The following is a 56163-nucleotide window of genomic DNA, read 5'->3' as shown; positions in this document are numbered from 1 at the left end:
GGGGTGGTCCGTGCACCCTTGCCGTTTTTCATGCCGCCAACCCGCCGAGCGCCACCCCCGCCAGCGCTCCGACGATCATGAAAGGGCCGAACGGCAACGGCGTCCGGCGCCCCGCCCGGCGGGCCAGGACCAGGGCCGTCCCATAGGCCGCACCCAGGGCGAACGCCGCGAACGTCCCCAGCAGGAGCACCTGCGGGCCGTACCACCCGAGAGCGGTCCCGCAGGTGATCGCGAGCTTGACGTCGCCGAAACCCATGCCCCTCGAATGTATGAGGAACAGCACAAAATAGCCCACGCCCGACGCCGCACCGCCGAGCAGCGCCCCCGTCCAGCTCCCGCCCGCGGCGGGAACCAGGGCGGCCAGCCCGAGGAGGGCGCCGGCGGCTCCGGCGAGCGGCAGCGTCAGGACGTCCGGCAGCCGGTGCACGGCCACGTCCACCACGGCGAGCAGGACGAGCACCGGCGTCAGCAGCAGCCAGACGAGGAGCTCCGGCCGCCCGCCGACGGCGCCGGCCAGCCCCGCGCACACCGCCGCCGTCAGAACGGCGAGCGGGCCGGGCGCCGGCCCGTACCGCGCTCCCCCGCAGGCCCGGCACCGCCCCCGCCCCGGCCGACCGGTCACGGCGTGCCCGCGCGGGCACCGGTCCCGCCACGGCTCTCCCGGCGGCACGGCGAGCCGGTGGGCGGGACGCACGAGCAGACAGCCGGCCACCGCACCGTACGCGGCGGCGGCGAGCACCAGCAGAAGTTCGGCCACCCGCCGAGCCTACGGACGTCCCCGCGCTAACCTGACCACCCGTGAGGAGAGCGCGGATGACCGACGGCCCGGCGCTGCTCCGCGTCGGGGAGATCTCCGTTCCCCTGGAGGTGGCGGCGTCCCTGAGGGCCCGGACCCGCGGGCTGCTCGGTCGTGACGGCGTGGACGGCGCTCTGCTGCTGACGCCGGCCGGAGGCGTCCACACCTTCCGCATGCGCTTCGCCATCGACGTCGCCTACCTGACCCGGGACCTGCGGGTGCTGGCGGTGCGCACGATGCCGCCCGGACGGCTCGGGCTGCCCCGGCCACGCGCCCGGCACGTGCTGGAGGCGACGGCCGGCGCCATGGCCGCGTGGGGCCTGGTGGCCGGCATCACGGTCACAGTGGAACCACCGCCGGACCGCGACTAACCTCGATCGAGTGATCGATACGGAACGTCTCCACCTGCGTCCGCTGACCGCCGACGACACCGACCGGATCGTGGAGCTGACGTCAGAACCGGAGGTCGGCCGCTACCTCCCGGCCCTCGACCCCGAACAGCTGCGCGCACGGGTCGGGCACCTCGCCGCGCAGTGGGGCGAGCGCGGCTACGGCGTGTTCGCCGTGGAGCTGAGACACAGCGGGGAACTCGTCGGACGGGTGGGGCTCATCGACTGGCCGCAGTTCGACGAGGTCGAGGTCGGCTGGACGCTCCGGCGGGACGCCTGGGGCCACGGCTACGCGACGGAGGCCGCCCGGGCCTGCGTCGACTTCGGGTTCGCCACCTGCGGCAAGCCCTACCTCACCTGCAACATCCACCCCGACAACGCGCCGTCGTTCCGCGTCGCCGAGCGACTCGGCTTCCGCCGGTTCCGCGAGGACACGCTGCTGGGGATGCCGGTCGTCGTCAACCGCCTGGACCGTCCCACGGCCGCGTGACGGCGGCCCGCCCGGCCGCCGCCACCTGCGCTCCCCGCGCGGGCCGTGGCGCTCAGACCAGCTCGGCCCGGAGCGTGATGTTCTTGACGGCGGCGAGGGCCTGACTGACCGGGCAGTTCCGCTTCGCGTCCTCCGCGGCGGCCCGGAAGTCCTCCTCCGAGAGGCCGGGCACCCGGGCCCGGACGCTCAGCACGATGCCGGTGATGCCCTCACCCGGCTGGAACGTGACATCCGCCTGCGTGTCCAGCGACTCCACCGTGTGCCCCTGACGGGTGAGCGCCCCGGAGAGAGCCATCGGGTAGCAGGCCGAGTGGGCGGCGGCGATCAACTCCTCGGGACTCGTCATACCGCTGGGCTCCTCGGAACGGGCCGGCCAGGACACGTCGAACGTGCCCAACCCCGAGGACGCCAGCTCCACCCGGCCCCTCCCCTCCAGCAGGCTGCCTTCCCAGTGCGTCGTCGCGGTGCGCGTCGTGGCCATGATGCGGTGTTCCCTCCGGGTGATCCGTCACGTGCGGGCCGGGCCCGTCACGCGTGAACCCGGCGACCGCCGAGCCCACACCTGACGGTACGTCAGCCGACCCCGTCGCTCAGGCAGGCGACGGCTGCGGTTCCGGCCCGGGCGACGGCGGCTCCGGCGTCGGCCCCGGCGCGGGGGTGGGCTGCGGCGGCGCGGGGGCCGGCGGTTCCGGCGGCACCGGCACGGGCCCCGGCAGCGGCCCGGGCACGGGGCCGGGGTCGGGACCACCGGGGCCGGGAGTGGGCGCCGCAGGGTCGGGGTGGGTGGGAGAAGCCGCGTCGGGGTGGGTGGGAGAAGCCGCGTCGGGGTGGGTGGGAGAAGCCGCGCCGGGGTGCGCGGGGCGGCGCGGGGTGGTCACGGGTGTCACGGATACCTCCAGTCGCCCGGCACGGCCGCCGGGCCTCGGGGGTGGGCCTCCCCCTCGGGTGCCCGGCCGCCGTCACGTCACTCCTCGGGCGGCGGCGCACCGGCGCCACGCCACCGCGACGGACTGGCGTCAGCCGCGGCGCCAGGAATCGTCCGACAGGTGGGAGCCCGCCTGGGGCCCCATGCGGAGCATGCCGCCGTCCACGGCCCAGGAGGCACCGGTGACGTATCCGGCGTCGGGCCCGACGAGAAAGGCGATGACCGCCGCGACCTCACGGGCATCACCCGGGCGCCCCAACGGCACCCCCGGGCGCGGATGCCGCTCGACGTCCTCGTCCTCCTTGCCGGTCATGGGCGTGGCGATCTCCCCCGGTGCGACGGCGTTGACGTTGATGCCGCTCTCGGCCAACTCCAGCGCCATGACCTGGGTGAGCAGGCCGAGGCCCCCCTTCGCCGCGCAGTAGGGGGCGGCACCCACCCGCGGCTGGTGCTCGTGCACGCTGGTGACGTTGACGATCCGGCCGCCGTCACCCTGGGCGATCATCCGGCGCGCGGCACGCTGCGAGCAGAGGAGGGGACCGACGAGGTCGACGTCGATCACCGTGCGGATCAGGTCGTGGCCCAACTCGAGGAAGGGCACGGACGAGCCCGTTCCCGCGTTGTTGACGAGGGCGTCGACACGGCCGAGACGGTCGGCGAGCACGTCGATGGCCGAGGCGGCGTCGGGCAACGTGGACAGGTCCATGTGCTCGACCTCCGCCCGGCGGCCGAGAGCGCGGACCTCCGCGGCCGTCCGCTCGGCACCCTCCGCGTCGCTGTGCCACGTGATGCCGACGTCCATACCCGCCTCCGCCAGCCGGACGGCGGTCGCCCGGCCGATTCCGGAGTCGGCCCCGGTGACGACGGCGACGCGATGCTGATCCGGCTGGTGGTCCATACGTGCTCCTCCTCGGGTTCCTCTACCTCACCGTGGGTGCCCCGAACGGGGCATCCGATGCGCGCGGATCCGAGGAGGGCACCGCGAGGCCCCGGCTCCGCCGAGGGTCGTCGGCGACGCCGGGGCCCACTCGCCGTCACCGGCCCAGTGCGTCCTTGAGCTCGGCCTTGCTCATCGACGAACGACCCTTGACATCACGCCGCTTGGCCTCGTCGTAGAGCTGTTCCTTCGTCCTCTCCGCACCGCCCGAGCGCGCGCGCTGCCCGCCGCTGCGACCGGCCGACGCCGAGGCACCGCGCGTCTCACCGGACTGGGCCTTCTGCTTGTTCACCGTGCGCGCGGCGATCTCCTCCGCCCGCTGGGCGCTGCGCCCGCCGCGCCGCATCTCGCTCTGCTTGACGTGCTCGTACTGCCGTTCACGCTTGGATGACTTCGCCACCGTGGTCTTCCTTCAGGTCGGATCGACGAACCGGTTCGGACTGATAAGCAGAACCGGGCATACGGGCACAAAATATCCCCACCCCACGCGACCCGCACGGCGACGAGGGCGACTCGGCGACCATGCACCCCGCACGTCCGGCATATTCGCAGAGCAAAATCCCGCAGAAGACCGCTACATACCTGCCAGAGTGGCTAGAATACGCGGCCCTTTTCCCCTTGCCGTCGCGTGCGCAAACGCCTTAACTTCATAAGTCATCAGTCTAGGAAAATGAACGTTCAACCGGGGTGGGGACATGAACACATACGAGACGCAGGGCTCGGGTGACGCTGCCGGGTTAGCCCGCGCCCAGGAGGCCGCCAGCCGCTTCGCCGCCTACCTCCGCGAGGGCCCGCCCGACGGCGTCGAGCAGTCGCCGCCGCAACTCCTGACCGGCGACTGGCCGATGCCCGCCGGCACCCGCTCCGTCTACGCCGTCGGACAGGCCCTCGTCCTGCGCGGCGCCTTCACCCAGGCCGACACCTTCGCCCTCAAACGGGCCTTCCCGGGCCAACTCGTCACCCTCGACGAGGCCGAGGGCCCTGAGCGCGGAACCGCAACCCTGGTCGTCTGGCCACCCGACCTCAGCGGCTCCACCGCGTGAACACGGCCGTGGCACCACCGGGTGCACGGTGTCCGGAATCGGACACAACCCTTCATGCGAATGGTGGCAGGGGGGTGGCAGCCCGCGAACGCCGAGACGCCCGCACCGTGACCGCCCAGGAACGGACGCCGCGCGTTTCCGTGTCCACAGAGCCGGGCCGGACGAGCCTGGGCCCGGCGTCACCCGCACCCGAGACCGGGATGTGCACGACGGACCCGGCCGACCGTCCACGCCGCACGAGGCCGCCCGGCCCTCGCATCACGCCCGGAGGCGAGGATCACCACGGGGGCGGCATCGTCGAAGAGCACGAGCCCGTGGCCCAGGACACAAGACCCGCGCGTACGACGGCGGCCGGAACACCACCCACACCGGGCAGCGGCATGACCTGAGCCGGTCCGTCACGGGGGAGAAGTGGACGAACCGGCTCAGAGTGACGAGCGTACTACGCTCAGCTCACTCGTCGCGCGGGAACGAGACCTCCACCCGCCGATTCTTCGTACGACCCTCCTCCGTCGAGTTCGACGCGACCGGGTAGTCCTCGCTGTATCCACGGATGTTGAACGTGATGCCCGCGTTCTCGAGATGCGTGACCAGCTCGCCGTGCACGGCCTCGGCCCGCTCCTGCGAGAGCTTCACCCCGTGGGAGTAGGAGCCGAGGTTGTCCGTGAACCCGTAGACGTTCACCTCGGTCGAGCCCTGCTCGTCGATCTCGTCCGCGATGTCCTTGATGCGGGAACTCGCCTGGCTGTTCAGCTCGGCGCTGTCCTTGCCGAAGAGGACCTCGGCCTGAAGCGTGAACGTCGTCTTCTCGTTGGAGTCCGCGCGACGCTCTTCGCCGTTCTCGTCCTCAACCACCTGCACGATGTCGATGACCCGCGACTCCGCCAACGTCGCCCCGTCGCGCATGAGGAGTTGCGGAGATCTGGAGTCGATTCTGACAGGAGCTTGATGACTGGCCGGCCCATCCGGCGAGTCCGCCAAGGCCGGAATCGGCGCTGAGCTGACCGCCAGGACCGTAAAGGCGCAAGTCGAAGACACCACACCTAGGCGCCGATACACCATCTCAATCACCCCTCGGCGAGGTCGACCGTCGCCGGCGACATTGAGGGAACGCTCAACTCAACCGTCGTCACACTGGCCGGCGGCGCAGGAAATTGAGCAAAGATTGGACTGCTTTCTCCAGAAGCGATACGAATCCCCGTGCTGCACAAACACTGCCCGTCAGTGTCCCTGAGAACCATGTAACGCTTCTTGCCTCCCCTGTCCACCAGACTCGCACCCGAGATGGAAGATTTCGACTTTATGGCATTTTCCTGCGACCTCCATTCAGCCGCAGAGAAAGACACACTTCCCTCATTCTTGGCCGTACCATGTACGGTGACGAAGCCATCGGCGTCACGAACGGCTGAATGAATAGTCAGCATCACCCCGTTTGATCCCTCCAGGACCGCCAGAGTATTCTCGGTGTCTACTCCTTCAGAAACGTTTTTATCTTGATCTTCCTGCCCGGAAATAGACTTCTCACTCTGATCGTCCTTCGGCGCGCCGTCACCTCCTCCACAGGAGGTCAATGCCAAGGAACCAGCAACAAATGCAACAACAATGGCCGACCTCAGGATCGTCCTGCTACGCCGCAGAGAAGACACTGATGACATCCTCAACCCCCAGCGGTTCATTCAACAAGTCGAATCGAGAAAAGCACGTCCAAGCCTGGAAGAGAGCGCACCTCTCCCGGCTCGTAGGAAAATTCACCCTCTTCACAAACCAACTTGACTCTTCCCTCCTCTTCGCCATTGGAGCCGCCCGATCCCGGAGAAAGGGCACAGAGTGGCTCGATAGCAGTCTTCGCTGCGGCAGTTGCGTACCTGTCAGAAGTTCCTGGCACCACCGTATCGCCGACAGACTCCAGCGCTTTCACGCCTACTTCTACCTGAATTTCATCCGACAGTAGAATACTGCAACTCAAGGCTTCCGCGTTATTCTCTTCAGCAAAATACTCAGCCCGTCGGCACGGATCGCCATTCAGGACGCTGCGCCCGAGTAGGGCTTCTTCAACCTCGGAAGGACTAGCAGAGTCTTCGAGCAGTCGATCCGCGAACTGCTCTCGTATGTCATAGGCCACCGCAAGAGCAGCTGCGTCGGCTGATCCTTGAGCCTCGCTACGACTCGCCGCAGACTGCCCAAATGCAAAATAGGCAAGCGCAAGGAAGAGTAGACCAGCCACAGCTGTTATGTATATGGGGAAACTTTGCCCTTCTTCGCCGTTATGCTGCCTCAGCCTGCTCCAGTGACCTTGTCGATCTGAGCGTTGATCGCATTGACGATCGCGGTACCGAAGTCGGTGGCCAGGAGGACGACGATGATGGCGGCTACTACGGCGAGGATGCCGAGGTATTCGATGGCCGTTTGGCCGCGGTCGTCGAGGCGGGGCTTGAAGGGGGGCATGGGGTTCTCCCTCTCCGGGGTCGGGCACGGGGGCGGGGGGTCGGGCGGTGGAGTGGGACGGAGGCGGGGCAGGGCCGAGACCGTCGCGGGGGGCGGCACGTGAAGGGTCCGGCATGGGACGCGGCCTCCTCGCGGTTCCGTCGGTCGTGGCTGACACTCGCTCCAGAGAGTGACTCTGCCACAACGGGTTGCGCACGCGAAGGGGTTGGGGTGAATTGTGTAGGAATTCATGAAGGGTCGGGGGCACGTCACTCACCGGTGATCCGGCTGAACTCGGTCTCGGTGCCGAGGAAGAGGCCCGCGACGAGGAGGATCAGGGTCGCGGGGACCATGACGGTAGTGATGACGAGGGTCGCCTTCGGCACGGCACGAGCGGCGCGGCGGCGGGCGTTCTGCGCGTCCGTGCGGCGCATGTCGGCGGCGATGGCGATGAGGGTGTCGACGATGGGCGCGCCGAGGTCCTCGCCCTGCTGGAGTGCGGTGACGAACATGGCGACCTGTTCTGAGTCGTTGCGTCGTCGGAGGTCCTCGAAGGCCTGGCGGCGGCTGACGCCCATGTCCATCTGACGCAGGGTGATGCGCAGTTCGTCGGCCCAGGGGCCCTCGTAGCGGTCGGCGACGCGGTCGAGCGCCTGGCGGAAGCCGAGACCGGCGGAGACGACGACGGCGAGGACGTCGAGGAAGTCGGGGAGCGTGCGCTCGATCTCGGCGCGGCGGATGCGGATGGAGGCGGCGATGCCGACCTCGACCCAGAACAGGGCGAAGGCGGCCATGAGCGCGGCGAGGAGCCACTGGCCGCGGGTGAGCATGGCGAGGGCGCCGAGGGCGCCGAGGGCGCCGTAGACGGCGCGGCGGGCTGCGTAGCGGTCGAGGGTGAGGCCGCCGGGGTTGCCGGCGAGGTCGATGCGGCGGCGGACGGCGTCGACGCGGCGGGGGCCCATCAGGCGCAGGACGAGCGGGGCCCAGCGCATGCCGAGGCGGTCGAGGGCGGATCCGACGGGCGTGGTGCGGGTGGAGCCGACCTCCAGGGCGAGGGCGAGGTCGGCGGGGAGACGGGCGTCGGCCCGGTAGAGGCGGATGCCGTAGGCGAGGCCGGCGAGGGAGAGGGCGGCGAGTGCGGCGAGGAGGAGGGTCACGGCGGGCCTCAGACGTCGATCCGGGACATGCGGCGGATCACGAGGAATCCGGCCGCGTAGAGGGAGAAGGCGACGACGACGGCCGCCTGGCCGACGAACGTGCCGGTCATGCGGTCCAGGACGCCGGAGCCGGCGCGGTCCATCATCAGCAGGACGGTGAGGCCGATGAGGGGGACGGCGTAGGCGGTCATCATCACCTGGGAGAGCTGGGTCTTGACCTCGCGCCGGGTCTCCTTGCGCTGTTCGAGGGTGTCGGTGAGGTTGCGCAGGGAGCCGACGACCTGGCCGCCGGCGCGGTTGGAGAGGACGAGGGTGGTGACGAGGACGACGAGTTCGCGGGAGGGGAGGCGGTCGGCGAGTTCGCCGAGGGCGTCGTCGAGGGTGTGGCCGACGCCGAGGGCGTGGGAGACCTTGGTGAGTTCCTCGCCGGCGGGGGCGTCCATCTCCTCGGCGGCCATGGTGATGGCGGTGCGCAGGGCCAGGCCGGCCTGGGTGCCGTTGGCGAGGAGCCGCGCGAGCTCGGGGAGCTGGTTGATGAACTTCTCGATGCGCTTCTGGCGTTGCCAGGTGAGGAAGGTGTGTGCGGCGACGAGGCCGAGGAGGGCCGCGAGCGGGCCGAAGAACGGGGAGAGCAGGGACTGGGCGAGCAGCCACAGGGCGAGGACGCCGCCGGTGACGTAGGCGGTGAACTCGCCGGGGGTCAGGTCGAGTCCGGTGGCGGTGAGCCGGTGGTCGAGGCGGCGGCCGAAGGGGGTGCGGCGCAGTCGGCGGTCGAGGGCGGCGAAGCGGCGGTCGGCGCCGGGTGGGGCGGGGGTGTGGCTGAGGCGGTCGATGAGGGCCTGACGCTGGGCGCGGCCCGCCGCGTACGTCCGCAGGCCGACGGCGGCGAGGACGCAGGTGAGCAGGGTCGCGCCGAGGGTGAGGGGGATCAGCTGGTCGAGTGTCACGGCGGGTCCTCAGCGGGCGGCGCGGGTGGCGAGTTCGAGTTCGGTGTCGCCGACGCCGAAGGTGGGTGGGAGGGCTTCGCCGCTGAGGTAGAGGCGTTCGGCGACGCGGCGCGGGACGGGGTGGTGCTGGAAGTGGCCGCGGACGACGCCGTCGGGTGCCACGGGCCGCGGGTGGAAGCGGGCGACGCTGACGAGGCGGTAGTCCTCGCGTCCGGCGGAGTCGAGGATGGCGATCTCGGTGACGCGGCGGGAGCCGTCGGCGTGCCGGGTGAGCTGGACGAGGACGTCGACGGCGCTGTTGATCTGGTCGCGCAGCGCTTCGAAGGGGATCTTGACCTCCGACATGGAGGCGAGCGTCTGGAGGCGCATCAGGGCGTCCTCGGCGCTGTTGGCGTGGACGGTGGCGAGGGAGCCGTCGTGGCCGGTGGACATGGCCTGGAGCATGTCGAGGGTCTCGCCGCCGCGCACCTCGCCGACGATGATGCGGTCCGGGCGCATGCGCAGGGAGTTGCGTACGAGGTCGCGGATGGTGATCTGGCCTTTGCCCTCGACGTTGGCCGGGCGGGCTTCGAGGGAGATGACGTGCTGCTGCTGGAGCTGGAGTTCGGCGGCGTCCTCGACGGTGATGACGCGTTCGCCGTCGGGGATGAGGCCGGAGAGGGCGTTGAGGAGGGTCGTCTTCCCGGAGCCGGTGGCGCCGGAGACGATGACGTTGAACTTCGCCCGGACGAGGGAGGCGAGGAAGAGGGTCATGGGCTCGTCGAGCGTGCCGAGGCCGATGAGTTCGTGGAGGGTGTAGGAGCGGGGGAAGCGCCGGATGGTCAGCGTCGGGCCGGTGAGGGCGAGGGGCGGGATGATGACGTTGACGCGTTCGCCCGAGGGGAGGCGGGCGTCGACCATGGGGTTGGACTCGTCGACGCGCCGGTTGACGGTGGAGACGATGCGCTCGATGGTCTGCATGAGCTGGTCGCCGGAGGCGAAGCGCATCGGGAGGCGTTCGACGCGGCCGGCCCGTTCGACGTAGATGTGGTCGGGGCCGTTGACCATGATCTCGGTGATCGACGGGTCCTCGAGGAGGGGTTCGAGGATGCCGAGGCCCAGGGCCTCGTCGACGACGCGGCGGATGAGCAGGGCGCGTTCGGCGGTGGAGAGGACCGGGCCCTCGCGGCTGATGATGTGGCCGAGGACGCGTTCCAGCCGGGTGCGGCGTTCGGCGGCGCCGAGCGACGACATCTCGGCGAGGTCGATCTCTTCGAGCAGCTTCGCGCGGAAGGTGCCGACGAGGTGGCTCTCCTCGGGCCGGTCGGTGGTCGCCGCGTGGTCGGGGGACGCGGCGATGCGGGCCTTGAGGCTCACGGTGTGCTCTCCTTCCGGCTGCGGTCAGTCGCGGACGCGGGGCATGGTGGCCGACTTCCGTGCGCTGCCGAAGTCGACGAACGGGATGACGGAGGGGATGTCGACGGTGGCGGTCACCGTGACCTCGCCGGGGGCGCGGGCCTCCGCGAAGGACGCGCCGTCGGCGAGCCAGCCGCTCAGCGCGCTCCGTCCGGCCCCGGCGGAGGCCCGGTCGTCGTCCTGCGAGACGTAGCGGGCGGCGGTGCGGGCGGCGGTGCCGGCCTGCTGGGCGGTGTACGCGGCGATGCCGAGCTGCACGCCGGCGAGGGCGATCAGAAGCAGCAGCGGCAGGAAGCCGAGGTACTCGATGGCGGCCTGCCCGGCGTCCCGCTCGCGGACGGGGGCACGGGCCGGGACGCGGTCGGGCGCGGGCGCCGGGTCGCGTCGCCGCCGGGGCTGCGGGGGGCGTGTCATCGCGGGGCCTCCGACACGTGGGCGGCCTCGCCGGTGACGTCGAAGGGGAAGGCGACGCTGCCGGGGAAGAGGACGGGCACCCGGAGGGTGACGGTGGCGTGGACGAGGCCGCCGGAGGTGCCGCACTCGACGGAGGCGGCCGAGCTCCAGGCGGCGGGGAGGTCCGCGGTGGCCGCGGCGGCGCAGTCGTCGTCGACGGCTCCGGCGCGGGCGGCTTCGTCGGCGGCGTTCCCGGCGAGGGTGAAGGTGTAGCCGACGAGGACGAACTGCCACAGCAGCACGAGGGTGAGCAGGATCAGCGGCACCATGCCGAGGAACTCCACGGTCACCTGGCCGCCGTCGCGCGGCGCGCCGCCCGCCGCCGGGCCGGGCACGGCTCAGCCCTCCCCCGCCGGGCCGCGACGGCGCCGGCGTGTGGTGAGGGTGCCGCGCGCGCCGTAGGGCACGAGGCCCTTGCCGGTGGGCGGTGCGCTGCCGGGGGGCTGCGCGGGGACGAGCGCGCGGCCGCCGTCCGTCCGGTCGCCGTCGGCGCCGCGCCGCTCGCCGCCGGCGAGACCGGCCTCGCCCGCGAGGGCCCACAGTGCCTGCCGGACGGCGCCCTTGCTGTCGAGTTCGTGCATGCGCGAGGAGTCCAGGCAGCCCTGGAGTTCCTTGAACCCGGCGGGGACGGTCGTGCGGGCGACGCGGGTGCCGGTGATGCGGGCGATCAGCGGGGGCTGGATCTCCGTGCTCCGGGTGTGCCGGTTGACGACGGTGAGGGTGTCCTCGGCCTTGCGGATCTGGAGGCGGTCCCACAGCCGCACCTGGCGTTTGACGCCGCGCACGGCGACGACGTCGGGGGTGGTCACGAGCAGGGCGGTGTCGGCGTTCTCCACGGCGGCGGCGCCGGCGGCGTCGAGGTGGGCCCCGCAGTCGACGACGACGGCGTCGTAGCGGGCGCGCAGGGCGACGAGGAGCTGTCGGGCGGCGGTCTCGGTGACCTCTTCGGCGCGTTCGCCCTCCGCCGGGGCGAGGAGCAGGGCGAGGCCGCTCTCGTGGGCGAAGACGGCGTCTTGCAGGACGCCGGGGGTGAGGTCGCTGATGCCCGCGAGGTCGGCGACGGAGCGGCGGAACTGGACGTCGAGGAAGGAGGCGACGTCGCCGGTCTGGAGGTCCAGGTCGACCAGGGCGGTCTCGCGGCCGGACGCCTGTGCGGCGAGGGCGAGTTGCACGGCGGTCAGCGTCGTGCCGACGCCGCCCTTGGCGCCGGTGACGGTGACCAGGGTGCCGCCCCGACCGGCGCCGAACGGGCTCTCGCCGGGGCCGAGGTGGCGGCGGACGCCGGTGGACCAGGCGGCGACGGCCTCGACGCGGGCGGCGAGGTCGTCGTAGCCGACGGGCAGCGGGAGGACGCCGCGCGCGCCGCTGTCCATGGCGGCGGAGTAGACCGCCGGGCTGGCGTCGCCGGTGATGAGGACGGTGCCGACGGCCGGGAAGCGCAGCGCGATCTCGCGCACGACCTCCAGGGCGGGGCGCGGTCCGATGCGTTCGTGGACGAGGACGACCTCCGGCAGCCCGGCGACGGATTCGGAGCCGAGGGCGGCCAGCAGGTCGAGGAGCGAGGTGGAGTTGCCGATGGGCGGCTGGGGTTCGGTGCCGGGGAGCCGGTTGAGCAGCCCGGTGAGGGCGTGGGCGAGGTCGGCGTCTCCCACGGCGGGGAGGATGCGGGTGGCCGTCGGGTGCATGGGAGGCCTCACTTGTCCTCGCCGAGGGTGTAGGTGCGCTCGTCCTGCGGGACGCCGCCCGCGTCGCCGGGGGCGACGAGGGCGAGCCGGACGTGGGTGGCGAAGGATTCGGCGTAGGCGATGCGCTGGGCGCCCCGGGTGTCGAGGGCGAAGGTGATGGGGACGGCGTCGGACGTGCCGCGCGTCCGGCCGCTGTCGGCGTCTCCGGTGTCCTCGATGCTGGTGAGTTCGCCGACGTCGATGACGCGGGCGGACTCGACGATGAGCTGGGAGACGTCCGCGGCCTCGCCCTCGCCCCGGAAGGTGGCGTAGACGTTGACGCGGGCGCCGGGGGTGATCTTCCCGGCGACGCCGGTCGCCGAGTCGATCATGATGGCGATCTCCTGCTGTCCGGCCTCCAGGGCGGGTCGGTCGGCGATCATGTCGCGTTGCAGGAGGGAGCCGGGCTTGAGGGGGTTGAGGGCGATCTTGCCCCGGATGGCGTCGAGGTCGGTCACCGCGGTGTCGGGGAGCCAGCGCTCCGGCATGCTGACCTCGCTGAACTGCTCGGGTCGCAGCTCCTGGTAGGGCTCGACGTCCTCCTTCACCTCGTACGCGTTCACCTCCGGGCCGACCTTGGACTCCACGTCGTTGACGACCGCGAGGACGCCTCCGAACGCGACGAGGGCGCCGAGTACGGACAGGAGCATCAGGAGGATGCCGCGGCGCTGGCGGGAGTTCATATCGGGGCGCTACCTCTGCTGCGTGCGGGCGTCGGGGGGCGGGGTGGGGCGGGGCGGTCGGGGTGCGTGCGGGGTGCGCCCGCGGGGCCGCCGGGTTCCGCGGTCATGTCGGTCCGTGCGGCGGTCCGTACGGCGCTCCGTAGGGGACGACGTCCGGTGCGGCGCCGTGGGCCGTCTCCTCGCGGTGCTGTATCACCATGCCGGGGCTGGTGTCCTCGTGCGGGTCGAGCACGGGCCGGTACGCCGTGGGCGCTCGGCGGACGGGCTGCGGGCCGGAGCGGTGGCCGACGTCGGGGGCGGGGGGCGGCAGCGGTGCGGAGCAGAAGACGCAGCGGTCACCGATGAGTTCCAGTCCGCACCAGTGGCACCGGGCCCGCTGCACGGAGGTGATGAGCTGGTAGAGGACCGAGATGTCGGGGATCGCGGCGGCGAACTCGACGAGCTTGCCCGTCCCCCACCACTGCGGCGAGTCGCCGGGGAGCGTGGCCTGTTCGACGCCGGTGACCTGCCACTGCGCGGCGAGCGTGGTGCGCGGCCAGGTGGAGCCCAGGTGGCCGGCGGCGGTCGTGAGCCGGGTGACGTAGTCGGGGCCCTTGAGGGCCTTCGCGCCGGAGCCGAGCCGGACGAGTTGCGGCTCGGGCGCGGTGACCACGGCGAACTGGCTGCCCGGCACCCAGGACCTGGCGTGGGTGGTGAGCGAGACCGGGACGCGGTCGAGCCGGGCGACGGAGCCGAGCACGGCGCCGGCGTGGATGTAGTGCGCGAGCAGCCGGACGGCGGCGCCGAGGACGCCGGGCCCGAGGTCGGTGGTGGAGAGCTGGCGCAGCTGCCGGACGAGCACGGCGAGCGCGAGCGGCGGCAGTTCGGACTCCACCAGGGCGATCCGGTCGCTCTCCAGGACCGAACGGACGGTGTGGAGGCGCTGCTTGACGGCGGCGGGTACCGAGGCGGGGTAGAGGGCGATGAGGAATCCGTGCCGCTCCAGCAGTTGCCGGGTGTCGGTGACGGCGGCGTCCAGGGTGCGGTCGCCGGGGGGTGCCAGGACGACGGCGCCGGGCGTCTGCCGGTCCGGTGGTGCGAGCACCAGCTCGGGGCTGGTCACGGCTATCGCGGTCGTCACATCTGCCTGCCCGTCGTCGGTCGCGTCGCGCACGGCTCCCCGGCCGCCGCGGTGCGGGCGGGATGGCCGTTCCTCACCATATGTGCTTTCCGCGTGCCCCAGTAGCCCTACCAGGGAAGCGTGCGGATCTGTTCGACGCACAGGACGACGAACAGCAGGGCGGCGAGCACGAGCATGGTGTTGCTGAGCGGCCCGCTGCGCCATGTCGCGGGCATCTCGCGCCGGTTGAGGAGGACGAGGAGCGTCCCGGCGAGGAAGGGCAGGAACAGGGCGCCCAGCACGCCGTAGCCGATGATCAGTGCGAACGGCCGGTCGAGGAAGAGCAGCGTGATCGGCGGGAAGGTCAGCCACAGCAGGTAGAAGCGGAAGGCGGGGGAACGCTCCCGGGCTCCGGAGGCGACCTCCCCTGCGCCGTTCGACGGGCCCTCGTCCGGGCCGGCCGTGACGCCGCCGCCGAGGAGCGCGACCCGGCGCGGCAGGTGGGCGACGTAGTCGGAGAACAGCAGGCTGACGCCGTGCCACACGCCGACCAGCGAGGAGAAGGAGGTCGCGAAGAAGCCGACGAGGAACAGCTTGGCGGTGAACGGGTCGAAGCGGCGTTCCAGTTCGTCGCCGACGTCCAGCAGGCCCCGGCTGTTGTCCAGGGTGGCCTGGGTGGCGTGCAGCAGCTCGGCCCCGACGATGATCATGGCGACGGTGAAGGCGGCGGTGGTGACGTAGGCGGTGGCGTTGTCCAGCCGCATCACGCGCATCCACCCGGGGCCGTCCCAGCCCTTGGCGTTGACCCAGTACCCGTAGGCGGCCATCGTGATCGTGCCGCCGACACCGCCGACGACGCCGAGGGTGTACACGACGGAGCCGTCGGGAACGGTGGGCCACAGTCCGGCGAACGCGGCGCCCGCGTCGGGCACCACGCGGACGGCGAGCACGAGCACGACGACGAACATGGTGCCGATGAGGACGGTCAGCAGGCGCTCGACGGCCCGGTAGCGGTTGCACCAGACGAAGGCCAGGCCGAGGAGTGCCGTGCCGACGCCCCAGACCTTGAGGTCGGCGACGCCGGGGAAGAGGGCGGCCAGGGGCAGTGCGCTGGCGGACATCGCCGTCGCGCCGTAGACGAAGCCCCACAGCAGGGCGTAGAAGCCGAAGTAGGGGAGCGTCCAGGAGCCCAGGGAGCGCCAGCCGTCGAAGAGGGTGCGCCCGGTGGCGAGATGCCAGCGGGCCGCGCCCTCGGCGAACGCGATGCGGATGACGCAGCCCACGACGACCGCCCACAGCAGCGTGTACCCGAAGCGGCCGCCGACCACGAGCGTCGCCACCAGGTCGCCGGCACCGATGCCGGTGGCGGCGACGACCAGGCCGGGCCCGACGGAGCGCCACCGCGCCCGCCGCGCGGTCCTCCCCTCCTCGGGGGACGGCGTCGAAGCGGGCTCGTGGGTCGCGTCCTGCACGGGCACCTCCGCATGTGGTCCAGGTCACCGGTGGGGCCGGTGCGCCGATTGTGACGCCGTGGTGACGGAGCGGCAAGAGGCCCTGCGGGATGGCCCGTTACGGGTGTCGGTCGGCTCCGACGGCGGTGACGGTGAACGTCGCCAGGGCGGTGCGGTGGACGTCGGCCACCGCCGTCGCGTCCGCCGCGGGTCCGTAGGTGAGCAGGCAGTACAGACGCCCGTCGTCGGCGGTGAACCGCTCGTCGACGACGAGCCGGGAGCCGAAGTCCGCGTTCTCGTAGGTGTAGGCGTGCAGCACGCTGTCGGCCCGGGACGGGGTGACGAGACCGGAGCCGTCCGGCGCGTAGTCCGGCAGCGTCAGCGCCTCGGCCCGGGCCAGGTCCATGGACTCGGCCGACGTGCTCTCCTCCAGCGGGAAGATCTGCAGAAGGGTGCTCTCGTCGGGCACCCCGATGAACGTGCTCACGCCGCTCTCCCAGGCCGTCCAGCCGGTCGGCGCCGCCACCGTGTAGGGGGCGCTGTCGACGAGGGCGAAACCGTCCGGCAGGACGCCCGGTTCGACGGACGGGCCGGACGGCGACGGGTCCGGCCCGGCGGTGTCGGACGGCGACGTCGGGGTGGGCCCGCCGTCCGGCCCGGGCCCGGGGTCGACGGCGGTGGAGCCGGTCGGCGACGCGGCGGACGGTGCGCCGGGCCCGGCGTCGCCGTCGTCCCCGCCGAGGGCGAGCAGCAGCGCGCCTCCGCCCGTGAGGAGGACGGCCGTGACGGCGGCGCCGACGAGGAGGGCGGTGCGGTGCGGGCGGCGCGGCGGACCGACGGGTGCGTCCGCCGGTGTGACGGCGTCCTCGGGCGGGGTCGGGAGCCCGCCCGGCGGTTCGGCGGGGGCGGTGGGCCAGGCCGTCGTCCCGCCGGGCGGAGCAGGCGGAACGCCCGGCGGGCCGGGCGTCGGCGGCGCCGCCGGCGGGAGCGGCACGGCGGGCGGTACAGCGGGCGGCGCGGCGGGCGGTCCGGCGGGCGGTCCGGCCACCCACTCGGCGCGCTCCTCGTCCCAGTACGTCACGGTGTCACCCCGCCTCAGCCGAGGCCGAGCAGGGCGTGGAGGCCCTGGACGACGGGCGCGGCGGCGCCGAGGGCGGCGACGGCGCTGCCACCGGCCGTCAGGAGCTCCAGGAGCCGGGCGAGCCGCCCGCGTTCGGCCTCGCCGGTACGTTCCAGCTCCGCCAGCCCGGCGTCGGCCTCGGCGACGCCGTCCGCGTCGGCGGCCAGCAGCGGCAGCTGTGCGCGCAACCGCGCCACGTCGGCGAGGAGCCGTGGCCCGGCCGCCAGGACCTGGTGCCCGGTCTGTCCGCCGGTGGAGACGGTCGAGCCCTGCGGGTTGGTGACGACCTGCGCGTGGTCGCCGCTCTGGGCGGTGCCGCCGCTCATCGAGCCGATGTACATGCCGCCACTGACACTGATGCCGTTCTGCGGCTGTTCCGTGGTCATGTGCCGCTCCCTCGTGCGGCCTTGGCCGCCCCTCGTATGGCCTTGGCCGCCTCGTTGATCACCTGCGCGCGGTCGCCCGTCTGTGCCGTGCCGCCGCTCATCTTCCCGATGAACATGCCGTTGCCGGAGACCTGCACGATCTGCTGCTGGAACTCGTCGGTCTGGTATCCGGCCGACCGGAGGGCGTCCCGCACCCCGCTGGCGATCCGGTCCTGCACCGTCTGGATGTAGCGGTTGACGTCCATCTCCTGGAACAGCGAGACGGTGGCGGTGGCGCCCCGTTCCCGCACGGAGAGGCGGGGGCCCTCGGCCGGGCCCTGGTGCGGCCGGCTCATCCACCGGCGGCAGGCGGCCAGGACGACCGTACCGACGGTGCGCAGGCTCTCGAAGAGCGCCACGGGGGCGTTGAGGAGGGCGCGCAGGTAGGAGCGGAGGGGGTCGGTGCCCTCGGTCTCCGCCAGTTCTCCGATCTTCGCGTAGGACCGTCGCACCGGCGGCAGGACGTGCGGCGCGACCTCCAGTACGAGCATCCCGCCCTGGGTGTGGACGCGGACGAAGAGGGAGACGACGAGCTGCTCCTGCCAGGCCCCGACGCGGACCCGCAGGAAGTGCCGCCGCCACTCGCCGCCCTCGTTGACGGCGACGCGCCGGTGCTCGTCCAGCGCGGCGGCGTCCCGGCGCACGGCCTGCCGGGCGAGGCCGCCGGGGAGGTAGACGAACTCGTCGAGCTCCAGCCCGCGCAGCCGGTCCCTGCTGTCGTCGGAGGCGGTGCGGCGCAGGTCGAGCAGGCGCGGCCCGATGACGTCGATGACCTCGCGGGCGGTGAGGCGGGCGGGCACGGCGTCGGCCGGCTCGTCCTCCCCCGACCCGGTGGCGGACGGCCCCTCCTCCCCCGGCTCCGTGGCGTCCGCCCGTTTGAGCTCCAGCGCGACCGTCCACGGGTTGTACGGCACGCCCGCGCCGACGAAGGGGCCCGAGGGGTCGTAGACGGTGAGCGGCGAGTGCTGCTCCGCCGTGACGGCCGCCTCGATCGCCGGGTACCGCCCGTAGGCGGGCAGGTGCGGTTCGGGCGCGGTGCGGAACGCGTCCCGGTCGAGTTCGGTGCGCACGATGCCCGCCTGCCACCACCGCAGCGCCCAGCGCGGCACGGCCACGGCCAGCGGCAGCAGGCCGACGAGGAACAACGCCGGGGCGCCGCCCGCGAGGGGCACGACGAGGAGCAGGACGAGGCAGAGGGCGACCAGCAGGACGCCGCAGATCCGAAGGCGGCTCGCCGGGAGCCCGGACGTCTGCCGGGCCAGGAAGAGCAGCAGCCCGGCGAGGCCGAAGAGCAGCGTCCAGCCGCCGCCGAACACCGACAGGGCCGGGTCGGACGTGGTGCCGCCGAGGGCGAGGTTGAGCACGAGGAAGCACAGCCACAGGGCGATGACCGCCGAGGCCGCCCGCAGCTCGACGGCGCGGGCGCGCAGCGCGTGGGAGAGGACGGAGACCACGTCGACTCCGAGCGAGGGCGCCACGGGCCGGTGTTCCTGGTCCACGAGTTCGGTGATGACGGCGGTGCGGAACGCGTGGTCGAGGTGGACGCCGCCGCAGAGCAGGCGGGTGGCCTCCGTCCGCACGAACCGGCGTGTGTCGTGCGGGCCGTGGGGCGGCCGGTGGTCGGGCGGGTCGGGCCGGTCGTTCGCATCGGGCTGGGACGACGTGGCCTGCTGCGGGATGGTCATGGTGCTCCCAGGGACTGGGCGGGCGGTGAATTTAACCCGTCCGGCCGTCCATGGCAGCGGCGCACAGGGGTGTGAGGCGGGGCGCGCGGAGGCGCACGACCCCGTCGCCCGTGCGCCTGAACGCGCCGGGGCGCCGGCACGCCCCGGCTACCGGCCCGGAAGCCGGCAGCCGGGGCGCGTGAGGGCGAGGACGTTGCCGTCCGAGAAGCAGGGGACGAGCCCGTACGTCTGCTGGCCGTAGTTGACGCCGCGCCGGGCGGTGACACGGCCGCCGGGGGCGACCTCGCAGGGGTTGTGCACCAGGCACAGCCCGCCCTCGTCGTTGCCCGTGCTGTTGACGCCGACGACGCGGCCGGTGGCGCTGTCCACGACGGGCGCGCCGGACGTCCCGCCGACGGTGGCGCACGCGCGGGTGTAGCGAAGGGAGTCCGTCATGGCCCAGCGGCCCTCGCGCAGCACCGGGACGAAGCCGTCGATCGCGCAGTGGTAGACGTGCTTCCAGTAGCCGGACGGGATCTCGATGGCGGTGCCGACGGCGGGTCGGCGGGCGTCCAGGGTGCGCGGGACGCTGCCGAAGCGGTCGCCGATCTCGGCGTAGCTGGACGTGAGCCGGTACACCGCGACGTCGGTCCCGGTGACCGTGGCGTACGTCAGGCGGGCGGCGCGCAGGGTGCCCAGCGGGTCGCCCTCGGCGTCCAGCAGGGTGAAGCCGCGCCCGGACGGCTCGTCGGTGCGCACCTCCCCCGGCTCGGGCACCGCGTCCTGGAGGCAGTGGCCGTTGGTCAGGACGAGCGCCGGGTCGGCGGGCCGGGAGCGCGGGAGGCGGATCAGCGCGCCGGAGCAGTTGCTGAGGGCGACGGTGCCGGCCAGGCCGCCGGGCCCGGCCGGCGCGGGCCCGGTCGCCGGTCCGCCCGGCCCCGGGGCCCCGGCGGTCGCCGCCGAGGCGGGGGCCGGCCCGAGGGCGGCGCCCACGCCGAACAGCAGCGCGGCGGCGGCCGTGGCGCAGCGGCCCGGTCGGCGTCGGACCGGCGGGCGGGCCGCGGGGGTGCGCACCGCCCGTGCCCGTCGCGTCTGTGCGGACCGCCTCATCGCCCACTCCCGTGCACCTCGGCTCCTGGTAAGGGGAACGGGGCGGGCGCCCCCGGGTTACGGTCCGCGCCCGGGCGCTGGGCCGAACCGGTGACGCCGGCGGCGGGGGTGCCGGGACCGGGGCCGGGCGTAGGCTGCCGGGATGACGGATGACCGGCTGAGCGCGCTGCGGAACGAGGTCGTCGACCACCGGTTCAAGGGGCTGCCCCCGGACGCCGAGGGTCTGACGGTGGCGGAGCTGGCGGCGCAGCGGCGGAACCTGTTCGGCGGCGGCTTCACCACTCCCGTCCTCGCGCTGTCCGCCGAGGCGCTGGAGCACAACCTGTCCGCTCTCGCGCACTACACCGGGCGCCACGGGCTGGCGTTCGCGCCGCACGGCAAGACGTCGATGGCTCCGCAGCTCTTCGCCCGCCAGACGGAACACGGCGCGTGGGGCATCACCGTCGCGACGGTGCCGCAGGCGCGGGTCTGCCGCGCGTTCGGGGTGCGCCGGGTGTTCCTGGCCAACGAGCTGGTGGACGCCGCCGGGCTGCGCTGGGTCGCCGGGGAGCTGGCGGCCGACGCGGAGTTCCGCTTCGTCTGCTACGTCGACTCCGTGCGGGGTGTGGAGCTCATGGACGCCGCCCTGCGCGCGGTGGACGCCGCCTCGCCGGTGGACGTCGTGGTGGAGCTCGGGGCCGGGGACGGCGCGCGCACCGGCGTGCGCCGGGAGGCCGAGGGCGTCGCCGTGGCGCGGGCCGTGGCGGCGACGCCGTGCCTGCGGCTGGTCGGCGTCGCGGGCTACGAGGGCGAGGTGCCCGATCCGTCCGTCGAGCGGGTGACGGCGTGGATGCGGCGGCTGACGTCGCTCGCGCTGTACCTGGACGGCATGGGGTTGTTCGAGGGGCTGGACGAGATCATCGTCAGCGCGGGCGGCAGCGCCTGGTTCGACGCGGTGACCGACGTCTACGAGGAGTTCGGCTCACCGCTGTCGGCGCCGGTCCTGAAGCTGCTGCGCTCGGGCGCCTACGTCTCGCACGACGACCGGCACTACCGCGCCCTCACGCCGTTCAACCGGGTGCCGGAGGAGGGGGGTCTGCGGGCGGCGTTCACACTGTGGGCCCAGGTCGTCTCGCGCCCGGAGCCGGCTCAGGCGTTCCTCAACGCGGGCAAGCGCGACGCGCCCGCCGACCTCGGGCTGCCGCGCCCGCTCCGCGTCCGCGACGCGCTGACCGGTGCCGAGCGTCCGGCCGAGGGGCTGACGGTGACCGCGCTGTCGGACCAGCACGCGTGGCTGCGCGTGGAGCGGGGCCCCGGGCCGGAGGTCGGCGACTGGGTGGGGCTCGGCCTCTCGCACCCCTGCACGGTCTTCGACAAGTGGGGGCTCATCCCGCTGGTGTCGGACGACGGCACCGTCACGGACTACGTGCGCACCGTCTTCTGACCGCTCACGCGTGCTGGTAGGCGACCAGCGAGATCCCCACGTAGTGGGCGATGAAGGCGGCGAGCGTCAGGGAGTGGAAGACCTCGTGGAAGCCGAACCAGCGCGGTGAGGGGTTCGGCCGCTTGATGCCGTAGATGATGCCGCCCGCACTGTAGAGGAGGCCGCCGACGATGACGAGGACCAGCACCGCGATGCCGCCCGCCCGCAGGAAGTCGGGCAGGAAGAAGACGGCCGCCCAGCCCATGGCGATGTAGCAGGGGGTGTAGAGCCAGCGCGGGGCACCGACCCACAGCACCCGGAAGGCTATGCCGAAGGCGGCGGCCGCCCACACGCCCCACAGCAGCAGGTCGCCGCGGGCCCCGTCGAGCAGCAGGATCGTCAGCGGGGTGTAGGTGCCGGCGATGATCAGGAAGATGTTGGCGTGGTCGAGGCGGCGCAGGACCGCTCCGACGCGCGGGCTCCAGTCGCCCCGGTGGTAGAGGGCGCTGACGCCGAAGAGGAGGCAGGCGGTCAGGGTGTAGACACCGCAGGCGACGCGGCCCCGGGTGGAGTCGGCGAGCGCGGTGAGGAAGATGCCGGAGACCATCACGGCGGGGAACATCGCGGCGTGCAGCCAGCCGCGCAGCCGGGGCTTGAGGGGCGGGGCGGTCTGCGCCGCGGGAGGCGGGGGGCCGCCGGGGTCGAGGTCCGCCGGGGGTGCGACGGGCGCTCCCGGGGCGTCGGCCGTCACGCGCGACGCCGCCCCCGGTCCGGGGGCGGAAGGCGGTGAGTCCGGCGCGGGATCGGGCGCGGAGGGAGACGCGGGTTCGGGCGCGGCGGCAGTCATGGCCGTCAGCGTACCTACGGCGGCGTAGGTGAAGGAGTGGGGTTTACCCCCTGGATTCGAGGTGTACCCCACACGACCCGGCGAGTGGCGATGCTCACCTGTGGGCCCTCTGGACACATACGAGCGAGAGGGTCATGATCAGATGAGCGTGGTCGACACCGGATGAGCATCGCCGCAGCGTCCGGGTCGCAGCCCCCACGGGGCCGCAGCACAACAACGCACAGAACCGCACATACCGCCCCCGGGCGGACACAAAACCCTCTCACCCTCTGGAGCGATTGTGGCGCGCAGCACTGCGGCTCCCACCCAAGCCCCCACCCAGCACCGCGAACTGGTGCGCTGGGTCGACGAGATCGCCGCCCTGACCCAGCCGGACCGCGTCGTGTGGTGCGACGGTTCGGAGGCCGAGTACGAGCGCCTGTGCGAGGAGCTCGTCGAGAAGGGCACCTTCACCAAGCTGGACCCGGTCAAGCGCCCCCACTCCTACTACGCCGCCTCCGACCCGCGCGACGTCGCCCGCGTGGAGTCGCGCACCTTCATCTGCTCCGCGAAGGAGGAGGACGCGGGCCCCACGAACAACTGGATGGCCCCGGCCGAGATGCGCGAGGTGTTCGCGGGGGAACAGGGCATCTTCCGCGGCTCGATGCGCGGCCGCACCCTGTACGTCGTCCCGTTCTGCATGGGCCCGCTCGGCTCCCCGCTCTCCGCCGTCGGCGTCGAGCTCACCGACTCCGCCTACGTGGCCGTCTCCATGCGCACCATGACGCGCATGGGGCAGGAGGTGCTCGACCAGCTCGGCACGGACGGCTTCTTCGTCAAGGCCGTGCACACCCTCGGCGCCCCGCTGGCGGAGGGCGAGCAGGACGTGCCCTGGCCGTGCAACGACGACAAGTGGATCTCCCACTTCCCCGAGGACCGCGAGATCTGGTCCTTCGGCTCCGGCTACGGCGGCAACGCCCTGCTGGGCAAGAAGTGCTACGCGCTGCGCATCGCGTCGGTGATGGCGCGGGACGAGGGCTGGCTGGCCGAGCACATGCTCGTGCTCAAGCTGACCCCGCCGCGCGGCGAGTCCAAGTACATCGCCGCCGCCTTCCCCTCGGCCTGCGGCAAGACCAACCTCGCCATGCTGGAGCCGACGCTCCCGGGCTGGACGGTCGAGACCATCGGTGACGACATCGCCTGGATGCGCTTCGGCGAGGACGGCCGGCTGTACGCCATCAACCCGGAGGCCGGCTTCTTCGGCGTCGCCCCCGGGACCGGCGAGCACACCAACGCCAACGCCATGAAGACGCTGTGGGGCAACACCGTCTTCACCAACGTCGCGCTCACCGACGACGGCGACGTCTGGTGGGAGGGCATGACGGAGGAGCCCCCGGCCCACCTGACGGACTGGAAGGGCAACGACTGGACGCCCGCCTCGCAGACGCCCGCCGCGCACCCGAACGCGCGGTTCGCCGTCCCGGCCGCCCAGTGCCCGACGATCGCCCCGGAGTGGGAGGACCCGAAGGGCGTGCCGATCTCGGCCATCCTCTTCGGCGGGCGCCGCGCCTCGGCCGTGCCGCTGGTGACGGAGTCCCGCGACTGGCAGCACGGCGTCTTCCTCGGCGCGAACGTGGCGTCCGAGAAGACGGCGGCGGCCGAGGGCAAGGTCGGCGAGCTGCGCCGCGACCCGTTCGCGATGCTGCCCTTCTGCGGCTACAACATGGGCGACTACATGGCCCACTGGATCAAGGTCGGTCAGAACGCGCCCGACCCGGCCAAGCTGCCGAAGATCTACTACGTCAACTGGTTCCGCAAGAACGACGAGGGCGCGTTCGTGTGGCCGGGCTTCGGTGAGAACAGCCGTGTCCTGAAGTGGATCGTGGGCCGGCTGAACGGCGAGGCCGAGGGCGTCGAGACGCCGATCGGCACGGTTCCCGCACAGGGCTCGATCGACACCGAGGGGCTGGACCTGTCCTCGGCGGACCTGGACTTCCTGCTCACCGTGGACAAGGACGTCTGGCGCGAGGAGGCGGCGCTGGTGCCCGAGCACCTGAACACCTTCGGCGACCACACGCCGAAGGAGCTGTGGGACGAGTACCGCTCGCTGGTCGAGCGACTGGGCTGACGCCGCCCGCCGGGCGGCGTCCCGGCACGGTGCCCGGCGTCCCGGCGGGGCTGCACCACGACGGAGGGGCCCGGACCACGCGTGACGTGGTCCGGGCCCCTCCGCGTCCGGCCGGGGTACCCCGCCGGCGTCCGGCTCACAACCCCAGCGCGGCGGCGTGCGCCTCCATGCGTGCGGCGGCGATCGCCTCACCGGGGACGTCCTCCCGCGCGGTGGCGACGACCAGAGCGTTGCCGGCGAGGGTGTGCGCCCGGCGGTGCAGTGCCTCGACGTGCCCGGCCCCCGCGTCGGGGGAGGTCGGCTCGGCCCGCAGCGGGGCCGTGCCCCGCAGCCGGGCGACCTGGGTGGCCAGCCGGTGCGCGGCGGCGTCCAGCTCCGGATCCGGCTCCAGGACGCGCAGCTCGTCGGTGACGGTGAGCAGGGCGGTCAGGTGCCCGGCGAGCCGGATGTCCAGCTCCTCCTCGCGCGAGCGGTGCGGATAGCCGTTCGCCGCCGCCCGCTGCTCGGCGACGGAGTGGGCGGAGGGACCGCGATGCGTGCGGCTGGGTTCGTACATGGATGGCCTCCTGCGTGCTACAGAAGACCATCCTAGCTTGGACTCTGTCTAAAGTTGTAGTCGATGCATGATGCACGGGGTCCGTCGGGCGTCAGGGCTGGCTGTAGCCGTCCAGGAACGAGCCGATGCGCTTGACCGCGTCCGCGAGCTGCCGCGCCGCGGGCAGCGTGACGATGCGGAAGTGGTCCGGCTCCGGCCAGTTGAAACCGGTGCCGTGCACGATCATGATCTTCTCCGCGCGCAGCAGGTCCAGGACCATCTGCCGGTCGTCCTTGACCTTGTAGACCTTCGGGTCCAGCCGGGGGAACGCGTAGAGCGCGCCCTTCGGCTTGACGCACGTCACGCCCGGGATCTGCGTCAGGAGGTCGTGGACGACGTCCCGCTGCTCGCGCAGCCGCCCGCCGGGCAGCACCAGGTCGTTGATCGACTGGTGGCCGCCGAGCGCCGTCGCCACCGCGTGCTGGGCGGGCATGTTGGCACACAACCGCATGTTGGCCAGGATCGTCAGGCCCTCGATGTAGTTCTGGGCGTGCGCCTTCGGCCCGCACACGGCCAGCCAGCCGCTGCGGTAGCCCGCCACCCGGTAGGACTTCGACAGGCCGTTGAACGTCAGCGTCAGCAGGTCGGGCGCGATGGCCGCCGTCGAGGTGTGCACGGCGCCGTCGTAGAGGATCTTGTCGTAGATCTCGTCCGAGCAGACGACCAGCCGGTGCCGGCGGGCGATCTCCGTGAGGCCGCGCAGCATCTCCTCGCTGTACACGGCGCCCGTCGGGTTGTTCGGGTTGATGATCACCAGCGCCTTCGTGCGGTCGGTGATCTTGCGCTCGATGTCGGCGAGGTCCGGCATCCACTCGGACTGCTCGTCACAGCGGTAGTGGACGGCCGTGCCGCCGGACAGCGACACGGACGCCGTCCACAGCGGGTAGTCGGGCGCCGGGACCAGCACCTCGTCGCCGTCGTCGAGCAGCGCCTGCATCGACATCTGGATCAGCTCGGAGACGCCGTTGCCGAGGTAGACGTCCTCCACCGAGAGCTGGATGCCCTGCGTCTGGTAGTGCTGCATCACCGCACGACGGGCGGCGAGGAGCCCCTTCGCGTCCCCGTAGCCGTGGGCACTGCCCACGTTGCGGAGCATGTCCTCCAGGATCTCCGGCGGGCACTCGAAACCGAAGGCCGCCGGGTTGCCCGTGTTGAGCTTGAGGATGCGGTGCCCCGCTGCCTCCAGCCGCATCGCCTCCTCGAGCACCGGACCCCGGATCTCGTAGCAGACGTTGGCGAGCTTCGTGGACTGGATCACCTGCATGTCCGTCACGATACGGGCGTCGGCCCGTCGGCGCGTTATGTTTTTCACCACGATGGCCGACACGGCCCCGCTGACCTGGGCGAACGCCGTCAGGAGCGCAACTGGTCGGCCAGCACCGCCGGGTCGGCCGTCGGTGCCGCACAGGTGAAGCGGCGGCAGACGTAGGCCGCCGGACGCCCCTCCAGCAGGCCGCGGTCCGCCAGCAGCGCGGGCACCGCGCTGCCCGCCGCCCCCACCGCGACGGCCGCACCCGGTGCCGGGGCCAGCAGGGCCTCGCGGTGCAGCGCGGCCGTGGCCGGGTCGCCCTCCGGGCCGACGACGGCCACCTCGCGCGGGCCGTCCAGCGCCGCCTCCGCCACGGCCAGGCCCCACCCGATGAAGCGGGGGGCCCGACCGCCCAGCGCCCGCACCACCCCGAGCGCCCGCTCGGCGGCCTCCCGGTGCCGTGCGCTGCCGGTGTAGGCGGCGTAGGTGAGCAGCGCGCCGGCCGCCGACGTCCAGCCAGAGGGCGTGGCGCCGTCCGTGGGGTCCTGCGGGCGGCGGATGAGGGCCTCGGCGTCGTCGGCGGTGTCGTAGAGCGCGCCGTCGGGGGTGGCGAACCGGGCCAGCACGGTGTCCAGCAGCAGCCCCGACAGCTCCAGCCAGGCGGTGTCGCCGGTCACGGCGTACAACGCGTGGAAGCCCTCGGCCGTGCAGGCGTAGTCCTCCAGCACACCCTCGCTCGGGCCCGCGACCCCGTCCCGCGAGGTGCGGGCCAGCCGCAGCTCACCGGCGCGCTGCGTCGTGTGGACGGCCACGAGGAGGTCCCCGGCGGCGGCCGCGGCGTTCACCAGGTCGGGGCGCTCGAAGTAGGCACCGACCTCGGCGAGCGCGGCGACGGCCAGCCCGTTCCACGCGGCGACGACCTTGTCGTCCCGGCCCGGCCGGGGGCGCCCGTCCCGGGCGGCCAGCAGGCGCTCCCGGACGCCCGCGACCCGGTCGCCGTCCACCGGGCCCGTGGAGTCGGGCAGTTGGAGGACGGAGGCGCCCTCCTCGAAGGTGCCCTCGGGCGTCACGCCGAAGTACCGCTCGGCCAGCCCGGCGTCGTCCTCCCCCAGGGCGGCGCGCAGCCCGTCGGGCGTCCAGACGTAGAAGGCGCCCTCCCGGTGCGGGCCGTCGGGGTCGACCGGATCGGCGCTGTCGGCGTCCAGCGCGGAGGCGAACCCGCCCTGCGGCGTCAGTAGTTCGCGGACGAGGAAGTCGGCCGTCTCCAGGGCGACACGCCGTGCGAGCTCCGAGCCGGTCGCCCGCCACAGATGGGCGTAGACGCGGCACAGCAGGGCGTTGTCGTAGAGCATCTTCTCGAAGTGCGGAATCACCCATTCCGCATCGACCGCGTAGCGGGCGAACCCCCCGCCCAACTGGTCGTAGATCCCGCCCCTGGCCATCGCCTCGCAGGTGGCCCGCACCATCTCCAACGCCCCGTCGGCACCCGTCCGGGCATGGTGCCGCAACAGGAACTCCAGCACCATCGACGGCGGGAACTTCGGCGCCCCGCCGAAACCGCCGTGCCGCGCGTCGAAGTCCCGCGTCAGCCCCAGCAGGGCGTCGGCCAGCTCGGGCTCACCGGGCGGGCCGGGGGCGTCCGCGCCGTACCCGATCGTGCGGCCCGCCAGCTCCGACCTGATCCGCCCGGCGACCTCGTCCACCTCACCCCGCCGCCCGGACCAGGCGTCGCGCACGCCCTCCAGCACCTGCCGGAAGGACGGCATCCCGGCGCGCGGCGCAGGCGGGAAGTAGGTGCCGAAGTAGAAGGGCTCCGCCTCCGGCGTCAGGAAGACGGTCATGGGCCAGCCGCCCTGCCCGGTGGCCGCCTGCACGGCCTCCATGTAGACGGCGTCCACGTCCGGGCGTTCCTCGCGGTCCACCTTGACGCTGACGAAGTGCTCGTTCAGGTACGCGGCCGTCTCGTCGTCCTCGAACGACTCGTGCGCCATGACATGGCACCAGTGGCACGCGGAGTACCCGACCGACAGCAGCACGGGCACATCGCGCCGTCTCGCTTCCTCGAACGCCTCAGCTCCCCACGGCCACCAGTCGACCGGATTGTCAGCGTGCTGAAGCAGATAAGGCGAGGTCACACCAGCCAACCGGTTCATACGCCCCAGCCTCTCACGCCGACACGGCCCTGCCGGTTCGACCCGGAAGCCCGCGCCCTACTGGGACGATGTGCACTCATGCGCCCTCACGTGGTGAATGCGGATCGCCCCTCTTGCACCCAGGTCGCCCTGCGGACGCTGGAGGTTCCGCCCCGACCCAGAACCGGTGCCCGACTGGAAGCGGGCCGTACGCTGAGTCGAGCAGCACCGCATCCTCGGAGGAGGTACTCCATGACCGCCGAGAGGGTGGCACCCGCGTGGACGCACACGCAGATCAGCGCGGAACAGTACGACTCCTGGTCCGAGGAGCAGTGCGCCGGCATCGAGATCGTGGACGGGATGGTCGTCGGGAGCCCGAGCGCCTCCAAGCGGCACAACCGGCTGGCCCGGCTCCTGGCCAATGCCCTGGACGCCGCCGCGGGCCCGGAGTGGAACGCCGACACGGACTTCGACGTCCGCCTCCAGGACGTTCCCCTCACCAACCGCCGTCCGGACGTCATCGTCTACCGGGCGGAGACCATCGACCTCACACCCACCCGCCCCGAGCACGTGCTCCTGGTCGTCGAGGTCGTGTCGCCCGGTTCGGAAACAACCGACAGCGTCGTGAAGGTGGACCAGTACGCCAAGTCCGGCATCCCCTTCTACTGGCGGGTCGAACAGGCCGCCACCGGCGTCCCGATCGTCTACACCTACGTCCTCGACCCCGCCACCAGGGCCTACCGGGACGGCGAGGTGTTCACCGGCACCGTGAAGGCCACCGCGCCATTCCCTGTCACGGTCGACCTCGGGGCCCTGTGAGCAACGAGGAATCGCCCGCGCCCTCGGCGCCTCCGACGTCCTGTGGGCTAGGCGGTTTCGTTTGGGTCATCGGGCGGACCAGAGGAAGATGCCTGCGATGTGGAGTCCGGCCAGGTAGATGGTCGCGGTCTTCTCGTAGCGGGTGGCGATTCCGCGCCACTGCTTGAGGCGGTTGATGCACCGCTTGACGGTGTTGCGCTGCTTGTACGCCTCGCGGTCGAAGGCCGGTGGTCGGCCGCCCCGGCTTCCCCGCCGCAGTCGGTGACGTTGCTGGTCCGCCGGAACGGGGATCACCGCGCGGATGCCGCGTCTGCGCAGATGCTCGCGGATCGCTCGGGAGGAGTACGCCTTGTCGGCCAGGACCACCTCCGGCCTGGTGCGGGGCCGTCAACGGCGGCGGGGCACCCGCAGGTGGGCCATCACGGTGCCTGGGCCGTCAGCTGACCGGTCGTGTGCGGGCTGTGCCCGTCGTGGCTTCGGGCGTGCCAGGCGCGGGGCCGACAGCAGCGGCGGAGCCGGGACTCATCGCGGCGGCCCTGGGTTCAGGCGGGGGCGAGGCTGAGCAAGCCGGCGCCGTAGGGTTTGCCGCGGCCGATGCCGGTCAGGACGGCGCGGGTGAGAGCCTCGGCGTCGGTGACGGTGGCGGTGCCGTCGAACCGGATGAGGTCGTGCCGCATCCGGGGGCGGTTGTCCTTGCCGCGCGGGCTGCGCGCCGCAGGCAGAGGGGTGGGCAAGAGGGTGTGGAGGTGGAGACCGGCCTCGGTGGCCTTCCGGTGCCACCACTGATCGGCTTCGGCGCCTGTGAGGGGGATGACGGGGCCGCGTTTGCCCTCCTCGGGAGGGAGGGAGATGCGCTTGGTGGGGTTGGCGACGATGCGGTAGCGCACGCCGATGCCCTCACGGAGCGCAGAGAACATGGGGGTGAGGTCCTTGGTCCGGACGTGGCCGTAGTCGGACGGGAGCCGGTCCGGGTGAAGCGTGCTGGTGGTCTGGAGGTGAATGTGCGCGGCCCGCGGTTCGGCCTCCAGGCGGAAGAGGAGACCGTGGGCCTGGCGGGCGACGGAGGCGTCGCTCGGGGGAAGCAGCCGCATCATGGTGCGGTGAAGTTCACGGGCGTCGCGAAGGTCGCGTTGGACGTCTCTACTGCGGGGGTTCAGCCGGATCCGGGCGAGCGTCGCTGTGAGAACGGCTGTGGGGGCCGGTGCCGTCATGCGGGTCCTCCAAAGGCAGTAGTTCAAGCAGGCGGGAGCGCAGTTCGCCGCGACGGGCGAGGAGGGCGTCCGGAGCGGTTTCTCACTCGGTGGAGGCCGGCTACGCGGCGTCGCCGGAGACTCCTCGCTCCATGCGGGTCTTCCGCGGCTCGGAACGGCATTCCGTATGCTGCGCGGGCTGGGCGTTCGGGTTCGTCGGGAATCGTCCGCAGGATCCGCTGGTGGGGACGGATGCCCTTGACGTAGCCGATGAGTCGGTCGGCGGGCGTCGGGATATCTGAGCGAGGGGTCGCTGCGGGTCAGCCACAGGGTCACCGGGTGCTCCTCTGCGGCTCGGCGAAGTTGGTGTCGATATAACTCTGGAGCTTCTCCAGGTAGCCGGTGCCGAAGCCTCCGTATGCGGCTTGCGGTAGGTTCGCGGCTCGCCGGTACAGGCGGCGCGGCCGGTATTCGCGCTCCAGCGGGGCGAAGGAGAGCGGTTCGTCGGTGATTTCGCCGCTGTGGTGGTTGCCGTCGCCGCTGTCGGCGGCGTCAGAGTTGACAGGGAGGGCTCCGAGGCGCCTGTCGCTGTAGAACTCGACGGGCTGCGGGCCGCCGCGCGGCTTCTTGGCCGCCAGGGGGATCCGTACGAGGTGGTGCAACGGGTCGTTCGCTGTTCCCAACAGGACGGGGCCCTCGGGCGGGCAGGCCCGGCGGCCGAGGTAGAGGGTCCAGTGCGGTTCACGCAGGGCATCGGCGCACAGGTGCAGCATTTCATCGTCGGAGGTGAGGGCGACCGTGAAGGCGGCGTCGGCAAGGTATTGGCGCTTGGAGACCAGGGTGCTCCTGCCTTCGCTCCGGCGCTCACGGCCGACCGTGATCACGGTCTCCTTCGCGGGCAGCCCGCCGCCTACGGTGTGGTAGTCGGAGAGCACGACCCCCGGCCGGTCGACACGCACCGTCATCGACAGCGCTGTCAGATCGTCGAGGGGTGCACCGCGCTTACGCCCGAGGGCCGCGGCCAGCATGCCGATGACTCCGGACCGGGTGGGGAAAGGGGCGGTGTCCCGCCACAGGTACTTGCTGTGCGTCCCCCAGGACTGGAGAGGGCCGGCGAGCCGCAGCAGCAGCCCGCGGGCGGGTCGTCCGGTCACTGCGGGACCTCGGCAAGAGCGACGTCGAGGGCGCTGTAGACGAGCGCCTTGAAGGATGCATGACGCTTGCCGAGGTGCTGCAGCTTGTCGAAATCGAGCGAGGCGTGGGCCGCGTGCAGGACGCGTTCGGGGCCGAGGAGGGTGTTCGCCGCGTTGGCGTACGCGTCGACGTCCGCCACCGAGCGCCCCACGAAGCCTCCGTTCGCGGCTGCCCGTACGGGCTCTTCGAAGGCGGCGGCGAAGGACAGCGGCCGGTCGGAACGGACGGCGACGTGGACCAGGTGCGGGAGCGTGTGGGGGGCGGTGGAGTTCTTCTTCGCCTGCGGGAGGGACTCGATGAAGGACAGCAGGAACTGGCCGGTGAGTTCGCGGGCGGCCTCAAGGTCGAGTGTGCAGCCGTCGCCCAGGTTTTTGGCGACCTCCTTAAGGTCGACTGTGGCGAACCGGTAGAAGGTGCTGGCGCTGAACTCGGCTGTGCCCATGTGGCCGCTGCCGGTCTCGTCGTTCTTCGCTTCGGTGAAATCGTCGACGGCGGAGAAGTAGTCGAGTTCGACCTCGGTGACGTGGGTGGTGAAGGCGTGCGCGACCTGCACGGCACCGTCGACGTCGGCGTCGTCGACTTCGGCGAGCATCCGGCCGAAGAGGTTGATGATGCCGTTCCGCTCCCGGAAGATCTTGTCGATCTGGTTCTTCGGAAGGACGCTCTCGGTCTTCTTGCCTTTGCCGCCGGTGAAGTCGGTCGTGAGCGCGTCCTTGTGGGCTTCGGCGATGTCCGCCAGGGCTTCGATGGCGTTCTCGGGGAGGTAGATGAGGGCGTTGGTCAGGACCTTGTTCTTGACGGGTTGCTTGTCCGGGCCCTTGGCCACTTCCCACTTGACGCTGCTGCCCGCCGCCACATGGGCGCCGGCTCGTTCGGCGAGCTCCTGGTCCCACCCGCGGCCTCGCAGTGTCTCGGAGACCCGCTCGCCGATACGGCGGGTGCGCAGTGTCCTGTCTCCGAGCACCTCCTGGAAATGCGTGCGGGTGGCCCGCTTCCACGCCTGGCTGGAGACACGGGTACGCAGGGCGTCACCGTAGAGCACGGTTTTCACCGAGTTGGTGTCGTCCCGGTTCAGGTTCGCGTAGGGCACCGGCTGGACGATGTGGATGTCGATGAAGCGGGGTGTGGCGGCCATCAGGGGTCTCCTGCAGTGGGGTGGTCAGTCCTGGTCGATGCGGGCGGTGATCCGGTAGAAGTCCTGCAGCCAGTGGCGAGTGATGCGGCCCGATCGGTAGGGCCAGTCGATGAGGTCTGCCAGCAACTGTCCCCAGTCGATGGCGGTGTCGGTGGCGCGCACCTGGTTGACCGCAGCAGGCAGATGCAGGTGGACGCCGCGGATGCTCTGCCGGGTCAGGCGTTTGATGCTGCTCTCCGCCGCGCTGAGCCGCATGGGCTTGGCCTTCGCCGCGGCGGCACATCCCAGAGCGGCACCGAACGAGGAACCGTACGGAGTGATCTTGGGCGGCTCGCTCTCCTCTTCCCGCTCCCCGGCTTCCTGTGAAGCCTGCTTCTGTACGGGCTCTGGTTCCTCTTCGCGCTCGTCGTCCTCGTCCTGGTCGGCCCCGAAGGCGTGCCGCGGCTGGGCCGCGATCAGGGAGGCCACCGTGTAGTAGGCCTGTGCCGCCCGGTCACCGCACCCTTCCGGCAAGAGCGGCGTCAGCAGCCGGTGCATGTCGCGTGCGCGTGGGTGGTCGAGGTCGCGGCGCAGGCCCGACCGCAGGGCGGCACGGGCGCCGGGGTCATGGCGGCACAGGCGCTCGATGTGGTCGACGAAGGCGAGGTAGGCGGCACGCCTGCCCTGCGGCCGGCTCGCTTCGGGGGCTTGGGTGGTCACGTCCTGTCCTCGGGTCGGCGGTCGATGGCTAGGACTTCTGCTTCCTCATCTGCTCCATCGCCTTGAGCGGGTCTTTCCGGGCGGCGAGGATGATCGCCCTTGCCCTGGTGACGGCCTTCGCGCCCCGCGGAGTACGGGTTACGGAGTCGGTCACCACCTCGTACGCGTCCAGGGCGTGCCGGGCGAAGGCGCGGCACGTGGCCTCGAAGTCGAAGCCGGGGTCACCGGCGCCGTCGACCCGTGTCAGTTGCCGGAAGCGTGACCAGAACTCCTTCTCCGCTGCCGGCCAGTACCGTGCCGCGACCGCGTCCAGCCAGGCTCCGGGATCGTTCCTCTTGTCGTCCGTGTACCCCAGCCAGGCTCTCTTCGTGGCGTACTCCAGTCGGCCCCCGAAGAGTTCGCCGAGTTCCCGAAGCTGGCGTACGGGCCGTTCGGTGCTCACCGCGTCCTCTTCGACTCGGGTGAGGAGCGCGGGGGTGACGGCATCGAGGTATTGGTAGTTCGACGACTTGGTGGCGTCCTGTTCGAAGCCCAGCGCGCGCACCCGCAGGTACTCGCTTACATCGAAGGCATGGTCCATGACCTTCGGCTGGAGAGGGCTCGCATCGTCCAGCTGCTTGAGGAGAAGAGCGTCGATATCCCTCCACAGCGACCGGACGGAGCGTGCGGAGCGGGGGTAGGTGTTCCCGTCCTTGTCGAACTCCCATATCAGGTAGTCGTCCTCCGGCCGCAGCCGTGTCGCGTCGTAGGCCCAGGTGATGTAGGCGTCGGCGACGCGCTCGCCGTCGTCGGCAGGGACGAGGTAGAGCGCGTGCTGGGAGCAGGCGGTGAGCCGTGAGCACGGCCCCTGCGGCTCCGGCATCGGCTTGAGCGGGTCGGGGAGATCGTCGCGCTCCCAGGGGCACAAGTCGGTGGCCCGGCTGACGGCGCTGTCCGGCGGAGTCAGGCCGGCGAGCAGTGTCAGGAAGAGGTTGTCGCACTCCGGGTGGTATGACAGTGCCGCCCGCAACGGTGCGGCCTTCGCGTAGTGGTGGCTTGTGCTGCCGACGGTGCGGGTCGAAGAGGCACCAGGGGCGCCCCAATAATGCCAGGTCAGGAGCGCCAGCGCGGCCTGTGAGCGGCAGGGGGGCAGGAGTCTTTCGCTGCTCCAGTGTCCGAACCAGGAGTGGTTTTGGCCCGCTGCCCGGCTCATGACCAGCTTGTTGACGCCAGCGGTTCTCGAGCTGTCACACTGGTGAGGAAGACGGGGGTCCTGGAGCCAGGGGCGGTCGCGGCCGAAGAGGTCGAAGCGGTGCTTCCACCGGTCGAAGTAGCCTTCGATGCCTGCTTGGTGGCCGTCGGGAAGTTCGATGCTCTGCTCGGGCAGGCCCTGTTCGAGGATGTCCTCGCGCCGGTCGCCCCAGCTTCCGGGCCCGGCCTCGTCCAGGCCTGTGATCCGGGCCGTGAGCGCGTACAGCAGGCGCAGCAGCGCCGAGTGGGCGGGAGCTTCCGGGATGAGGAGGGCACGGATGCCCCGGGCACGCAGGAACAGATCCCTGAGCCCTACCTCCGAAGGGCCTGACTCCCCCTCCCCCCACGCGACCGGGATCCATGGCTGGTCGATCAGATTGAACGCAGGCGCGGTCACGCGTCTCCCCCCTGGTCGAAGCGTGCACCGATTCTAGGCGAAGAGGTACAAGTGACGTGGGACGTCACGCCAAGTACGCGATCTCCAGACCTAGTTCACTCATGCGGAACCGGTGACTGGGAGTGGTGCGCACCCACTGGCCGCCTTCGAGGGTCAAGTTCAAGCGGAGCACGGTCTCCAAAGCTGACATATCGCGCCAGGTCTTGTTGGCGTCGTCCTCGACGCCCTGGACGAGTCGTTTCGGCACCGGCACCAGGTGAGGGACGAGCTGGGACGGATTCGGTCTACCTTTGCCGTCACGTACGAGCTTCTGCTCGAGGACACCGTGTTCCAGGAGGTACACCCGCTGGTGCTGCTCGTTACGGCCGCCGTAGAGGCACACGACGTGCACCATCTCCTCGCCCAGAACGCGCGCGAGCAGCTCAGGCCCCATCCCCGGATGGGAGCGGCTCAAGAGGCTGAGGTCGCCGTCCAGCCCCCGCGGCCCAGGCACCGCTGCCCAGCCCGCGGTACCGCTGCCAGCGCGCTCGCGGACCGTGCGCTGGTTGTCCAGGTGCCGCAGCTGACGCGCCACGGCATCCTCCAGCCCGTCGACGAGCTTGTCGGCGTAGACCTCATCCAGCAGCGATGGCAGATCGTCGGGCAAGGACACCCTCCGGCCGGCCCCGAGGAGTTCGGCGGTGCGCCATACCAGCCCCGGGTCATCCAGAGCGGCAGACGCCCCCGCTCCCAGCACCAGCAGTCGTGGCGCGTCACCGGTCCGCTGCTCCGCGCGGAGCAGCAGGTTGGCGAGCGGCGCCGGACCGGAGATGACGAGGTCGAAATGCAAACCCTGGACGTGTTCCAGCATCGGCGTCGTCACCAGTACCGAGGGGCCCCGAGCCCCAGCAGAGTCGGAGAAGCTGCTCCGGCACGCGGCGAGGCGCTGCCATCGGTCCTTGTTGCGCATCTGTTCGTGGACCAGTCGCAAGTCGAACCCGGGCTGATCCTCTGCGAGCCGCCGGAAAGTGCGGACGGCCTCCCCGGGAGAAGACTGATAGACGACGGCCGCGCCTTGGCCGGTCGCGGCCATCGGCGCGAGAGCTGCCCGGACCTCGTCATACGGCTCGCCGTCGACGACCTCGATGCTGAGCGTAACGGCACGGCCGACCGCAGTCGGCTGCTCGGGGATGTGCTCGGCGCCGGAGTGCGCATCCACGAACGACCATCCGGGCAACCGACGAGACTGCGGCACCGGCTGCTTGCTCTGGCCCGCGCCACGGCGGTACGCCGCCAGCATCGCATCCACCGATTGGTCCGCCATCGCAGTGACCAGCACCACCGGGACGCGCAGGGCAGCAGCCCACTCCAGGAATCGCAGCATCAACTTCTGCCCCCAGGCGCCGCGGGCATGCGCTTCATCGATGACGATGACCTTGCCCGAGAAGGCGAACAGCCGCATCACGTTGAACGGCGACGGGAGTACGGCCTGCAACAGTTCATCGACCGTCCCCGTGCCCAGCGAAGCCAGCAGCGCGCGGTGCTGGTAGTTGAGCCAGCTGTTCGCCGCCAGGGCCCACTCCTCACCGGGCTCTCCACTGATCCCAGCGGCCTTGTTGGCCCGCGCCCACGCCCCTGCGGCTTCAGCCGGATTCATCCGTGAGGAGCTGTGGAGCAGGAGCGACTGCCACGGGCCGGCCAGTGCCTGCTCGGCGAAGGTCTGCACCTGCGCCATGTGGCTGTCGGCCGCTGCCCCGGTCGGCAGCGCATAGAAGAGCCCCCGGGCCCCGGCCGCATACCCCAGGATCGCCGCTGCGTGCAGAGCCGTCTCCGTACGGTCCTCCCCCGGCGGCGCGGTCACTACGGCCATGCCCGGCCCGTGCGCGGCCACGAGCTCGGGCAACTGACAGGCTAGGCTTCCACGAAGACCCGCCTCGTCTTCGTACCGCGCCGGATCAGGCGGCGGAGCGAAGCCCGTCCCCAGCAGCTCCGTGCGCCGCACCAGCCGCGGAGCTGCATCGCGGGCGACCTGCCAATAGGCGTCCAGGTCTTCAGGAGTCCCGGCCCACCCGCCCTCCCTGAGTCGGGTCCGGATCTCTTCCTCGATACTGGCCAGCCAATCCGACAGCATCACCAACCCCGTCAGGATCACGGCCGCGCCGGGCGTCATCCGCCCCTGCGGAAGCACTCGCGCCCCGACCACCCTGCGCACCTCGTCGAAGTGGATCCGCCGCTGCTCCTCCCAGCCCCGCTCCCCCAGACCGGGGTGTCGCGCTGCCGGGCACCTGGAGTCCTTGTCGTACAGCACCGGGTGGTACCGGCCGCCGTGTCCGCCAAGTAGCTGGGCCACCGCGTGGCCCAGCCGCGTCTGCGGACGCCGCCGCGACGATGGATAGCCGATCTCCTGGAACTGCCCCACCAGCCACCAGTGCGCCGCCGCCTCATGCGACTGCCTGTCCTGGATGGCACGGGTATCGAACACGTACGCCGCTTCGCCGCCCAACTCCGCCGTCAGCAGCTTCGAGTCCGCGTCCTTCGGACCATCCCCATGCGTCTGGAACGGCACCCTGATCTTCCCGATGTCATGAAGCCCCGCCCAGAACGCCGCGAGCACCCGCGCTTCCGCCTCCGCAACCCGCAGCGCCTCCGCCACCACGCTCCGCTGATGCGCCGTCAGTAATTCATCCCACACGACCTCGGCAACTGCCGCCGTATCCAGGAGATGGCAGATCAACGGATGCATGTTCTGCTCGAGGCGGGCACTCCTCCCCAAGTTCCGGGCCTTCCCCCAAAGACGGGAGTCCAAAGGCATACGGCTCCTTCACGCGCTCCGGTGCAGACACTCCTACGCCGGCGCGGCGCGGACACGTCCGCACCCCTCACCCTGCGCAACGACCGCGCACTGGCCGACGTCCGGAGTGCACTCATCTGCGTTGGCGCCAACACCGGCGCCCCGTAGAATACTTACTGCTGCACGCCTCCCCGGGAGGTGCGCGGAATCACACCAGCCTTCCAAGCAACGGCGGTTCGGGACAAGGCCACGACCCTCCCCGAGGGACGCGGACCCCTCGGACCGTCACAACTTGGAGGGTTCAGTGTCCCGATTCCTGCACAAGTTCGTCCTGCGTCGTGAGGTCCTTCTCGAGGGGTCACGCGTGGTGGTCAGCGCGGCGCTCCGCGCCTTGATCCACGAACTCGTCGGCTGGCTCATCTGAGCCAACGGTGACGGGCCCCGGGGGCCCGTCACCCCCTCTCTGCGCCGGTCGAAAATGACCCGGCCCGTACACGTCCGGAGGCGGCGAAGCGGGCAGCGCCGGAACTGAGCCCCTCTCACCGAACCGGCACCGTGCCGCCGTCTCGCAGTCTTGGCTGACGGAGGGCGGGGCGCCCTCCAGGTGCTGCCGGATGGTGACGTAGCGCTCCGGCGGCCACTCCGGAGCCACTGTCAGTTGATCTTGGATCCATGCGTCGATGTCTTCGCCGGGCCACTCATCATACGCGTCGACGCTGATGCGCCTTGGAAACATCGCAGGTCTGAGCTACCCGGTTGTGTTCAGCTACTGGCACCAGTGGCAGGCGGAGTAACCGACCGACAGCAGCATCGGCACGTCCCGCCGCCGTGCGGAAGCGGCGGTGGCACCGGAGCGGCCGAGAGCGCTGAACCGGTCCCGGGAATCAGATGGCGACGAGGTCCGGCTCGCGGTCCGGCGTCTTGACCCTGGGCTTCCTGTTGGGCAGCGAGAGCCGGAAGACCTTGTGCCACGCGGAGAACACCTGCTTGGGCAGCGACCCGGTGACGTACTCCAGCTCGTACTTCTCGAACAGCGCGCGCACCTTCACCGCGACCTCGGCGTACCGATTGCTCGGCAGGTCGGGGAACAGGTGATGCTCGATCTGGTGCGACAGGTTGCCGGTCATGAAGTGCATGGCCTTGCTGCCGCTGATGTTCGCCGAGCCCATCATCTGGCGCAGGTACCACTGGCCGCGCGTTTCGCCCCTGATCGACCGGCGCTCGAAGACCTGCACGCCCTCGGGAAAGTGCCCGCACATGATCACCGAGTGGGACCAGAGGTTGCGGACCAGGTTCGCGGTGAACGTGGCGGCGAGTGTGGTGAGGAACGACGGGCCCGACAGCAGCGGGTGGATCACGTAGTCCTTGAGCACCTGCTTGCGGATCTTGCGCCCCACGGCCCTGGCCCGCGCGCGGAACTCCGGGTTCTTGCGGCGGCGCTTGTGGAGGTTCTTGCCGAGCTCCAGGTCGTACGCCGCGATGCCGTACTCGAAGAAGCAGGCGTTGACGAAGTTCCACAGCGGCTGCCCGAGGTGGAAGGGGTGCCACTTCTGGTCCTCGTCGACGCGCATGATGCCGTAGCCGAGGTCATTGTCCTTGCCGAGTACGTTGGTGTACCTGTGGTGCAGCTCGTTGTGCGAGTGCTTCCACTGCTCGGGCGGCGAGACGTGATCCCAGTCCCACGTGGTGGAGTGGATCTTCGGATCCCGCATCCAGTCCCACTGGCCGTGCAGGATGTTGTGGCCGATCTCCATGTTGTCCATGATCTTCGCCACGGACAGACCTGCGGTGCCGATCAGCCACGCGGGCGGGAAGAACGAGAACAGCAGCACGCCCCTGCTGGCCAGCTCAAGCTTGCGCTGCGCCGAGATGACCTTGCGAATGTAGGCGGCGTCCTTCTCGCCCAGGTCGGCGATCACCGCGTCGCGGATCGCGTCCAGCTCGCGGCCGAGCTCCTCGATCTGCTCCGCGGTCAGGTGGGCGGTGGGGTCGATGGCGGTCACATTGCTCCTACCGTTCGATGTCGCAGGCGCCCGCGGCGGCGGACACGCAGGTCTGGATGAGGACGCCCGGCTCGGCCTCGGTGATCCCGCCGGTGCGCAGGTCGCGGACGGCGCCGGCCTTGAGCGGGGTGACGCAGCCGAAGCAGATGCCCATGCGGCACCCGGAGGGCATGAGCACGCCGGCCTCCTCACCGATGTCCAGCAACGGCGTGGCGCCGTCCGCGCTGACGGTCTTGCCGGTGGTGCTGAACGTGACCGCGCCGCCGTCGCCGGGGACGACGATGCTGGGGCGGAAGCGTTCGGTGTGCAGACGTTCTCGCACGCCGTGCGCGCTCCAGTGCTCTTGGGCGGCATCGAGCAGGCCCGCGGGCCCGCAGGCCCAGGTCTCGCGCTCGGCCCAGTCGGGCACGAGTTCGTCGAGACGGGCGATGTCGAGCACGCCGTCGGTGTCGGTGTGCACCTCGGTGAGGCGCAGCTTCTTCTCAGCGACCAGATCGTGCAGTTCATCCCGGAAGATCACGTCCTGCGGCCGTGGCGCGCAGTGGATCATGACGACGTCGTCGAACCCGGTGTCGCGCAGCATGCCCATCACCGGCGTGATGCCGCTGCCGGCCGTCAGGTAGAGCACCTTGGCGGGCCTGGCGTCCGGCAGTACGAAGTCACCGGTCGCCTGGTCGAGCTGGACCAGCGTGCCCGGTTTCGCCCTGCGGACCAGGTAATTGCTGACCTTGCCGTCCGGGATCGCCTTCACCGTGATCGTGACGCGGCCGTCCCGGCGGTTCGTCGGCGAGGTGAGCGAGTAGGCACGCCACAGGCGCACCCCGTCGACGTCGACCCCGATCCGCAGGTACTGACCGGCTGTGTGGCCGCGCCACCCCCGTCCCGGCCTGATGACGACGGTCACGGCGTCGCCCGTCTCGGGGTGCACGGCCTCGATGCGCCCCCGCAGGTCAGCGCCCGTACGCAGCGGACTGACCAGGTCGAGGTAGTCCGACGGCAACACCGGCGTCGTGACCATCTCCAGCAGTTTCCACGCCCCCCTGCGGAGGGCTGCACTCGTCATGACTCCAGCTTGATGCGCCTCAGGGGTAAAGTCCTGACCGCAGGACGTGAATCTGGCCCGCTGAATTGTTCACAGAAGACGAAACCATGAGCCATGCAACCCGACGGGCCAGCGAGCTGGCCCTGGATGAGACGACGGTCACCGCACTGCGGGCCGCGCTGAAGACCACCGCCGACGAGATCGTCCAGGCGATCATCGACGAGGTCCCGCCCTACGCCAACGCCCTCTCGGGCCGCATGGGCGGCACCATCCGCCGAGCCGTCCGGACCACCCTCGGGCACTACCTGGACCTGGCGAGCGGCAACGCCACGGGCGGCGACGCCGGCGACGCCGCCTACGAACTGGGCCGCGGCGAGGTGCGCGACGGCCGTTCGATGGACGCCCTGCTCAGCGCCTACCGCGTCGGCGCCCGCGTCGCCTGGCGCTGCCTGGCAGCGGGTGCCGTGCCCGCAGGTCTGCCCGCCGCCGAGGTCGCCAAGTTCGCCGAGCTGACCTTCGCCTACATCGACGAGCTCTCCGCCGCGAGCGCCGCGGGCCACGCCGACGAACTGGCCGCCCAGGGCCGGGCCCATGAGCGCCACCTTGAACACCTGGCCCGCGACCTCCTCGCGGACGCGACCTCGGACGTGCTGCGGGCCTCTGCTCAACGGGCCGGATGGCAGCCTCCGGCGTCGCTGACCGCGGTCCTGCTGCCCGCCGCCCAGGCCCGCCCCGCCTACCGCACGCTCGCCCCGAACACCCTCGTCCTCGACGATCTTCCGGACGCCCTGGGAGTGCTGCTCGTCCCCGATGCCGACCGATCGCGGCTCCTGCGACAGCTGCACAACCGCAGCGCCGTGGTCGGCCCGGCCCGGCCGTGGACGCGTGCGTCCGCCTCGTACGCACGAGCCGTACGCGCGCGCTCCGTCTCCGCTGAGATTCGCGACACCGAGGACCACCTGCCCGAGCTGATCCTGAGCGCCGACGTGGACGCTTTGGCGGACCTGCGGGCCCGAGCCCTCGCACCGCTGCAGACCTTGCCCGCCGCGACCGCGCGGCGGCTGGAGGAGACGTTGCGGGCGTGGCTGCTGCACCAGGGCAGGCGGAACGAGATCGCGGCGGCGTTGTTCGTCCATCCCCAGACGGTCCGCTACCGAATGTCGCAGCTGCGGGAACTGTTCCCGGAACTCACGTCACCGCACCGGGTCCTTGAACTGACTCTTGCGGTCGGTCTTCGGGTCGGCGGACGCGTTCCCGTCCACGACCGCGTCCGCGCATAGCGCCCAGCCCCTCCCCTGATCGTGGACACCTGAAGACCGGGACCTGAGGCTCCATACGATCCGGTCGGTGGTCTCCGAACCGGGCGAGACGGTCTCGACCACCAGGCGGACGTGCTGTCGGGGCGGGCCGATGCGCGATCGATGGCGGCCCTGGGGTGAGGAGGCGTGCGAGGCGGCCGACCGCTCGCGCCGCCGGCTCACCGTGACGCCCGTACGGGCCGGCCACGTCCTGCCGGGTCAGCCCACGGGCCCGTCGCGGCTCCGCGAGAGGGCGCCCGGTCGCCCTCTGCGAGAAGCGCCCGCTTCCACGGCCTCGTCGCCACCAACCGGCCGGCGATCGCGGTGACGGCTTCTCCGCGCCCCGGCGCATCCGGGCGCCCCCGCTCACGCCGGGGCGCGGGGTGTCGCGCCGGGACGGGAAGCGAAAGACTTGGGGGTCACGTTCGAGGGAGAGGTGCGTATGGCGGGGGTCGTGGTCACACCACTGAGGGAGGAGCACCGCGCGGAGGCCGAGCGCGTACTGGCCCGTGCGGTGGACGAGGAGGTGCGGCGCAGCGGCGGGAGGGCCGACGGCGGAGTGCTGCTGGCCCGGGGCCGGGCCGCGCTCGACGACATCGCCGGGCGGGCCGGCGAGGAGTACGCGGCGTTCGCCGGGGCGTTGGACGCGGCGGGGCCCGGGCGGCTGGGCGAGCGGTTCTCCGGCGCGGCGCTCGGGCCGGTCGCCGGGGCCGTCGTGGTCGCCTCGGTGGCGATCATGCTGTGGGACCGGGAGTACGGCTCGGGCGAGGCGCTGGGCGCGGCTCTGCTGGTGGCCGTGGCGGGCGTGGCGGGGGCGCTGGCGTGGATCGTCGGCGCCCATCTGTGGGCCGCCCAGTCCGGGGCGGGCGCGCGGCACCAGCCCGGCGGCGTCGAGCAGTTGCGGCTCGCCTGGCTGACGGCGTTGGAGCTGCGCGGCGTGCGGCCGTACCTGGAGCAGCAGCGGGCCACCGTGCCGAGGGCCCGCTCCTCCCGCGCCGGGGGGAGCGGCGGCGGGCAGCCCCGGCTGCGCGGCACGGACCGCAGTGCGGCGGCGCGTCGGCGGAACGTGCTGGCCCAGTCCTTCACCCAACTGCCCGCTCCGGTGGAACCGTTCACCGGCCGCCGGGCGGAGCTGGAGCGCGTCGGGCAGTGGGTGCGGCAGGCGCGGACGGCCACGGAGACGCGGCCGACCGTCGTCGTGCTGCACGGGCCGCCCGGGTCGGGGCGCACGGCGCTGGCGGTGCGCACGGCGCACGCGCTGCGCGACGAGTTCCGCGGCGCGTGCCTGGTGGACCTGCGCGGCGACGGCAGCACACCGCTCAGCACCCGCGACGCGCTGCTCCACCTGCTCAACCGGCTGGGCGCGCCCCGGGAGCAGTTGCTGTTCCGGGGCACCTCGGGGCGGGAGCGGCCCGCGCAGGAGCAGCAGGTGCGTCGGCTCACGGAGCTCTACCACCAGCATCTGGAGGATCTGCCGGTCACGGTCGTGCTGGACGACGCGACGGACGCCGCGCAGGTGGCGGCACTCGTGCCGCAGGGGTCCGACAGCCTGGTCGTGGTCACCGCGACCGGGCCGCTGGAGCTGCCCCCGGAGCTGACGGCCCGGGTGCACCACCTGGAGCTGGGCGGGCTCGACGCGTCCGGAGCGGAGGAGCTGCTGAGCGCCGTCGCGGCGGGGCGCGGCGGCGGGGCCACGGCGCGGCCCCACGACGCCGCCGGGTACGCCGAGCTGACCGCCCGGTGCGGCGGGCTGCCCTTCGCGCTGCGGCTGGCGGGCTCCGCACTCGCCGAGGGCGGGGACCCGGCGGACGGGGACGCGGGGGCGCTCGCCCGGCGGCTCGCCGCGCGGGGACCGGACGACGCGGCGGACCCGGTGGGGCGCGTTCTCGCGGTGCGGTACGCCGACCAGTCCGACGCGGCCCGCACGCTGCTGCGGCGCCTCGCGCTCGCCGGGCGGGCGAGCCTCGGCGCGGCGGCGGCCGCCGCGCTGCTGGGCACCGACGAGCACGCCGCAGGGCGCGAGCTGGCGGCCCTGGCCGGGGCCGGGCTGATCCAGCACGTGCGCGGGGAACGGTACCGGCTGCACGGCCTCGTGCGCCGGTTCGCGCTGGCCCGGCTGCGTGACGAGGAGGAGGCCGGGGAGCGGGCCGCCGCGCAGGAGCGGCTGCTGCGGTCGTACGCGGAGCTGGCCGACACCGTCATCCGCATGGTGGACGGCAAGACGTCGACGCGTGCCACCGGGCACTTCGGCGGGCACGGCTTCGCCTCGCTGGACGCCGCCCTGCGCTGGCTGGACGACGAGTCGAGCTTCATCACGGCCGCGCTGCGGCACGCCGACCCGGCGGTCGACCAGTCGGCCGTGCTGCACCTGCTCGGCGCGCTGTGCGACTACTGCCTGCTGCGAGGTGACCTCTACCGGCTCGGCGAGCTGAGCGACCTCACCGAGGCCGTCGACCAGGGGCTGCTGACGCGGTCCGTGCAGTGGCGCACCGGTATCGCCGCCCGCCAGCTGGGCGAGCTGGACCGCTCGCACTCCACGCTCACGTCGGTCGTCAGCCTGTACCTGGAGGCCGACCACGCCGCCGGGGCCGCCCGGACCCTGCGCGAGCTGGGCATCACGCTGCACCACCAGGGGAAGCTCGCGGAGTCGGCGGCGAAGCTCGGGGAGGCGCTGGAGCTCCAGACGGGCGAGGCGCTGCGCGGCGACCGGGCGTGGACGCTGCACGCCCTCGCCGCCGTCGAGCGCGACCGGGGACGCCTGCGGGAGGCGCTCGGGCTGCTGCGGGAGGCGCTGGAGGGCCACCGGCACAGCGAGAGCGTCCACGGGCAGGCGTGGGCGCACTTCCAACTGGGCCAGACCCTGCTGCGCACCGGCGACGTGGGCGGCGCCGAGGCCGAGCTCCAGCGTGCGCTGGAGGAGTACCGGCGCACCCAGGACGGTCGCGGCGAGGCGTGGGCCCTGACGGAGCTGGCGCGCGCCCGGCTCTACGCCGGGGAGGCGGGCGAGGCGGTGGAGGAGCTGCACGGCGCGCTGGTGCGGCATCGCGAGGGCGAGGACCCCCGGGGTGCCGCCTGGACGCGCTACTACCTGGGGCTCGCCCTGGAGGAGAGCGGCAACCGCGACGGCGCGGTGCAGGAGCTGGAGCGGGCCCGCGCGAGTTTCAGCCGGATGCGGGACGCCTACGGGCTGGCCTGTGCCCGGCATCACCTGGGCCGGGTGACCCGCGACCAGCGGGCGGCCGCGACGTCCGGGTCGCTGCGCAACTCCGGGTTCGCACGGCAGCTCCTGCAGGACGCCCGCAGCGACTTCCAGCGGGTCGGCGTCCCGCACGGTGAGGCGTGGTCCTGCCTGGAGCTCGCGGTCATCGACGCGGGCAACGGCAGGCTGACGCAGGCCCTGGGGCTGACGGACGAGGCGCTGGCCCTGTTCACGGCCGGGTACGGCGACCCGGAGGGCGGCCCGGCCCCCGACCGGCGCGGGGGTGACTGGGCCCGGTTCCTGCGGTGCACGCTGCTGCCGTTCGCCGCACCGGGCGGCTCGGTCGTCGGCACGGCGGTGGCCCAGCAGGAGCTGGCCGACCTGGTGGCGGACGGTCACCCCGACCGCGATCCCGTCCTCGCGGACTGCGCGGAGGCCTACGCCCTGATGCTGGAGCGCGGCATCGAGCCGGAGGAGGGCTGGCGGGTGTGGCAGCTGGGCATGGTGCCCTCCCGCGCCGCCCGCGACACGATGGGCGTCGCGGCGCCCTGACGCGCCGGTGTGGCCCGGCCGCCGGTCCGCGGGCGCGGATCGGCGGCCGGGCGCGTCACTTCTTCGGTTCGGTCTCCTCGGGGAAGTCGACCCGGCCCATGTGGCGGTTCAGGGACTTCATCAGGAACCACACCCCCAGCCCCATCACGGCGAACACGATGAAGCCGAGGACCCCGGGCGTCACCTTGTTCTCGTCCAGCTCCTGGGCGAGGGTCACCAGATCGGCGGCGGAGGGCGAGGTCAGCAGGGCCTGCGTAGCACTCATGGGCTCAATTGTCGCGGATGCCCGCGAAGAGGTCGCTCTCGGGGAGGGTGGTGTCGACGAGCGACTTCGCCAGCTCGTACTCCTCCGTCGGCCAGACCTCCCGCTGGACCTCCATCGGGACGCGGAACCAGCCGCCGTCGGGGTCGATCTGGGTGGCGTGGGCGATCAGGGCCTTGTCGCGGACCTCGAAGTAGTCGCCGCAGGGGACGAACGTCGTGATGTCGCGCTCGGCCTTCTGGAACTCGTCCCACCGCTTGAGCCACTCCCCGTAGGGGGAGTCCAGGCCGCGCTCCAGCATCGCGTCGTGCAGCGTCTGGGTGCGGCGGCGGTTGAAGCCCTGGTTGTAGTAGAGCTTCAGCGGCCGCCAGGCGGGGCCGGCCTCCGGGTAGCGGTCCGGGTCGGCGGCGGCGTCGAACGCGACCATCGAGATCTTGTGGGTCATGATGTGGTCGGGGTGGGGGTAGCCGCCGTTCTCGTCGTACGTGGTGATCACGTGCGGGCGGAAGGAGCGGATGAGCTTCACGAGCGCGCCCGCCGCCTCGTCGACGTCCTGGAGGGCGAAGCAGCCCTCGGGCAGCGGCGGCAGCGGGTCGCCCTCCGGCAGCCCGGAGTCGACGAAGCCCAGCCACGCCTGCTTGACGCCCAGGATCTCGCGGGCCTCGTCCATCTCCTTGCGGCGCACCTCGTGGATGTTCGCCTCGATGTAGGCGTCGCCCTGGAGCTTGGGGTTGAGGATGGAACCGCGCTCACCGCCCGTGCAGGTCGCGACCAGCACGTCCACCCCCTCGGACACGTACATCGCCATGGTCGCCGCACCCTTGCTCGACTCGTCGTCGGGGTGGGCGTGCACGGCCATCAGTCGCAGCTGCTCGGTCAAGGCTCTTCGATCCTCGTTCACTGGTGAAGGAACACGGCTTCTATAGTGACTGACGCAGCGCCCCGTTCTATTCCTCATTCTCCCGGACGTGACATGACGCAGCCCCCCGCCGGCCGGTACGGCCGCCCCACCGGCGACGACGCCCTGCGGGACCGTCGGCTGCGGAGGGCGGGGCTGGTGCTGGGCATCGCCTTCACCGCGCTGCTCGGCTGGATCGGCGTCTCCTACATCAGCACGGCCGGGACGGTGAGCGGCGAGCTGATCAAGTCCCGTCCGGTGTCGGAGACCGAGGTGCAGGTGCACCTGGAGGTCCGCAAGGACGAGGGCGTCACCGGGGTCTGCTCACTGCGCGCGCTCTCCGTCGACCGGGGCGAGGTGGGCCGGGCCGACTTCACCTTCGAGGCGGGTGAGAGCCGCATCGACCGGGTAGTCACCCTGGAGACGACCGGGCGCGCCTACGCGGCCGAGCTGGTGGGCTGCAAGGAGGCGGCGGGCTGACCGCCGGGCCGCCGGGTCGTCGAAGCCCGGTCGGCGTTCGCTGTGAGTGAGACCGCCGGCACCCACGGCCGTCACACCTTCCGTTTTCCCCGGAAATTGTTATGGTCGATGTTTCGCCCGCCCGGTCAGGCATGTCTTCCGGGCAGGGCGTTGCTTGTTTTCCGAGATCCCCCGAGTACCTGCAAGGAGCACCTGTGACCCAGACCAGCGACAACGTCACCTGGCTGACTCAGGCGGCGTACGACCAGCTCAAGGCCGAGCTGGAGCACCTGTCGGGTCCGGCTCGCCTGGAGATCTCCCGGAAGATCGAGGCGGCCCGCGAGGAGGGTGACCTGCGTGAGAACGGCGGGTACCACGCCGCCAAGGAGGAGCAGGGCAAGCAGGAGCTGCGCATCCGTCAGCTCACCCAGCTGCTGGAGAACGCCAAGGTCGGCGAGACCCCTCCGGACGACGGCGTCGTCGAGCCCGGCATGGTGGTGACGATCGCCTTCGACGGCGACGCGGACGACACGCTCACCTTCCTGCTGGCCTCGCGCGAGTACGCGAGCTCGGACATCGAGACGTACTCCCCGCAGTCGCCGCTCGGCCAGGGCGTGAACGGCAAGAAGGTCGGTGACGAGGCGGACTACGAGCTGCCCAACGGCAACCTGGCCATGGTGAAGATCCTGGAGGCCAAGCCCTACCAGGGCTGAGCCCGGACCGCCGTACGGCGAAGCCCCCGCCTCCCTCGGTACGCCGGGGGGCGGGGGCTTCGCCGTACGGGCCCGGTCGCCGCGCTGCGAGCGGGGACAGCGGGCGGGCCGGGACGTCAGCCGGTGGCGGAGCGGTACTTGCGGACCGCGAGCGTGCGGAAGACGGCGATGATGAGGACCGACCACAGCACGGAGGCCAGGACCGGGTTCTGCATGGGCCAGGCGTCCGGCGCCTGGAACCCGGGCGGCAGGTTGCCGAACAGCTCCCGGGCGGCCTGCACCGTGGCGCTGAACGGGTTCCACTCGGCGACGGGCTGGAGCCAGCCGGGCATGTTCTGCGAGGGCACGAAGGCGATCGAGACGAACGTCAGCGGGAAGAGCCACACCAGGCCGCCGGAGGTCGCCGCCTCGGGGGTGCGCACCGTCAGACCGATGAGCGCGCCGATCCACGTGAACGCGTAGCCGAGCAGGAGCAGCAGGCCGAACGCGCCGAGGGCCTTGAGGATGCCCTCGTTGATCCGCCAGCCGACGAGCACGGCGACGACGGCCAGCACGAGGAGGGTGAGCGCCGTCTGGACGGCGTCGGCGATGCTCCGCCCGGTGAGGACGGCGCCGCGCGCCATCGGCAGGGAGCGGAAGCGGTCGATGAGGCCCTTGTGCATGTCCTCGGCGATGCCCGCTCCCGCGCCCGCCGTGGCGAACGTGACCGTCTGGGCGAAGATGCCGGCCATGAGGAACGAGCGGTAGTCCTCCGGGTCGGTTCCGGCTCCGGGAATGCTGATGGAGCCGCCGAAGACGTAACTGAACAGCACGACGAACATGACGGGCTGGAAGAGCCCGAAGATGATCACTTCGGGGATCCGCAGCATGCGGATGAGGTTGCGGCGGGCGACGATCAGCGAGTCCGAGAAGGACTGGACGACACCGCCGCGGGCCTTGGGCGCCACGGGCCGCCGAGGGGCCCCGGGCGCGTCGACGGTACTCAACTCTGGTCCTCCGAGAGGGTCGTGTCGGTGTCGGCGTCGGCCTTCGCTCCGGCCTTCGCGTCGGTGTCGGTGTCGGTGTCGCCCCGCTCGGCCGCGTGGCCGGTGAGGGAGATGAAGACGTCGTCCAGGGTGGGACGGCGCAGCCCGATGTCGTCGATCTCGATGCCCGCCCCGTCCAGGTCGCGGATGACCTCGGCGAGCAGCTTGGCCCCGCCGCTGACGGGGACGGTCAGCTTGCGGGTGTGCTGGTCGACGGCGACGTCCGCCGCCGCGCCCCTGGCCGCGCCGTGGCCGGAGAGAATGCCCCGGGCGTCGGCGATGCGGTCGCGCTCGTGCACGACGACCTCGATGCGCTCACCGCCGGTGCGCTGCTTGAGCTGGTCGGACGTGCCGCGCGCGATGACCTTGCCGTGGTCCACGACGGCGATGTCGTCGGCGAGGCGGTCGGCCTCCTCCAGGTACTGCGTCGTCAGCAGCAGCGTCGTGCCGCCCGCGACGAGTTCCTGGATGACGTCCCACAGGCCCTGCCGGTTGCGCGGGTCGAGGCCGGTGGTGGGCTCGTCCATGAACATCACCGGCGGGCTGACGACGAGCGCGGCGGCGAGGTCGAGCCGGCGGCGCATACCGCCGGAGTAGGTCTTGGCGGGGCGGTCGGCGGCGTCGGCCAGGTTGAACCGCTCCAGCAGCTCGACCGAGCGCCGCTTCGCGTCGCGTGCGGACATCTGGTAGAGCTGCCCGACCATCGTCAGGTTCTCCCGGCCGGTCAGGTACTCGTCGACGGCCGCGAACTGGCCGGAGAGGCCGATGGAACGGCGCACCTCGTTCGGATGCTTCAGGACGTCGACGCCCGCGACGACGGCGCGTCCGCTGTCCGGCCGCAGGAGGGTGGTCAGCACCCGCACGGTGGTCGTCTTGCCCGCGCCGTTGGGGCCGAGCAGACCGAGGACCGTGCCTTCGGGGACGTCGAGGTCGACGCCGTCCAGTGCCTTGACGTCGCCGAACGTCTTCACCAGACCTTCGGCGTAGATGGCGCCTGGCATGTTGTGGTTCTCCCGGAGTAGGGGGGTGAGCGTGTGGCTGTGCTGCTGTGGTCGTGTGCCGTACCGGCGTGCGCCGTACGGGTCGGCCGGCGGTACCGGCTTCGTGGGCGTCGGCCGGGGTGCTCGGTGCGCGGCACGCCCGCGTTCCGAGGGACACCCTAACCTCTCGCGACGTATCGCGTTGTATCGCGTCGGGGTCGTGTCCGGCGCGGTGCGTCGCGTCCCGCCCGCCGCGCGCCCGGCGTGGGGCCCGGTCACGCGCGGACGGTGTACCCCGCGCCGCGCAGGGCCCGGGTCACCTCCGCACAGTGCGCGGTGCCCTTCGTCTCCAGATGCAGCTCCACCTCCACCTCGCTGAGCCCGAGCCGGGGATCGGTCCGGACATGACTGACGTCGAGGACGTTAGCGTCCGCCACTGACAACTCCCCCAGGAGCGCGGCCAGCGCGCCGGGACGGTCCGTCAGCCGCAGCCGCAGGGAGAGGTAGCGCCCCGCCGCCGCCATGCCGTGCCGCAGCGTGCGCTGCAGGACCAGCGGATCGACGTTCCCTCCGGACAGCACCGCGACCACCGGCCCGGCGAACGCGTCGGGCTCGCTGAGCAGCGCCGCCACCGGGCTCGCCCCGGCCGGCTCCACCACGAGCTTCGCCCGCTCCAGGCACAGCAGAAGTGCCCGGGAGAGCGCGTCCTCCGACACCGTACGGACCTCGTCCACCAGTGCGCCAACGATTTTGAACGGCACGTCCCCCGGCCGTCCGACCTTGATGCCGTCGGCCATCGTGGAGACCGCGTCCAGCGCCACCGGACGTCCCGCCGCCAGCGACGGCGGGTAGGCGGCGGCACCCTCCGCCTGCACGCCGACGACCCGCACGTCCGGCCGCAGCGCCTTGACCGCCAGCGCGATCCCCGCGATCAGACCGCCGCCGCCCACCCCGACAACGATCGTGCGCACCTCCGGGCACTGCTCCAGGATCTCCAGACCGACCGTGCCCTGGCCCGCCACGATGTCGCGGTGGTCGAACGGATGGATGACGACGGCACCGGTCTCCGCCGCGTACTCCTTGGCGGCGGCCAGGGACTCGTCCACCACATGACCGTGCAGCCGCACCTCCGCGCCGTACTCGCGGGTCGCGGCCAGCTTCGGCAGCGGCGCCCCGCGCGGCATGAAGACGGTGGACCGCACGCCGAGCAGCGAGGCCGCGAGCGCCACCCCCTGCGCGTGGTTGCCCGCGCTCGCGGCGACGACGCCCCGGGCCCGTTCCTCCGCCGGCATGCCGGCGATCCGCGCGTAGGCGCCGCGGATCTTGAACGACCCCGTGCGCTGGAGGTTCTCGCACTTCAGATGGACGGGGGAGCCGACGAGATCGGTGAGGTGCCGGCTGCCCTCCATCGCCGTGACCCGGGCGACCCCGGAGAGCGCCTTGTGGGCGGCCCGTACGTCGTCGACGGTGAGGGGACGGGAGCTGTCAACCATGCCGCCAGTCTGGCAGCGGCCCCCGCCGTACGCGCCCGGCGGTCTCCGTGCAAGGTCGTTACCGCAGCACCGGTACGCGATCCGCCCAACGCGCGTACCCTGTGGCCCACCCTCACGACAGCACGACGCCGTAAGTCCGTACGTCCACAGAAGCGAGCACCCCGGCCATGCCCACGCACCCGGACCTGACGACTGACTCCCACCCTCGCGGAGCGCCCGGCGCGACCGTCCCCGCCCAGGGCGACGACGTCGAGCCGACGTTCGAGACCCTTCAGCACCAGGTGGCCCTGTTCGCCCGCCGCGCCGAGCAGACCCGGCTGGGCGGCGTCGGCCAGGCCCGGAACTCCATGGACCGCGCCGCCTACCTGCTCCTCAACCGCCTCGACCAGGAAGGCCCGACCGGCGTCAAGGCACTCGCCGCCGGCATGGGCATCGACTCCTCCACGGTCACCCGTCAGGTGGCGCCCCTGGTCGACGCGGGCCTGGTCAGCCGCACCTCCCACCCCGAGGACGGCCGCGCCGTCGTGCTGGAGCTGTCGGCGCGCGGCGCCGCGCGCCTGGCGCAGGTGCGCGCCTCCCGCCGCGCCCTCATGGCGCTGCTCACCGACGGCTGGTCGGACGCCGAACGCGAGACGTTCTGCGACCTCCTCACCCGGTTCAACGAGGCGCTGTCCGACCTGCACGCACCCCTCGGCCCGTCCTGAACCCACCCCGGCGCACGGGCCTTGACCCGGCGGGCCCACCGGACGTCCACTGGCGGGGTGGGAACACGGCGAGCAGCGGCGGACCGCCGTCGCGCCCGGGAGTTCGAGACGTTCACGGCGGGCGCGGCCGGCCGGCTCCTGCACGTCGCCGCGCTGCTGACCGGCGAGAACCCCACCCACTGCCCCGCCGCCGAACGGCTGCTGACGGCCGCCCTCGCGGACACCTACGCCGCCTGGGACACCCTGCGCGGTGAGGACCCCTACGCCTGCGCCCGCACCGCCCTCGCCGCCCGCTTCGGCGCGTCGTCCTGGCGCCACCGGCGCCCCCGGGGCGGCGTCCTGACCCGGCTCGGCACCCGCGAACGGCTCGTCCTCGTGCTGCGACTGCACGAAGGGCTCGGCGAGGACCAGACGGCCGCGACGCTGGACCTGCCGCCCGACCGCGTCCGCGCCCTCTACGCCCACGCCCTGTCGACGATGCGCTCCCGCCCCGTACCGGCTCCGCACGTCGACGGAGCGGCGCGGTGACCGGCGGCCCGCACGCCCGGCCCGACGTCCCGCAGGACCCGAAGGAAGCTCCCGTGCGCCGCCTGATGGAGACGGCCCACCCGCCCGTGCCGCCCGACCTGACGCGCCGCGCCGTCGCGCGCGGCGGGCGGCTGCTGCGCGTCAGGAACGCGGCCCGCACCCTCGCCTGGACGGTCCTGGCGGGCGCGACGGTGCTCTTCCTGAGGTGGGCGGCGGCCACCGAACCGTGGCGGCTCCCGCCGGACCGGCTGACGCCGCCGTGGCCGGGCTGACGAACCCGGTCGGCCGGGCCGGCGACCGCCGCCCCCGTCCCTCAGCGCAGCGCGTCGGTGAGGTCCGCCAGGAGGTCGTCCACCGACTCGATGCCGACGGAGAGCCGCACCAGGTCGCCGGGCACCTCCAGAAGCGAACCCGCCACCGAGGCGTGCGTCATCCGGCCCGGGTGCTCGATGAGCGACTCGACGCCGCCGAGCGACTCCCCGAGGGTGAACAGCTTGGTGCGGTCGCACACCGCGACCGCCTCCTCCTCGCCCCCGGCGACACGGAACGACACCATGCCGCCGAACGCGCGCATCTGCTTGGCCGCCACCTCGTGCCCCGCGTGCCCGGGCAGCCCCGGGTACAGGACCTCGGTGACCTTCGGGTGCGCCGCCAGCATCTCCGCGACGCGGGTGGCGTTCGCGCAGTGCCGGTCCATGCGCACGGCGAGCGTCTTCACCCCGCGCATCACCAGCCAGGCGTCGAACGGTCCCGCGACGGCGCCCATGGCGTTCTGGTGGAACGCCAGCTCCTCGCCCAGCGCCGCGTCGGAGGTGACGAGCGCGCCCCCGACGACGTCGGAGTGGCCGCCCATGTACTTCGTCGTGGAGTGCACGACGACGTCGGCGCCCAGGGCGAGGGGCTGCTGGAGGTAGGGGCTGGCGAAGGTGTTGTCCACGACCAGCCGGGCCCCCGCGGTGCGGGCGACGTCGGCGAGCCGCGCGATGTCGGTGATGCCCAGCAGCGGGTTGGTGGGCGTCTCGACCCAGATGACCTTGGTGCGGTCGGTGAGGGCGGCGCGCACGGCGTCCGCGTCGGCCGTGTCGGCGACCGACCAGCGCACGCCCCAGCGCTCGGCGACCTTGGCGAAGAGGCGGAACGTCCCGCCGTAGGCGTCGTTGGGGATCACGACGTGGTCACCCGGGGTCAGCACCGTCCGCAGCAGGCAGTCCTCCGCCGCCAGGCCGGAGGCGAAGGCCAGGCCCCGGCTCCCGCCCTCCAGCGCGGCCAGGTTCTCCTCCAACGCGGTCCGCGTGGGGTTGGCGGACCTGCTGTACTCGTAGCCGCCCCGCAGACCGCCCACCCCGTCCTGCTTGTAGGTGGAGACCTGGTAGATCGGCGGGACGACGGCGCCCGTCGCGGCGTCCGGCTCCTGGCCGGCGTGGATGGCAAGCGTCTCGAAGTGCTCGTGGCTCATGCCCGCGAGCCTAAGGGCTGCCCGGCCCGGCGGGACGTCGGCTCGGGAATTCCGGCCGCCCCCGCCGTCCGGTACGGCGCGCGCCGTACCGTGGACCCATGGAGTTCCTGCTCTTCCTCTTGGTCGTCGCCGCCCTCGCCGCTTTCCTGGTGCCCCGCCTGACGCAGCGGCGCCGGGCCGTCAAGGCGGCCGTGGGCGGCTTCTCCCGGTCGAACGATCCCGACGCCTACGGCTTCGTGCCCGCCGCCGAGCTCGACGTCCGGCTGCCCGGGCCCGACCACGAGCTGGTCGAGGCGCTGACCGAGACCCAGCGCACCCAGGACTACGAGCCCGTCGCCCGACTGCTCGCCCTGACCGCCGACGACTGGGAGCTGCGCTGGCAGCGCGTGCAGTCCCTGGCCGGAGCCGCCGCCGTGGAACTCCGCGCCGCACGGGCCACCGGCGCCGAGCAGCCGCCCCCGGAGCCGGGGCCCGCGCCGGGCGGCATCTCCTTCACCAAGGACGCCCCCACCGAGGCCCGCCAGCAGGACGCCCGCTGGCTGCGGAACTGGCGCACCGAGCGGCCCCAGGACCGCAGCGCCGCCCAGGTCTACGCCCAGTTCCTCGTCTGGCAGGCCCTCGCCGACCCCTCCTCCGCCGACCACCACATCGTCCTGGAGGAGGCCCGCAACGTCGCCCGCGAGGCGGCCGCGATGGCCGACGAGGACCCGACGCCCCACCTCACCGAGCTGTTCGTCGCCCGCCGCCTCGGCTACCGCCGCGCCGACTTCGAGGCGCTGTGGAACGAGGTCGTGCGCCGCGCCCCGCACCACATGGGCGCGCACCTGGCCGCCCTGCCCTACTGGTCGGAGAAGTGGCACGGCTCCCGCGAGGACGCCTACGCCTTCGCCCGGAACGCCGCCGCCCACGCCCCCGAGGGCAGCCTCCTCCCCGCCCTGCCGCTGTTCGCCGTCTGGGACCACCTGCCCGAGGCCAACATGGTCCGCGGGATGTACCAGAGCCAGGTCGTCGAGGACGCGATCGAGGCGGCCGAGTTCGCCGTGAACGAGGCGGCCGACGACCACCCCGTCCGGGCTCACGTCCTCCACCTGCTGCTGTGCCTGCTCGTGCGCTCCGAGCGCTTCGAGGAGGCCATGGAGGCGCTGCGCGCCGTGGACGGCTACGTCGGCGCACTGCCGTGGATCGAGGCCCCGGACCCGGCCCGCGCGTACGCCGCCTACCGCGCGCTGGCCGTCGCGGGCTACGAGAGCCACGGCGGCAGCACCGCGTCCACCCCGCCGCCACCCCTGCACTGACCCCCGCCCGCCGACGCCACCGTCCGCCCGCGCCACCCAGGGAGCCCCGCCATGTTCGCCCACCGCACGTCCCACCTCCCCACCCCCGAGCAGGCCCTGCCCGGCCGCACCGAACCCGCGTTCACCGTCACCGGGACGCACGCCGTCCTCGACACGCCGCTGCTCGGCCCCTACCCCGAGCACCTCGCCGTCGCCGACTTCGGCCTCGGCTGCTTCTGGGGCGCCGAGCGCGTCTTCTGGGAGCAGGACGGCGTGTGG

At 72.2% G+C, this 56163-nt stretch carries 54 protein-coding genes and 2 pseudogenes (1 of these 56 only partly in view); 15 read left to right on the top strand and 41 right to left on the bottom strand.

The window, feature by feature from the left end:
* Positions 1-28: 28 nt before the first annotated feature.
* Positions 29-757 (bottom strand): prepilin peptidase, encoded by a 729-nt coding sequence (locus tag IF129_RS18630; RefSeq protein WP_191210858.1) that lies wholly within the window; start codon positions 755-757, stop codon positions 29-31.
* A 56-nt stretch (positions 758-813) separates the two neighbouring features.
* Here IF129_RS18630 and IF129_RS18625 point away from each other — a divergent pair, with 56 nt between their 5' ends.
* Together IF129_RS18625 and IF129_RS18620 are read left to right on the top strand one after the other, a co-directional pair.
* Positions 814-1167, top strand: coding sequence for a DUF192 domain-containing protein (locus tag IF129_RS18625; protein ID WP_191210857.1), 354 nt, complete (start codon positions 814-816; stop codon positions 1165-1167).
* A 10-nt stretch (positions 1168-1177) separates the two neighbouring features.
* Complete coding sequence (locus IF129_RS18620) at positions 1178-1675, top strand: GNAT family N-acetyltransferase (protein ID WP_191210856.1); 498 nt, start codon at positions 1178-1180, stop codon at positions 1673-1675.
* 52 nt (positions 1676-1727) lie between these two features.
* On the opposite strand, the gene IF129_RS18615 is transcribed toward IF129_RS18620, so the two are convergent.
* The 3 genes from IF129_RS18615 to IF129_RS18605 all read right to left on the bottom strand — a co-directional run bounded on the left by IF129_RS18615 (position 1728) and on the right by IF129_RS18605 (position 3883).
* Complete coding sequence (locus tag IF129_RS18615) at positions 1728-2156, bottom strand: OsmC family protein (RefSeq protein WP_191210855.1); 429 nt, start codon at positions 2154-2156, stop codon at positions 1728-1730.
* 535 nt (positions 2157-2691) lie between these two features.
* A complete protein-coding gene (locus tag IF129_RS18610) occupies positions 2692-3498 on the bottom strand; it encodes an SDR family oxidoreductase (protein WP_191210854.1) in 807 nt (268 codons plus the stop codon).
* Positions 3499-3634: 136 nt separating this feature from the next.
* Positions 3635-3883, bottom strand: coding sequence for a plasmid stabilization protein (locus tag IF129_RS18605; protein ID WP_191210949.1), 249 nt, complete (start codon positions 3881-3883; stop codon positions 3635-3637).
* Between the two features lie 349 nt (positions 3884-4232).
* Between IF129_RS18605 and IF129_RS18600 the strand changes: the two genes are divergently transcribed.
* Positions 4233-4580: a hypothetical protein gene (locus IF129_RS18600; RefSeq protein ID WP_191210853.1), complete on the top strand. Its 348-nt coding sequence runs from the start codon at positions 4233-4235 to the stop codon at positions 4578-4580.
* Positions 4581-5033: 453 nt separating this feature from the next.
* On the opposite strand, the gene IF129_RS18595 is transcribed toward IF129_RS18600, so the two are convergent.
* The 17 genes from IF129_RS18595 to IF129_RS18515 all read right to left on the bottom strand — a co-directional run bounded on the left by IF129_RS18595 (position 5034) and on the right by IF129_RS18515 (position 20232).
* Positions 5034-5486, bottom strand: a complete 453-nt coding sequence (locus tag IF129_RS18595; RefSeq protein WP_318153823.1) for an OmpA family protein — start codon at positions 5484-5486, stop codon at positions 5034-5036.
* Between the two features lie 161 nt (positions 5487-5647).
* Entirely contained in the window at positions 5648-6226 is a 579-nt protein-coding gene (locus IF129_RS18590; RefSeq protein WP_191210851.1) for a hypothetical protein, read from the bottom strand.
* Between the two features lie 26 nt (positions 6227-6252).
* Positions 6253-6804: a pilus assembly protein TadG-related protein gene (locus IF129_RS18585; RefSeq protein ID WP_191210850.1), complete on the bottom strand. Its 552-nt coding sequence runs from the start codon at positions 6802-6804 to the stop codon at positions 6253-6255.
* Between the two features lie 50 nt (positions 6805-6854).
* Positions 6855-7025, bottom strand: a complete 171-nt coding sequence (locus tag IF129_RS18580; RefSeq protein ID WP_191210849.1) for a Flp family type IVb pilin — start codon at positions 7023-7025, stop codon at positions 6855-6857.
* Positions 7026-7273: 248 nt separating this feature from the next.
* Positions 7274-8161: a DUF5936 domain-containing protein gene (locus IF129_RS18575; protein ID WP_191210848.1), complete on the bottom strand. Its 888-nt coding sequence runs from the start codon at positions 8159-8161 to the stop codon at positions 7274-7276.
* An 8-nt stretch (positions 8162-8169) separates the two neighbouring features.
* Positions 8170-9108: a type II secretion system F family protein gene (locus tag IF129_RS18570; RefSeq protein WP_191210847.1), complete on the bottom strand. Its 939-nt coding sequence runs from the start codon at positions 9106-9108 to the stop codon at positions 8170-8172.
* A 9-nt stretch (positions 9109-9117) separates the two neighbouring features.
* A complete protein-coding gene (locus IF129_RS18565; protein ID WP_191210846.1) occupies positions 9118-10464 on the bottom strand; it encodes a CpaF family protein in 1347 nt (448 codons plus the stop codon).
* Between the two features lie 24 nt (positions 10465-10488).
* Positions 10489-10917 carry a TadE/TadG family type IV pilus assembly protein gene (locus tag IF129_RS18560; RefSeq protein ID WP_191210845.1) on the bottom strand — a complete coding sequence of 143 codons (429 nt, stop codon included), beginning with the start codon at positions 10915-10917 and terminating at the stop codon, positions 10489-10491.
* On the bottom strand, positions 10914-11291 hold the full coding sequence (locus IF129_RS18555; RefSeq protein WP_318153822.1) for a TadE/TadG family type IV pilus assembly protein: 378 nt from the start codon (positions 11289-11291) through the stop codon (positions 10914-10916). Before IF129_RS18555 ends, IF129_RS18560 begins: the two co-directional genes overlap by 4 nt.
* A 3-nt stretch (positions 11292-11294) precedes the next feature.
* The gene (locus tag IF129_RS18550) at positions 11295-12641 is read right to left on the bottom strand and encodes an AAA family ATPase (protein ID WP_191210844.1); all 1347 of its coding nucleotides are present in this window, start codon (positions 12639-12641) and stop codon (positions 11295-11297) included.
* 8 nt (positions 12642-12649) lie between these two features.
* Entirely contained in the window at positions 12650-13363 is a 714-nt protein-coding gene (cpaB, locus tag IF129_RS18545; RefSeq protein WP_191210843.1) for a Flp pilus assembly protein CpaB, read from the bottom strand.
* A 103-nt stretch (positions 13364-13466) separates the two neighbouring features.
* On the bottom strand, positions 13467-14516 hold the full coding sequence (locus tag IF129_RS18540; RefSeq protein ID WP_191210842.1) for a zinc ribbon domain-containing protein: 1050 nt from the start codon (positions 14514-14516) through the stop codon (positions 13467-13469).
* Positions 14517-14590: 74 nt separating this feature from the next.
* Positions 14591-15934, bottom strand: a complete 1344-nt coding sequence (locus IF129_RS18535) for an Nramp family divalent metal transporter (RefSeq protein WP_191210841.1) — start codon at positions 15932-15934, stop codon at positions 14591-14593.
* 97 nt (positions 15935-16031) lie between these two features.
* Positions 16032-16994 carry a hypothetical protein gene (locus IF129_RS18530; protein ID WP_191210840.1) on the bottom strand — a complete coding sequence of 321 codons (963 nt, stop codon included), beginning with the start codon at positions 16992-16994 and terminating at the stop codon, positions 16032-16034.
* Positions 16995-17008: 14 nt separating this feature from the next.
* A complete protein-coding gene (locus IF129_RS18525) occupies positions 17009-17419 on the bottom strand; it encodes a hypothetical protein (RefSeq protein ID WP_191210839.1) in 411 nt (136 codons plus the stop codon).
* Complete coding sequence (locus tag IF129_RS18520; RefSeq protein ID WP_191210838.1) at positions 17416-19143, bottom strand: hypothetical protein; 1728 nt, start codon at positions 19141-19143, stop codon at positions 17416-17418. Before IF129_RS18520 ends, IF129_RS18525 begins: the two co-directional genes overlap by 4 nt.
* Before the next feature lie 147 nt (positions 19144-19290).
* Positions 19291-20232: a trypsin-like serine peptidase gene (locus tag IF129_RS18515; RefSeq protein ID WP_191210837.1), complete on the bottom strand. Its 942-nt coding sequence runs from the start codon at positions 20230-20232 to the stop codon at positions 19291-19293.
* A gap of 142 nt (positions 20233-20374) precedes the next feature.
* On the opposite strand from IF129_RS18515, the gene IF129_RS18510 reads away from it, so the two are divergent.
* Positions 20375-21655 (top strand): alanine racemase, encoded by a 1281-nt coding sequence (locus IF129_RS18510; protein WP_191210836.1) that lies wholly within the window; start codon positions 20375-20377, stop codon positions 21653-21655.
* Between the two features lie 4 nt (positions 21656-21659).
* Here the strand turns inward: IF129_RS18510 and trhA are convergent, their stop codons facing one another.
* Positions 21660-22385, bottom strand: coding sequence for a PAQR family membrane homeostasis protein TrhA (gene trhA / locus IF129_RS18505; RefSeq protein WP_191210947.1), 726 nt, complete (start codon positions 22383-22385; stop codon positions 21660-21662).
* A 376-nt stretch (positions 22386-22761) separates the two neighbouring features.
* On the opposite strand from trhA, the gene IF129_RS18500 reads away from it, so the two are divergent.
* Positions 22762-24588 (top strand): phosphoenolpyruvate carboxykinase (GTP), encoded by a 1827-nt coding sequence (locus IF129_RS18500; protein WP_191210835.1) that lies wholly within the window; start codon positions 22762-22764, stop codon positions 24586-24588.
* A 136-nt stretch (positions 24589-24724) separates the two neighbouring features.
* Here the strand turns inward: IF129_RS18500 and IF129_RS18495 are convergent, their stop codons facing one another.
* The 3 genes from IF129_RS18495 to IF129_RS18485 form a co-directional block, all read right to left on the bottom strand.
* Complete coding sequence (locus tag IF129_RS18495) at positions 24725-25144, bottom strand: SCO4983 family protein (RefSeq protein WP_191210834.1); 420 nt, start codon at positions 25142-25144, stop codon at positions 24725-24727.
* Between the two features lie 91 nt (positions 25145-25235).
* A complete protein-coding gene (locus IF129_RS18490) occupies positions 25236-26447 on the bottom strand; it encodes a pyridoxal phosphate-dependent aminotransferase (protein WP_191210833.1) in 1212 nt (403 codons plus the stop codon).
* Between the two features lie 89 nt (positions 26448-26536).
* Entirely contained in the window at positions 26537-28585 is a 2049-nt protein-coding gene (locus IF129_RS18485) for a thioredoxin domain-containing protein (RefSeq protein WP_191210832.1), read from the bottom strand.
* Between the two features lie 231 nt (positions 28586-28816).
* Here IF129_RS18485 and IF129_RS18480 point away from each other — a divergent pair, with 231 nt between their 5' ends.
* On the top strand, positions 28817-29383 hold the full coding sequence (locus tag IF129_RS18480) for a Uma2 family endonuclease (RefSeq protein ID WP_191210831.1): 567 nt from the start codon (positions 28817-28819) through the stop codon (positions 29381-29383).
* 66 nt (positions 29384-29449) lie between these two features.
* Here IF129_RS18480 and IF129_RS18475 read toward each other — a convergent pair.
* From IF129_RS18475 to IF129_RS18430, 10 genes and pseudogenes are all read right to left on the bottom strand, one after another.
* Positions 29450-29770: pseudogene (locus IF129_RS18475) on the bottom strand (transposase); the annotation flags it as partial.
* Between the two features lie 155 nt (positions 29771-29925).
* The gene (gene cas6e / locus IF129_RS18470; RefSeq protein ID WP_191210830.1) at positions 29926-30594 is read right to left on the bottom strand and encodes a type I-E CRISPR-associated protein Cas6/Cse3/CasE; all 669 of its coding nucleotides are present in this window, start codon (positions 30592-30594) and stop codon (positions 29926-29928) included.
* 311 nt (positions 30595-30905) lie between these two features.
* The gene (gene cas5e / locus IF129_RS18465) at positions 30906-31727 is read right to left on the bottom strand and encodes a type I-E CRISPR-associated protein Cas5/CasD (RefSeq protein ID WP_191210829.1); all 822 of its coding nucleotides are present in this window, start codon (positions 31725-31727) and stop codon (positions 30906-30908) included.
* Positions 31724-32902 carry a type I-E CRISPR-associated protein Cas7/Cse4/CasC gene (gene cas7e / locus IF129_RS18460; RefSeq protein ID WP_191210828.1) on the bottom strand — a complete coding sequence of 393 codons (1179 nt, stop codon included), beginning with the start codon at positions 32900-32902 and terminating at the stop codon, positions 31724-31726. Before cas7e ends, cas5e begins: the two co-directional genes overlap by 4 nt.
* A gap of 24 nt (positions 32903-32926) precedes the next feature.
* The gene (casB, locus tag IF129_RS18455) at positions 32927-33601 is read right to left on the bottom strand and encodes a type I-E CRISPR-associated protein Cse2/CasB (protein ID WP_191210827.1); all 675 of its coding nucleotides are present in this window, start codon (positions 33599-33601) and stop codon (positions 32927-32929) included.
* A 28-nt stretch (positions 33602-33629) separates the two neighbouring features.
* Complete coding sequence (gene casA, locus IF129_RS18450) at positions 33630-35228, bottom strand: type I-E CRISPR-associated protein Cse1/CasA (RefSeq protein ID WP_191210826.1); 1599 nt, start codon at positions 35226-35228, stop codon at positions 33630-33632.
* Positions 35229-35292: 64 nt separating this feature from the next.
* The gene (locus IF129_RS18445; RefSeq protein ID WP_191210825.1) at positions 35293-38019 is read right to left on the bottom strand and encodes a CRISPR-associated endonuclease Cas3''; all 2727 of its coding nucleotides are present in this window, start codon (positions 38017-38019) and stop codon (positions 35293-35295) included.
* A 745-nt stretch (positions 38020-38764) separates the two neighbouring features.
* Positions 38765-38833, bottom strand: a pseudogene (locus IF129_RS27105) (DUF255 domain-containing protein); the annotation flags it as partial.
* 49 nt (positions 38834-38882) lie between these two features.
* Positions 38883-40001 (bottom strand): fatty acid desaturase family protein, encoded by a 1119-nt coding sequence (locus IF129_RS18435; RefSeq protein ID WP_191210824.1) that lies wholly within the window; start codon positions 39999-40001, stop codon positions 38883-38885.
* Between the two features lie 7 nt (positions 40002-40008).
* Positions 40009-41064 (bottom strand): ferredoxin reductase, encoded by a 1056-nt coding sequence (locus IF129_RS18430; RefSeq protein WP_191210823.1) that lies wholly within the window; start codon positions 41062-41064, stop codon positions 40009-40011.
* Between the two features lie 86 nt (positions 41065-41150).
* On the opposite strand from IF129_RS18430, the gene IF129_RS18425 reads away from it, so the two are divergent.
* Together IF129_RS18425 and IF129_RS18420 are read left to right on the top strand one after the other, a co-directional pair.
* Positions 41151-42323, top strand: coding sequence for a PucR family transcriptional regulator (locus IF129_RS18425; RefSeq protein WP_191210822.1), 1173 nt, complete (start codon positions 41151-41153; stop codon positions 42321-42323).
* A 460-nt stretch (positions 42324-42783) separates the two neighbouring features.
* The gene (locus IF129_RS18420) at positions 42784-46092 is read left to right on the top strand and encodes a tetratricopeptide repeat protein (protein WP_224755190.1); all 3309 of its coding nucleotides are present in this window, start codon (positions 42784-42786) and stop codon (positions 46090-46092) included.
* Between the two features lie 55 nt (positions 46093-46147).
* Here IF129_RS18420 and IF129_RS18415 read toward each other — a convergent pair whose 3' ends face one another.
* Complete coding sequence (locus tag IF129_RS18415) at positions 46148-46357, bottom strand: hypothetical protein (RefSeq protein WP_191210821.1); 210 nt, start codon at positions 46355-46357, stop codon at positions 46148-46150.
* Positions 46358-46361: 4 nt separating this feature from the next.
* The gene (gene mca, locus IF129_RS18410) at positions 46362-47234 is read right to left on the bottom strand and encodes a mycothiol conjugate amidase Mca (protein ID WP_191210820.1); all 873 of its coding nucleotides are present in this window, start codon (positions 47232-47234) and stop codon (positions 46362-46364) included.
* 93 nt (positions 47235-47327) lie between these two features.
* Between mca and IF129_RS18405 the strand changes: the two genes are divergently transcribed.
* Both IF129_RS18405 and greA read left to right on the top strand, forming a co-directional pair.
* Positions 47328-47732, top strand: a complete 405-nt coding sequence (locus IF129_RS18405; RefSeq protein WP_191210819.1) for a DUF4307 domain-containing protein — start codon at positions 47328-47330, stop codon at positions 47730-47732.
* 194 nt (positions 47733-47926) lie between these two features.
* Positions 47927-48424 (top strand): transcription elongation factor GreA, encoded by a 498-nt coding sequence (gene greA, locus IF129_RS18400; RefSeq protein WP_191210818.1) that lies wholly within the window; start codon positions 47927-47929, stop codon positions 48422-48424.
* Positions 48425-48540: 116 nt separating this feature from the next.
* On the opposite strand, the gene IF129_RS18395 is transcribed toward greA, so the two are convergent.
* The 3 genes from IF129_RS18395 to ilvA all read right to left on the bottom strand — a co-directional run bounded on the left by IF129_RS18395 (position 48541) and on the right by ilvA (position 51922).
* Positions 48541-49410, bottom strand: a complete 870-nt coding sequence (locus IF129_RS18395; RefSeq protein WP_191210817.1) for an ABC transporter permease — start codon at positions 49408-49410, stop codon at positions 48541-48543.
* Positions 49407-50450, bottom strand: coding sequence for an ATP-binding cassette domain-containing protein (locus IF129_RS18390; protein ID WP_191210816.1), 1044 nt, complete (start codon positions 50448-50450; stop codon positions 49407-49409). The genes IF129_RS18395 and IF129_RS18390 overlap by 4 nt, the downstream gene beginning before the upstream one ends.
* 254 nt (positions 50451-50704) lie before the next feature.
* Positions 50705-51922 carry a threonine ammonia-lyase gene (gene ilvA, locus IF129_RS18385; RefSeq protein WP_191210815.1) on the bottom strand — a complete coding sequence of 406 codons (1218 nt, stop codon included), beginning with the start codon at positions 51920-51922 and terminating at the stop codon, positions 50705-50707.
* A 167-nt stretch (positions 51923-52089) separates the two neighbouring features.
* Between ilvA and IF129_RS18380 the strand changes: the two genes are divergently transcribed.
* The 3 genes from IF129_RS18380 to IF129_RS18370 are packed head-to-tail and all read left to right on the top strand — an operon-like array spanning position 52090 to position 53426.
* On the top strand, positions 52090-52626 hold the full coding sequence (locus IF129_RS18380) for a MarR family winged helix-turn-helix transcriptional regulator (RefSeq protein WP_191210814.1): 537 nt from the start codon (positions 52090-52092) through the stop codon (positions 52624-52626).
* Positions 52627-52683: 57 nt separating this feature from the next.
* Entirely contained in the window at positions 52684-53154 is a 471-nt protein-coding gene (locus IF129_RS18375; RefSeq protein WP_191210813.1) for a sigma factor-like helix-turn-helix DNA-binding protein, read from the top strand.
* Positions 53151-53426, top strand: a complete 276-nt coding sequence (locus IF129_RS18370) for a hypothetical protein (RefSeq protein WP_318153821.1) — start codon at positions 53151-53153, stop codon at positions 53424-53426. The genes IF129_RS18375 and IF129_RS18370 overlap by 4 nt, the downstream gene beginning before the upstream one ends.
* 41 nt (positions 53427-53467) lie before the next feature.
* On the opposite strand, the gene IF129_RS18365 is transcribed toward IF129_RS18370, so the two are convergent.
* Entirely contained in the window at positions 53468-54610 is a 1143-nt protein-coding gene (locus IF129_RS18365) for a cystathionine gamma-synthase (RefSeq protein ID WP_191210812.1), read from the bottom strand.
* 98 nt (positions 54611-54708) lie between these two features.
* Between IF129_RS18365 and IF129_RS18360 the strand changes: the two genes are divergently transcribed.
* Together IF129_RS18360 and msrA are read left to right on the top strand one after the other, a co-directional pair.
* Positions 54709-55905, top strand: a complete 1197-nt coding sequence (locus tag IF129_RS18360) for a hypothetical protein (RefSeq protein WP_191210811.1) — start codon at positions 54709-54711, stop codon at positions 55903-55905.
* 51 nt (positions 55906-55956) lie between these two features.
* A protein-coding gene (gene msrA, locus IF129_RS18355) for a peptide-methionine (S)-S-oxide reductase MsrA (protein ID WP_191210810.1) crosses the window boundary here: on the top strand, positions 55957-56163 show its start. The gene runs 456 nt beyond the window's last position; only the first 207 of its 663 coding nucleotides appear in the window; it begins with the start codon at positions 55957-55959; the stop codon falls past the right edge of the window.

This window comes from Streptomyces chumphonensis, assembly GCF_014779715.1.
Classification (GTDB): Bacteria; Actinomycetota; Actinomycetes; order Streptomycetales; family Streptomycetaceae; genus Streptomyces; species Streptomyces chumphonensis.
The sequence above is the reverse complement of the archived record's forward strand: the minus strand, read 5'-3'. Positions and strand labels throughout refer to the sequence as shown.

What these genes read in the sequence shown, in the direction of transcription:
- IF129_RS18625 (WP_191210857.1), top strand. Translation starts at nt 814, where the DNA reads ATGACCGACGGCCCGGCGCTGCTCCGCGTCGGGGAGATCTCCGTTCCC.
- IF129_RS18615 (WP_191210855.1), bottom strand. Translation starts at nt 2,156, where the DNA reads ATGGCCACGACGCGCACCGCGACGACGCACTGGGAAGGCAGCCTGCTG.
- IF129_RS18610 (WP_191210854.1), bottom strand. Translation starts at nt 3,498, where the DNA reads ATGGACCACCAGCCGGATCAGCATCGCGTCGCCGTCGTCACCGGGGCC.
- IF129_RS18605 (WP_191210949.1), bottom strand. Translation starts at nt 3,883, where the DNA reads ATGCGGCGCGGCGGGCGCAGCGCCCAGCGGGCGGAGGAGATCGCCGCG.
- IF129_RS18600 (WP_191210853.1), top strand. Translation starts at nt 4,233, where the DNA reads ATGAACACATACGAGACGCAGGGCTCGGGTGACGCTGCCGGGTTAGCC.
- IF129_RS18595 (WP_318153823.1), bottom strand. Translation starts at nt 5,486, where the DNA reads ATGCGCGACGGGGCGACGTTGGCGGAGTCGCGGGTCATCGACATCGTG.
- IF129_RS18580 (WP_191210849.1), bottom strand. Translation starts at nt 7,025, where the DNA reads ATGCCCCCCTTCAAGCCCCGCCTCGACGACCGCGGCCAAACGGCCATC.
- IF129_RS18560 (WP_191210845.1), bottom strand. Translation starts at nt 10,917, where the DNA reads ATGACACGCCCCCCGCAGCCCCGGCGGCGACGCGACCCGGCGCCCGCG.
- IF129_RS18550 (WP_191210844.1), bottom strand. Translation starts at nt 12,641, where the DNA reads ATGCACCCGACGGCCACCCGCATCCTCCCCGCCGTGGGAGACGCCGAC.
- cpaB (WP_191210843.1), bottom strand. Translation starts at nt 13,363, where the DNA reads ATGAACTCCCGCCAGCGCCGCGGCATCCTCCTGATGCTCCTGTCCGTA.
- IF129_RS18525 (WP_191210839.1), bottom strand. Translation starts at nt 17,419, where the DNA reads ATGACCACGGAACAGCCGCAGAACGGCATCAGTGTCAGTGGCGGCATG.
- IF129_RS18520 (WP_191210838.1), bottom strand. Translation starts at nt 19,143, where the DNA reads ATGACCATCCCGCAGCAGGCCACGTCGTCCCAGCCCGATGCGAACGAC.
- IF129_RS18515 (WP_191210837.1), bottom strand. Translation starts at nt 20,232, where the DNA reads ATGAGGCGGTCCGCACAGACGCGACGGGCACGGGCGGTGCGCACCCCC.
- IF129_RS18510 (WP_191210836.1), top strand. Translation starts at nt 20,375, where the DNA reads ATGACGGATGACCGGCTGAGCGCGCTGCGGAACGAGGTCGTCGACCAC.
- IF129_RS18495 (WP_191210834.1), bottom strand. Translation starts at nt 25,144, where the DNA reads ATGTACGAACCCAGCCGCACGCATCGCGGTCCCTCCGCCCACTCCGTC.
- IF129_RS18490 (WP_191210833.1), bottom strand. Translation starts at nt 26,447, where the DNA reads ATGCAGGTGATCCAGTCCACGAAGCTCGCCAACGTCTGCTACGAGATC.
- IF129_RS18485 (WP_191210832.1), bottom strand. Translation starts at nt 28,585, where the DNA reads ATGAACCGGTTGGCTGGTGTGACCTCGCCTTATCTGCTTCAGCACGCT.
- IF129_RS18480 (WP_191210831.1), top strand. Translation starts at nt 28,817, where the DNA reads ATGACCGCCGAGAGGGTGGCACCCGCGTGGACGCACACGCAGATCAGC.
- cas6e (WP_191210830.1), bottom strand. Translation starts at nt 30,594, where the DNA reads ATGACGGCACCGGCCCCCACAGCCGTTCTCACAGCGACGCTCGCCCGG.
- cas7e (WP_191210828.1), bottom strand. Translation starts at nt 32,902, where the DNA reads ATGGCCGCCACACCCCGCTTCATCGACATCCACATCGTCCAGCCGGTG.
- IF129_RS18445 (WP_191210825.1), bottom strand. Translation starts at nt 38,019, where the DNA reads ATGCCTTTGGACTCCCGTCTTTGGGGGAAGGCCCGGAACTTGGGGAGG.
- IF129_RS18430 (WP_191210823.1), bottom strand. Translation starts at nt 41,064, where the DNA reads ATGACGAGTGCAGCCCTCCGCAGGGGGGCGTGGAAACTGCTGGAGATG.
- IF129_RS18425 (WP_191210822.1), top strand. Translation starts at nt 41,151, where the DNA reads ATGAGCCATGCAACCCGACGGGCCAGCGAGCTGGCCCTGGATGAGACG.
- IF129_RS18420 (WP_224755190.1), top strand. Translation starts at nt 42,784, where the DNA reads ATGGCGGGGGTCGTGGTCACACCACTGAGGGAGGAGCACCGCGCGGAG.
- IF129_RS18415 (WP_191210821.1), bottom strand. Translation starts at nt 46,357, where the DNA reads ATGAGTGCTACGCAGGCCCTGCTGACCTCGCCCTCCGCCGCCGATCTG.
- IF129_RS18405 (WP_191210819.1), top strand. Translation starts at nt 47,328, where the DNA reads ATGACGCAGCCCCCCGCCGGCCGGTACGGCCGCCCCACCGGCGACGAC.
- IF129_RS18390 (WP_191210816.1), bottom strand. Translation starts at nt 50,450, where the DNA reads ATGCCAGGCGCCATCTACGCCGAAGGTCTGGTGAAGACGTTCGGCGAC.
- ilvA (WP_191210815.1), bottom strand. Translation starts at nt 51,922, where the DNA reads ATGGTTGACAGCTCCCGTCCCCTCACCGTCGACGACGTACGGGCCGCC.
- IF129_RS18380 (WP_191210814.1), top strand. Translation starts at nt 52,090, where the DNA reads ATGCCCACGCACCCGGACCTGACGACTGACTCCCACCCTCGCGGAGCG.
- IF129_RS18365 (WP_191210812.1), bottom strand. Translation starts at nt 54,610, where the DNA reads ATGAGCCACGAGCACTTCGAGACGCTTGCCATCCACGCCGGCCAGGAG.
- IF129_RS18360 (WP_191210811.1), top strand. Translation starts at nt 54,709, where the DNA reads ATGGAGTTCCTGCTCTTCCTCTTGGTCGTCGCCGCCCTCGCCGCTTTC.